The organism is Sellimonas catena (assembly GCF_027924685.1).
In the GTDB taxonomy this organism is placed as follows: domain Bacteria; phylum Bacillota; class Clostridia; order Lachnospirales; family Lachnospiraceae; genus Sellimonas; species Sellimonas catena.
In genome coordinates this window covers 1-57,671 of the sequence record NZ_BSBO01000028.1, presented here as the reverse complement: position 1 = coordinate 57,671, position 57,671 = coordinate 1, and the positions used below count along the sequence as shown (strand labels likewise).

The following is a 57,671-nucleotide window of genomic DNA, read 5'->3' as shown; positions in this document are numbered from 1 at the left end:
GAATGGTCCAAAAATGTCCGTGTCGGCTATCTGGATCAGCACACGGTCCTGGAAAAAGGGATGACCATCCGGGACGTACTGAAATCCGCCTTTTTCTGGCTCTTTGAACTGGAAGAAAAGATGAATCAGATCTGTGATTCTCTGGGAGATGCTTCGGAAGATGAAATGACTGCCATGATGGAAGAGCTCGGAACCATTCAGGACACCCTGACCATGCACGATTTCTATACCATTGACAGTAAGGTGGAGGAAGTGGCAAGAGCCCTCGGTCTTCTGGACATCGGCCTGGACCGGGATGTCACCGATTTAAGCGGTGGACAGCGTACTAAAATCCTTCTTGGAAAACTGCTTCTGGAAAAGCCGGACATCCTTCTTCTGGACGAGCCGACCAACTATCTGGATGAAGAGCATATTGCCTGGCTGAAGCGCTATCTTCAGGAATATGAAAGTGCTTTTATCCTGATCTCCCATGATATTCCATTCTTAAATGACGTTGTCAACATCATTTACCACATGGAAAATCAGAAACTCGACCGCTATGTAGGCGACTATACGCATTTTGAGGAAGTTTACGCTGTCAAGAAAGCACAGCTGGAGGCGGCCTACCGCCGACAGCAGCAGGAAATCAGCGAGCTGAAAGATTTCGTGGCACGGAATAAAGCCCGGGTCTCCACACGGAACATGGCCATGTCCCGTCAGAAAAAGCTGGACAAGATGGAGAAAATCGAACTTGCAGCGGAACGTCCGAAACCGGAATTCCACTTCCGCTACGGGCGGACACCGGGCCGGATTCTCTTTGAGACAAAGGATCTGGTGATCGGATACAACGAGCCTCTCTCCAAGCCTCTTTCCATCTCCATGGAACGCGGCCAGAAGATTGCGCTCACCGGAGCAAACGGAATCGGGAAAACAACGCTTTTAAAGAGCATCCTCGGGCTGATTCCATCGCTGAGCGGAAGCTGTGAGCTGGGAGAAAATCTCCAGATCGGATATTTCGAGCAGGAAGTCAAAGGCGAAAACACCGCCACCTGCATCGATGAAATCTGGGATGAATTTCCATCCTTCAACCAGTACGAAGTGCGGTCTGCCCTTGCAAAATGCGGCCTGACTACCAAGCATATCGAAAGCCAGATCCGGGTATTAAGCGGAGGCGAGCAGGCGAAAGTCCGGTTATGTAAACTTGTAAACCGTGACACGAATATCCTGCTTCTGGACGAGCCGACCAACCATCTGGATGTGGATGCCAAGGAAGCACTGAAAAAAGCACTTCTGGAATACCGTGGAAGTCTCCTTCTGATCTGCCACGAACCGGAGTTCTACCGGGATGTGGTATCCGAAGTGTGGGACTGCACAAAGTGGACAACCAAAATCATCTAATCTGTAAAACCGAAACAGACGCAAAAGATCCCCACAGGAATCCGGGCCTTACGGCCGCCCCTTGATTCCTGCAGGGATCTCTTTTTTTGAAACATTTTCTGCTCTATCTATTCCCGGTCTACAATCCGTAAAATATGGATCGCCAGAAATCCGATTTCTTCCCGTTTCACTTCCGTCTTCAGTTCTTTTTCCATCCAGGCACAGATCTTCACTGCCGCCTCAAACTCTTTCGGATATTTCAGCTGTACGAATTCATTTAAGTCCGCTTTCACCTGCTCGCCTTTGCGTGTCCGTACAAGCATGTAGTAAATATGGCTCATCATACGGTTATACGCAAGAGAATCCGGTTCCACATCAATCTGAAACTGCTCTTCAATCATCCTGATTCCTTCATTGATGATCCGGGTATTATCCAGTGTCTCGGAAACCTTCTCATCCGTACGGGCCGAATGAATATGCAGAGAGATAAATCCGACCTCATCATCAGAGATCTCGGAACCAGTCATCTCACGGATGATTTCCCGCCCTTTCAGGGCAACCTCGTACTCTTTTTCAAACAGTACCTTGATGTCCGGCGTAAACGGATTTGGTATCTGCCTCTTCTCTTCCGCCCGCTTTGCCGCAAGCGCGATATGGTCTGCCAGAGGGAGCAGAGAGTCATGACTGACATGCTCAAATACCTTCTCCGCTTCCTCCAGAATTCGTCCGGTGGCCTCAATATATACCGGCTTGATGCCGTTGACCACTTTCAATGCGGAGACCTGCTTCTTCTTCGTCACCAGCGTGTAAATCTTGGCGTTTTTGATCATTTTCATCTCTTCGCCCGGATGTTTCCCGAAGCCGATCCCGTTTCCGAGCAGAATGATCTCCCGCTTCTTCTCACGGTCCAGGGCAAGAATGGCATTGTTATTCAATACTTTGATAATTCGATACATCTGACATAAGCTCCTTTACAATCAGCAGCTCACGATCTCCGCAATATCCTCCTGTGCATTTACATGCCCGGATGCCTTCATTACAATTTCTTCCTCTTCTGTCAGTCCGGTAAATACTGCAATGCAGGCTTCGGATTTCGCATGCTCTTTTATATATTGTATATCAAAAGCCATCAGTTTGTCTCCCTTTTTTACGAAATCTCCGTTATTTACAAACATCTCGAAGCCTTTTCCTTCCAGTTTTACCGTATCTACACCGATATGAAGCAGATATTCTACGCCGTCCTCTGTTGTCAGGCCGATCGCATGATTGGTCGGGAATACGAAGCTGACTGTACTGTCTTCCGGTGCATAGACAACTCCTTCTTCCGGCATGACCATATAGCCGTCTCCCATCATCTTTCCTGCAAACGCTTCGTCAGGAGTATCTGTGATCGGATGCGCCTCCCCTGTAAACGGTGAGCAAAGCACCTTTTTCGTTGTCTTTTCTACTGTATTTTTCGTTTCTTCTTTCTTTTCTTCTTCCGGTTCCGGAGCTGTCTCCTGTGCGATGTACTCTTCATCCGGAGCATTCACAAGGTAGTCTTCCAGATTGGATTTTACAACGGTGACAGACGGTCCGTAGATAATCTGGATTCCCTGTCCCTTCTTCACAATTCCGGACGGACCGGTCTGTTTCAGAATCTGATCATTTACCAGTTCCGGTTTCACAACCGTGCAGCGCAATCTTGTTGCACAGCAGTCCACATCGGAAATATTTTTCTTTCCTCCAAGTCCCTGAGTGATAAGAATACTTCTCTCATCTCCTCCTGACACAGAACCATTCTGATCCTTTGCACCCTGTTTTGCCTTGTAATCCGCTTTCGTATACAGTTTGGTCTCAGCATCGTCATCCTCACGCCCCGGTGTCTTCAAATTGAATTTCTGGATCAGGAATCGGAAAATCACATAGTAAAGGATAAAGTAAATAATGCCTACCGGGATGATCCGCATCCAGTTTGTCTTGTCGTTGCCCTGTAAAATACCGAAGATGAACAGGTCGATAAATCCTCCGGAGAACGTCAGTCCCACAGCAATATTCAGGATGTGCGCAATCATATATGCCGCACCTGCCAGAATCACCTGAACTACAAAAAGCAGTGGAGCCACAAACAGGAAGGAAAATTCCAGAGGCTCTGTGATACCTGTCAGCATACAGGTCAGTGCTGCGGAAAGCAAAAGACCGCCGGCCTGTTTTTTCTTCTCCTTCTTTGCACAATGGTACATCGCAAGGGCTGCTCCCGGAAGTCCGAAGATCATGAAAATGAATTCTCCGGAGAAATATCTCGTCGCGTCTGCACTGAAGTGCACGGTACTCGGATCAGCAAGCTGTGCGAAGAATATATTCTGTCCGCCCTGTACAAGCTGTCCTGCCACTTCCATCGTTCCACCCACCGCGGTCTGCCAGAACGGAAGATAAAACACATGGTGCAGTCCAAACGGGATCAGTGCACGTTTGATAATACCAAAAATCAAAGTACCAACATAACCGGTTCCTGTTACCAGTCCTCCGAGTGCGTAAATTCCATTCTGTACGAACGGCCATACGAAGAACAGAAGAATACCGACACCCACATAAACGATAGTGGAAATAATCGGCACAAATCTGGAACCACCGAAGAATGACAGCGCATTCGGAAGCACGATCTTATGGAATCTGTTGTGAAGCGCCGCCACACCAAGTCCTACAATGATACCTCCAAACACACCCATCTGCAATGTCTGAATACCAAGGACACTTGCCACGGTACCGCTGAGCACATCGGAAGCAACCGTGCCGTCCGCCAGGATGGTCCCGTCAATCTGAAGCATTGCATTAATGGTAACATTCATAACAAGAAACGCAATCATCGCAGAAAGCGCTGCTACTTCCTTTTCCTTCTTTGCCATACCGATTGCCACACCTACGGCAAAGATAATCGGCAGGTTGTCAAAGATCGCATTTCCCGCTTTTGTCATAATCGTGAATAATGCGTTCAGAACTGTTCCTTCTCCAAGGATTCCCGCCAGGTGATATGTCTCGATCGTCGTCGCATTCGTCAGCGAGCTTCCGATTCCAAGCAGCAGGCCGGCAACCGGAAGAATGGCGATCGGAAGCATGAAGCTTCGTCCAATCCTCTGAAGAACACCAAAAATTTTGTCTTTCATAGTTTCTCTCCTCTCTTTGATCTGACAGCAGTATTTTCTGAAAACAAAAAAGCATGAACTTCTCCCATCATACACTCCGGCTACTGTGCGGAATGTGTAAGGATAGTTCATGCCTGAAATTCAGTAACACGCTATCATATGCTGTTTTCTACTGTCAGTATATACTATGATTTAAGGCTGTGTCAATCATTTTCTAAAAATTCTATAAACTTTCCCTCGCTGTTCGTCCCTCCTACTGTGTTCTGATATGTGCAAGAAGCTCTTCTGTCAGCTGAATCGTGTCTTCCACTTCTTCACCCAGGCTCTGAAGCTTTGTCTGCACCAGATAATCTGTAATCGGATTGTCAAATGCGAAATCCGCAAAGGTAAGAAATCCGCTGATTTCAGTCTGAAGTTTCGGTGATACTTCTACTTTCCGCAATGCTTTCTGAAAATCTGTCAGCCTGATTCTCGCCTGCTCGATCATTCCTTCTACCTCATTGATTCGGGAATGTTTCATATAGGTACTGATCATGCTTCCCCCAAAAATGTCCAGAATTCCCCATTTTTTTGCACTGTTTAACTTTTCTCTGACTGTATACAGGCTTTCAAGCGCCTGTACTCCTGCTTCTTCTGCACACTTCAGATCCTCTCTCATCATTACTGCTTCCATCTCATTTTCCTCTCCTTCTGAATTTCATACCAAATAAAAAAGACTCCTATCATGACATCTGCCACAATAAAAGTCTTGCTATCTCATTTGCTACGGGTACCTCTCGATACCGGCTGACGATTACAAATCGACCTTCCGAAGAAGGTTTAAGCTACTCCCTTTCCATTGCTTGGAACGAATATAACACATTCAAATTTACTTGTCAATCCGATTTTACAAGATTTCGTATTCCGCTTCTTTTCTCGGCGCAGTTCTTCTGTAGGTTACCGCCGGATATCCGATCAGCATGCAGACTGCCACCGGCCTTCCCTCTTTGTCCAGAAAGTTTCTTACCTTTTCAGAGCACATCGTTGCCGCCTTCAGATAGCCATTATACAGCACGCCAAGGCCAAGCGCCTGAGCCATCATTTCGATATTCTGGGCTGCAAGTCCTGCGTCATCCAGGCGTTCTCCCATAATGTAAAGTACCGCCGGTGCGTTCCGGAAGAGAAATTCCTCCTTCGGATCCCGTGTTCTCCCTTTATAAAAGCTGTAAAGCAGCGCTGTCACCGGACTCTTTTCCCCTTTGTGCAGTTCCAGCTCCTCACCGATTCCTTCAAAGACCATCTCTTTGAATTCATCCAGCCTGTCCTGTACAATCACGAATTTCATTTTACGTTCATTCTTTGCCGTTGCCGTATGTGCCGCCACATCCAGAATCTTCCGGATTTTCTCTATTTCCACCGGCTGTTCTTTATAATTCCGGACACTTCTTCTGAATTTCACTGCATTTGCATATACTTCCGGATCCAGCTGGAAACGCTCTTTTTCATACGGAATCATCTCATCACTTTCATATTCCGTAATCTTCACCGCATCCATCGGACAGATCGCGGCGCAGTGTCCGCAAAGAATACATTCCCGTTTTACTGCCGCCTTTCCGTCTTCCAGCTTCAGGGCATGTCCTACACAGTCCTGAACACATTTTCCACATCCAATACATTTTTCTTCCTCAATCTTTACCATGCTTATTCTCCTTTATCTCATTTCCGGGCGAATCCTCATCTTTTCTGTCCAGCCAGACAGTAATTGCAGACGAAAGTGCGGACACAACCAGAATTCCCGCCGCCTCCGCACGGACGCTGTCCATAAACAGGTCTGCTCCCGCCAGCGTCATCATCTCAAACAGCATATCCAACACATACCACAGAAAGAATCTTCCGGATTTTCGGATCCATCCAAGGCTCATCATCGCTTTTGGAAGTGCTTTTGCCAGAATCTCCAAAGGTGCATCTGCTACAGCTGCCACCAGAAAAAACAGAAAAACACTTTTCATAGAGTCATAGTGGAATCCGAATAGCTTTATAATAAAACCGCCGATCACGGCTTCCAGAAAAACGACCGGAAGCGCCACTGCCAGAAACAATGCCGCTCCGATCAAAATCGATACAATTTTTGACTTTTTCATAGGATTTCGTATTTCTCAGTTTCCCTCTCTGCTTAATTAGATGCACAGTTTGCCGCGTCAATCGCAAGCACCAGCATCAGTGCCATAATTTCATCTGCAGAATCTGCAATGTCAATCACATAAGTATCTCCCCAGTGGAAAATCTCTTTGGAAATATGCATCACCAGAACACCGCCTGCAAAGGCATCGTATTCCCAGCCCATCATGTTTCCCTCGACCTGCCATCCTTTATAATCCACCGTATATTTAGGACGGAGCAACGTCAGTTTCTTTGCAACAGTACCATAAAACTGTCCTCCTGCATAGATTTCAAAGGTCGGGAGGAGATGCAGCAGTTTCTCCTGAACCATACCGATCTCATTTTGAGCGGCATCATAAACTCTGAGCCGGTGTCCGATCGAGAAAAAATCTCCTTTCACAAAATAACGGACATTCCCGTATTCATCATAAATATCATAGGTATCCGTCCATGAAAATACTCTTTGTTTGATTAACAGTTTCATCCCTTTTCTCCTCTACTGTCTTCTTTTTCGCATTACATAATTAGTCAGCAAAATCCCCTGTTTTTCCACCTTCTGGGCACGGATCATCTCATAGCCTCTGGCCTCAAAAAATGGCCGGGCCGTAATCGAAGCATGGGTTTCAAACTCTTCTGCTTCCGATCCTCCTTCCAGAGCATCGCAGATCGCCGTAGCAATCCCCTGCCTCTGAAACTCCTTGTGCACATACAGACGGTCCAGATATCCGGTCTCGTCCATATCTCCAAAGCCGGCAATTCTGCCGTCCTGTTCCGCAACTATCGTCCGATGCGAAAAAAAGGACTGGTTCCATGTATAAAGATCACGCTCTTTCGGAGCCCACACATCCAGCTGTTCCTTTGTATAATCAGCCGCATTGACCGTATGTACTGTATCATAGAAAAGCTGTGCCAGCGCTTTGGCATCTTCCTCCCGGTAAGGGCGAAGCCGCAGGGCTTTCTTTTTCTTACCGGAAAGCAGCATTTCCTTAACCCGGCTCTGATTCATTTCTTCCAGTACAAAGTCCGCATCCGGTGTCTCCTCTTTTGGGGAAATATTAGACCGGATATAAAACGTGTCGATGCCGGCATCTTTTGCGCCTTGGATATCGCAGATCCCGTCATTTCCAATCATGACAGCCTCTTCTCTTTTGATCTTTTCCTTTTCGAGGAGGAGCTCAAAAAAGCGTCGGTCCGGCTTTTTGACTCCATAGGAGGAAGAAATATAAATCCCGTCAAAATACCGGAAAATATCAAGTGCCTTCATCTCATACGCTGTGAATATCCTCTGAGCATTGGACAATAGATAGAGGGACCCTCCGGAGGCTTTTAAAGCCTCCAGAAGTTCCCGTGTCCCATCATAAAGCCGGATATACTCTGTCGTAAGAACCCGGAAAAACTGACCGGCATACACCGCAGTCTCTTTTAGGACGTCTGCCCCTTTCCGGCGGAATAATTCCAGAAAGACGTCCTCGATCTGAAGCTCCGGAAAGCTTTCATGGCTGTCGTGGCGCAATGCCTCCTTTTCCGCTTCCAAGGTCAACTCCCGGTATGTTTGCCGAAGTTCTTCAGCCGTATAATATGCTCCATAATACCCGTAAAACAGAGCCATTTTTTCCCACACTTCTATTTTAGTCTCATCCGTATGAATGTCAACCAATGTTCCGTATAAGTCAAAAATATAAGTCTGATACATTATTCTTCCCTCTTTATCATCTGTTTTGCTGTTAGAACAGATTTCCCACTGTTCTTGGGAACAACAGGGTATCCCGGATGTTGGATACTCCCGTCACATACATCAGCATCCGGTCAAATCCAAGGCCGAATCCGCTGTGCGGTACACTTCCGTATTTTCTTGTATCCAGATATGCCTGATATTCTTCCAGCGGCATTCCGCGCTTTTCCATCGCAGCAACAAGTTTTTCCATATCCGCTTCCCTCTCGCTGCATCCGATGATCTCTCCGATCCCCGGAACGAGCAGATCCGTTGCGGCAACTGTTTTCCCGTCCGGATTCTGTTTCATATAAAAGGCTTTGATATCAGCCGGATAGTCTACTACAAACACCGGCTTCTTTAAATATTCTTCCGTCAGGTATTTCTCATGCTCGGTCTGAAGGTCGCATCCCCATTCCACCGGATACTGGAATTCTTTTCCCGATTTCTGCAGAATTTCCACCGCCTCCGTGTAGGTCATCCGCCCAAAATCACTTTCAAGCACAAGGTTCAGCTTCTCGATCAGCCCTTTATCCACCCACTGGTTGAAAAACTGAATTTCATCCGGGCAGTGCTCCATAACATCCCTGATAATCGATTTAATAAAGTCTTCGCCAATTTCGATAATATCATCGATATCCGCAAAGCAGACTTCCGGCTCGACCTGCCAGAATTCCGCCGCATGACGTGTCGTATTGCTGTGCTCCGCGCGGAAAGTCGGACCAAACGTATAAATTCTTCCAAGACCCATGGCCGCCATTTCGCCTTCAAGCTGTGCGGAAACCGTCAGTCCTGCCTTCGTTCCGAAAAAGTCGTCTTTAAAATAGCTTTCTTCATCCAGATAGGCGCTTCCGTTTCCCGCCTTCGCATCCCACGGCTGTGTGGTAACACGGAACATTTCCCCTGCTCCTTCACAGTCGCTTCCCGTAATAATCGGGGTATGGACATATTTATATCCGTTTTTATGAAAATAGTCGTGAACCGCATAGGACAGCTGATCACGAACCGCAAATAATGCCTCAAAATATCTCGTGCGCACACGAAGGTGCGGAATCGTCCTCAAAAACTCTATCGTGTGACGCTTTTTCTGAAGAGGAAAATCAGACGGGCAATTACCAAGCACCTCAATCGTCTGAATCTGAATTTCATAACCATTGCGCTCGGATCTGACAAAAGAGCCGACTGCCTTTAACGCTGCCCCCACATTGAACGCATTTTTATTTACTTCCACTTCATTCTTGTCAATCACCAACTGGATATTATTCAGACAAGTACCATCGTTCAATTCAATAAAGGAAACGCTTTTGGAATTTCTGGCATTTCTCACCCACCCGCAGACTGTAACTGAAGTATCAACATAGCTTTCGGCGTCTGTCAATAGTTTTTTGATGTCAATATGCTTCATCTTTTTCACCCTCTTTTCTTGTTTTGTGTGTAAATGTAGATATTATATACACACTTTTTTGAAAAGTCAAGGTGTCTTATTAAGATGATTACCATTTCTCCCAAAAGCTACTAAATCTCAGAACAGAAAAAATAGTATCCATCTTCCGAAAAGCGTACTTCTTCTCCCTTTGATTCATAGTATTCCTGAATACATTTTTCCGCATTCTCTCTTGCTTCCTCTGTCAGACAGCATTCTCCCGGCGGAATGACGCAGGCGGTCTCCTCATTTTTATACCCCACATGAAATCGTGTACCGCTCTCTTCCAATATACCATTTAACAAAACAATATCCTGATACTTGATCATTTTATCCGCCCCGTTTCTATTGCTCTTTATCTCTTCTTTTATGTACTGCATCCGACATTTCTAACAATTCCTGATACCGGAAACACGTTTCCTTGTGGTCATTGATGATGCCGCATGCCTGCAGATGGGAGTAAACGGTCACCGAACCCATATATTTTAATCCCCGCTTTTTCAGCTCTTTACTGATCCTGTCAGATAAGCCGTTTCTGGCTGGAACCTCTCCTTTCTGATGCCCGGTATACAGATATGTTTTCCCTTTTGTGAAACTCCAGATATAATCAGAAAAAGTACCGAACTCTTCCCTGATCTTCTGAAAGCATTTGGCATTATGGATCACCGCCTCGATCTTTCTCCGGGAGCGGATCATACCTTCGGTTCCCATAATCCTCTCAATATCTGTCTCTCCGTATTCTGCCACTTTATCAAAATCAAAGGAATCAAAGCAGGCACGGAAAATTTCCCGCTTCTGAATCATCATATTCCAGTTCAGTCCGCACTGCATGACTTCCATCATCAAAAACTCAAACTGCTTCTGGTCATCCCGGAGCGGGACACCCCATTCTTCATCGTGATACTTCATCATTTTCTCATTGCACATACACCAGCCGCAACGCTCCATGCCATTCACCTCTCATTCAATTTGTCTCTCTACACCTTTACGATGTTTATACATTTATAGGCTACATAAACTCAAATCACGTCTGTTTTGATGATAGAAAAGCCATTTTTCAAATACATTTTGACTGCTCCCTGATTCCAGTCTGCAACCCGGAGAACGATTGGAGAAACGTGATTACTTTGCAGGTAAGAAATTGCAAATTGCAATAGCGCCTCCCCATATCCCATCCTTTGAAAGCTTTTTTCCACGATTAAATCATCAATTTCATTATCATATATGGCAACCGAACCGATGAATCTGTTATCAATTTCAAGAACATAAATTTTTTCTTTTTTGAGTTGCAGTTCTTCCTTACTGTTGCAGCAATCTACCGGAAATATCTGTAATGCTTTTCTCATATCCCTGAAACATTCGTTATAAATTCTCTTATACTCATGATAATTAACATCCGAATAATTTTTCATCGGCAGATCTGACACCATCGCTCCACCATGATATTCCATCGTATGCACTACAATTTTCATGTTCTTTCTCCTAGTGTTTTATCGATCTAAAGATTCTATTTTCTGATACACCTTTTCTGACCAGTCCCAGATGTCTTTGCAATCATTTTCTAAATAAATGACCCTGCCCGCTAAATTATCCGGTACTTCCTGCTCAATATCTTGTTCCCATTCAGCCGGAACAATCACAGCCAAACACCAGTCTTTCAAACTAAGTTCATCTCTTATTTTCAGAGGAAGAACACCGTCAAAAACTACATTCGGATGACGAATCAGATCCTCATATCGAAAATAAAACCGGACTCCCGGCGTAAAGTCCCTGCTTAAATCCTGCTCTGTCGGAAATCTGTCAAGCTTTCTTTCCATTACCAGTCTGTCTCCCGCCTGACAGTTTCCCCATGTGAACATGATATATTCAAAATAGTCTGCCGGGTCATTGGCTGCATTTCTTTTTTCCGCCATCAGTTCATTTACTGTTAAGTTTCTTGCACGTAAAGCGGAAAGAAGACGACCTGATTTTAAAATTTTTAATGCATTTTCCAGAGAGGTGGTATGACATACAAACTTTGTACAGCATCCTTTTCTGTACCGGCATGCTGTACACTCGGTAATTTTCTCCGGAACTGGAACACGCTGAAATTTTTCTTTTTCTAAAATACTATTCTCTATTGTTTGTAAAAGTTGTTTATCTTCACAAATCAGCTGACATTTTCTTCCATACATGCTTTCATAATCGATGAACTCAATAATTGTCCTGATTTCCCAGTCAGAAACCTGAGGATAATTGGAAAGCTTTTTATATAGTACACCATCCCAAACTTCTGTATAATCATACTTTCCTATTTTAATGATCATAGTCTTGCTTCCTATCTCTCTCGATGTACATACATCCTCGTCATCTCTTCTTCTCCGTCTCCCTGCACCATACAGTAGAATTCCCAGCCATACCGTTCATAAAAGGAGTCATGGTCTGTGATGAGATAGAGCGTATCGATACCTTTTTCTTTCATGTCCCGGCAGACAGTCTCCAGCATCTTTCCTGCAATCCCGCGGCATCGAAATTCTTCTTCCACGTATACCGCGCAGACATTTGGTGTCAGATCTTTTCTGTCATGGAAATCATTTTCAATCACTCCGATTCCACCGATGATCTGTTCTTCTTTTACAGCCAGATACCACTGCGGCACCGGATTTTCACTGTTCAGACTTTCTTCTATGCTTTCCAGATATGCATCCACCGGAACATTCCACTTTTCATGAAACCACTGTGCTGCTTTCTGCTTCCACTGCGGTTTCTCTCTTAAATTCATGATATGGTACTCACACATCGTTTTTCTCTCCCATGTTTCACTTTACTTCTATTGTTTTTTCAGATAGTTTTGCGTGTATGCACAAACGGCAAAGCATTTCCCGCACAGGTCTGTATCAATTCCGGTGCTGGCGTACATAATCTCTTTCTGCTTCTGATAGCATCGGTTGACATCGACAATCTCTTCCCGCTCCATTCCTGCACTCCAGAGGGTTCCTTTCAGTGCTCCTGCCGGACAGTGCTGAACGCAAAGTGAACATCCGCCGCATCTGGATTTCTCCATCGGCTGTGCACATTCTAAAGGCACATCCGTCAAAAGGGAGGAAATCCTGATAGCTGAACCATATTCCGGCGTCACCAGCAGGCAGTTTTTCCCGATCCATCCAAGCCCTGCCCGGACGGCCACTGTTTTATGCGGAGTCTCAGAACGGTTTTCTTCATTTACTTTTACACGGTCTGTTGTCTGCGCCCAGGCATTGTACCCCTGTTCTTTCAGAAATGTTTCCCCTGCCGTTACAATCGCATTTAATTTCGCATTTAAGCTTCCATACAGCTCATAATATTCTTTTGTCGGAGCTGTTTTTAAATCCTCAATGACATGCTTCGGGATGGGAACCGCAACTGAAATCCCTGCCGGAAAACGGCACACCTGAACCGGGCGCATATCCCCGATTCCGACCAGCGCTGCTCCCTGTTCATAAAGCACCTGTTTCACCTGTTCTGTGATATTCATAGCTCTCACCTTCCTGTGCCGGATCAGTTAGTTTAGGGTAGAATTACTGATTATATAAAATGCCTCCTGGCTTGGCTGAACTTTCTTCTCTTTCGGCTCAAACATCTGATCAAACTCTTCGATTTTATCCATATCAATTTCAAAAGCCGGACTTTCTCTGTAGTACCATGTTCTTCCATCCAGCACTCCCGGTTTTAACTCTTTTACCATCATTCCGGTCGGGAAGATCCCGCCTTCCAGACAGACAGAAAACCGTTTACAGCTCTTAAATCCACGAGCCACGTAATTATTCGGATCTCCCATAATGACAATCACATCATAGCCCATTTTTTCCGCAATCTCAAAGGAAGCTTCCAGAAGCTGTTTCCCGATTCCTTTTCTCTGGTACTCAGGAAGGACACTGAGCGGGCCGAATGTCAGCACTTTCTTTTCCTCGCCCGATTCATCTGTCAGCCTTGCAATCGTATACATGACATTTGCCACGATCCGGCCGTCCAGCTCGGCAATCAGATCCAGTTCCGGCACAAAGTCCTCATGAGTTCTGAGTTCATGTGCTACATAATGTTCCGAACATCCCGGAACATACACATTCCAGAATGCTTCCCGGATCAGATTTTCCACCTCTTTATAGTCCTGTTTTTCCTCCTTTCTGATTTTCAACATTTCCATCGTTTTCACCTCGAACTTATTTTAAAATCAATGCCGCAACATCGATGATAAACAGCACTGCCAGAACTCCTGTCAGCACAGAAAATGCCTTCTCCGGAATTTTCTTTGTCAGCCTGACAAACAGCGGCTGCAGCACATACAGAAAAATCATTCCTCCAATACCAAAACGGATACTTGGATTCAGCGCGATCCGCCCCTGAAAGTTAAAGGCAAACCGGGTATAATCCCACATCCAGCCGCCGGAAGTAAATTCCATAATATAACTTCCGATCAATTCTACCACCGTGGTAATCACAACAATTCCCACAAATACCAGAAGCGGCGTCGCCAGAATCTTCCCCAGATAAATCTTCTTTTTCTGAAGACCTCCCAGTGTAAAAATCAAAATCAGTGCTCCGAAGCCGTAGATCACACAATACGGGCCAAACAGCACTCCTCTGTTGGAGAAGCCCCAGCGGTACACAACGACTTCCAAAAACACCTCATAAATCCATCCAATCATAGAATAAAGCATAAAATAGAAAAAATATTCCTGTACTTTTCTTTTCATAACCGTCCCCTTTCGTTTTCTCCTTTTGTCATCTTTTACGGTCTCTTTCTTTACATCTGCTTTCGCACAACCCGGTATTCATCCCCGTTCCGATAATACGGACAGGAATAATGCGGCTCCATACGCAGCCGGACATAATCGTCTTCATCCATCGCGGCATCACAGACATATTCGTCATACTCTTCATCATAAATATAGTAAGCACAGCTGCTACAGCTCTGTGCAGATTGATTTCCCATTGACGTTCCCTCCTCTTCTCTGTCATTTCTGCTATCAGTGTATCATATCAGGGCTTTTAAGAAAAGCAAGGAAACATTCCGTTTCTCATTTTCTTCCATATCTCTTTCTTTTTTCTCTGACTCCTTGTAAAATAGAAAAAAACAGGCGGAGATCAGGAGGGAACAATGGAAATCAAAGAATATTTCAGCACAAAATATCAGGCACACTGGCTTGAGGAAATCAGGCAAAGCGACTGGAGCGCAGGTCAGTTTCTCTATGAACTGTTGAGCAAGAATGAGATCCATGAATTCTGCGGTAATCATGTGAGACTTTTTCTTCTGACAGAAGGCAAAAAGCTGGTCTCATTCTGCACCTTATCAGACATCGATGACATCAAAAATACAGACCTTGGTCCCTGGATCGGATTTGTCTATACCTTCCCGCAGTACAGAGGCCACCGGTATATGGGACTTCTTCTGGATCATGCGTGCAGGACTGCAAAAGAGGACGGCGCAGGAGAAGTGTTCATCGCTACCGGAGAAACCGGGCTGTATGAAACATACGGATATTCCTTTTATCAGATGATGGAAAATGCTGTTGGTGTCATGTCCAGAGTCTACCGAAAAGATCTGTCATGAGAAACAATCTTCATGCATAAAAAAACAGAGCCTGTCCCAAAACAGACCCTGTTTTTTCTTTTTTTACCCCCATACTTCTTCCGCGATCTCTTTTACAAGCGCAAGTTTTGCCCACTGTTCTTCCTCAGTCAGCTTATTCCCGATCTCGCAGGAAGCGAATCCACACTGCGGGCTTAAATACAGCCGGTCAAGGGGAATGTATTTTGCCGCCTCATAAATCCGTTTTTTCACTTCTTCTTTCTCTTCCAGAACCGGTGACTTTGTTGTAATCAGTCCAAGTACTACCTTTTTCTCTCCGGTCACTTCCGCAAGCGGTGCAAAGCTTCCGGAACGCTCATCGTCATATTCCAGATAGAATGCGTCTACCTGTTCTTCTCCGAACAGCGGTTTTGCAATCGGATCGTAAGCTCCACTGCTGAAGTATGCGGAATGATAATTCCCCCTGCAGACATGTGTTGTAATCACCAGATCCTCCGGCTGATTCTGGATGGCCAGATTGTTGACTTTTACAAATTTCTCTGCACTTTCCTGGATTTCTTCCCTGCTTCCGGCAAATCCTTCCGCCACAAGAAGTCCCCAGGTACAGTCGTCAAGCTGAAGATTCCGGCATCCCGCATCATACAGATTCCGGATCACTTTCCGGTAGCCTTCTGCGATATCCTCCATCAGTTCCTCGTCCGTCTTATAAAACTTTCTTGTCTGTTCCAGATTTCCCGGAATCAGCATCTGGGCAAAAAACTGGGCCGGTGCCGGAATCGTCTGTTTTGCCACGGTATGCTCATCTTCCAGCGCTTTGACAAACCGGAAATGCTCTACAAACGGATGTGTGCCCACCCGGATTTTTCCGGTCAGCCAGGTATCATCGAGCATTGCATCTTCTCCCTGAAAAGCGATGCCCTGTTCTGTCTTTTTATGAGCCACTCCCTCAAATCCCCACATAAAGTCCAGATGCCATGTGGATCGGCGGAATTCTCCATCTGTAATCACATGATATCCTGCCTCTTTCTGCTTCTTTACCAGATCCCGGATCGCCTCATCCTCCACAGCCTTTAATTCCTCTGCTGTAATTTTTCCTTCTTCCAGTGCTTTCCTTGCCTCCTTTAATTTTTCCGGGCGTAAAAAGCTTCCTACATAATCATATCGAAACGGTGCATGTTGTTTTGCCATGATGTCTTCCTCCATTCTTTTCCTGTCAGTTTTCTGATGGGTTTCAGTATACCGCTTCTCCATCCATTTGAAAAATACAAAAAAACAGCGTTCCGCCATAGCGTAAAACTATGACAGACGCTGTATGTGTGGAATATGCTGTTTTAAAGCTTCCATATATGCTTTCCCGTAACGGCTCAGCGGCATGTTTTTCTGCGTGATGGTGCCGATCCGCATCTTCTCATCCACATCCAGAGGCCGTGCAATGATATTTTCCCCGTTCAGCTCTTTACTGATCACTCCGGAACTGACCGTATATCCGTTAAGTCCGATCACCAGATTAAACAATGTTGCCCGGTCCCGGACTTTGATGTTTTTCCTGCGGTCCAGCGTGCTTAAAATCTCTTCCGAAAAATAGAAGGAATTGTATTCTCCCTGCTCAAAGGAAAGATACGGATAGTCCGCCAGATCGTCAAGCGTTACCATCTCCTCCCCTGCCAGCGGGTGCTCTGCTGACAGAAACACATGGGGTTTTGCCACAAATAGTTCACGGAATACCAGTCCGTTCATCCGGATCATCTTCTGAATGATTTCTTCATTTTTGGAGGAAGTATAGAGGATTCCGATCTCACTTTTCAGCCGGCTGACATCCTCGATAATCTCGTAGGTCTGGGTTTCTCTCAGCGTAAAATCGTACTTTTTCCCGCCAAATTCACGTATCACATCCACAAAGGCGTTGACCGCGAAAGAATAATGCTGACAGGAGACGGAAAATCTGGAACGCCGTTCTTTCTTGTTCAAAAAGCGCTCTTCCAGAAGGCTGGTCTGCTCCAGAACCTGTCTTGCATATGCGAGAAATTCATCACCCTCATTGGAAATCGTCACGCCCTTGTTGGTGCGGTGAAAAATCGTGATCTGCATCTCCTTTTCCAGTTCCCGGATGGCATTGGTGAGACTTGGCTGCGAAACAAAAAGCTGCCTTGCCGCCTCTGTAATATTTCCTGTCTCCGCCACGGTCACAATATATCTTAACTGCTGTAATGTCATCTTCCGTTACCTGCTTTCTGTCCGGGTACATTTCCCTGATTAAAAGGGCAGCGTCAATCGCTGCCCCTGGCTTAAAAGTATATAGGAAAGATAAGATTTTGTCAATTTGCCTTCTCTGGATTCTTACTTCCAGATCCAGCACAATCCGTTATAAAAATATTCCATCGCATACTCCCCGTTATGAGTGCCGCCTTCCTGTTCGAGGAAATAAAGGTTGCCCTCCCCTTCATTGTCCGTATAACGGAATGTTCCGCTGTTTTCGCCTGCCATTGCCTCAATCTGGTTTTTGAAAGAGGAATAGGCAAAATCATCCGTACCGGATGCCGCAAAAATAAAGAAATCATCCCAGTCATGTCCAGAATCCTGTACCATCGACGCCATAACTTCTCCATCGTTCGTAAGGCTTCCGCTGGACGGCATGAAGTAGCGGAAATAATCCAGACAGTACTCAAATGTCCTCCATGTTGCTACAGATCCCATGGAGAATCCACAGAATGCCCGGTGGTCTCTCGATGCCCGCAGCCCTTCCGGCGAAGTTTCCTCCGCATAGGTGCTGTAAGTCCCCTCGACAGCCGGAATCAGATCGTTAACCAGCTCATTGTGATAATTCTCGGTCAGCTGAAGTGCCAGAGAATAATCGGCACTGTCCTCTTCACTTTCATTATTGTAAGTCGGGCAGACCACAATCATCGGCTCGATTTTCCCGTCTGCCATGGCATTGTCCAGCACATTTTTAAATCATTCGGCCGGTCCGGCGTTCCCAGATAGGTCGTCTCGTTGCTCCATCCACCGTGCATCAGATAAAAGACATTATAAGCTGTCTCCTCCGAATACCCATAAGGCAGATAGACGATTGCCCGTTTGTGAAGCACCTCTTCTTCCTCTTCATAGGTCATGGACTCGTAGGTATCATATTCCAGCTCCACGAGCGTTCCCTGCTGATCCGCTTCCTCAAAATATTCCTGCGGAATCTGCGCCAGTTCTCCCGGAAGACTTCCGCTTGTCACCTGACCCTCCGCTATTGTACTGTCTGTTTCTTCGGATACAACGGTTTCCTGTTTTTCTGCTGTATCATCCACCGTATCGCTTTGTTCCTGCTCACATCCTGCCAGAAGCATCAGCGCTGCCAGAAGTCCGACCAGTACTTTGCTCTTTTTCATCGCAATTTCAGCCTCCTGCCTCTTTTTGATTCACTATTTTTGTTCTCAAAAATCAATCGTGAATCTTATAGTTTGCAAGCAGCATCTCTGCAATTCCAGGTGCTTCCGGATCGTGTTTTCCCTTTCCGGTATCCATTGCACGGATTGCGTTCATCTCTTCTTCTGTCAGTTCAAAATCAAAGAGATCGATATTTCCCGCAATTCGTTCCGGATTTGTTGATCTCGGAAGAATAATCAGACCTTCCTGAAGTTCAAAACGAAGAACAATCTGTCCGGCATTTTTGCCGTATTTTTCTGCAATCTTTGTCACTGCCGGATGAGAAAGCATTGCAGCATTTCCACTTCCCAACGGCTGATATGCTTCAATTTTCACATCATGTTCTGCAAGTAATGCTTTTAATTCTTTCTGCTGGAAAAACGGGTTGCATTCCACCTGATTAACTGCCGGAATGGTGGATGCCTGCGGCAGAAATTCTTTCCAGATCTTCGGAGTCATGTTGCTTACGCCGATTGATTTCAGGACACCATCTTCCTTTGCTTCCTCAAGAGCCTTCCAGGCTCCTGCCACGTCTCCGTACGGCTGATGCAGAAGATACAGGTCAATGTAGTCCATCCCCAGTTTTTCCAGAGAAGCCGCAAGGCCTTTCTTTGCCGCTTCATATCCATAATCCTGAAGCCAGAGCTTACTTGTGATAAAAATTTCTTCTCTCGGGATTCCGCTGTCCCTTACTGCCTTTCCGACATCAGACTCGTTAAAATATGCCGCCGCAGTATCGATATGGCGGTATCCTGCCTTCAGGGCCTGAAGAACCGCATCATAAGTCGGTCCGTCATTTGGAATCGTAAATACGCCGAATCCTACTGCCGGTATTTTGTTGCCATCATTTAATGTAATCGTATACATACTGTTCACTCCCTTTTGTGCTGAGATCAATCTGTTGCTTTCGATTTTATTATAAATCCCGGATCTCCACATCAGAAGTATCTTTTGGTTTGGCAGTATATACCGAAAGGTTTCTTCTATTTCAGATACATGTCAATGTAATCAAAAAACGGCTTCTTCTCCACCTGATCCTGATTCTGTCTGTACCACGCATAGGCTTCTGGAAGTCCTTCCTCCAATGGTTTTGTATCCGGCATGAGTGCACACTGTCTGGTCACATCCAGCTGGTATTCATACTCACAGAAGCTGAAATAATTTCTCTGTTCAACCGCTTCCTGAACATTTACAAATTCCGCTGTCTTCCCCGCAGCACGGTAACAGAGCCCGGCCCAGTCCCGGACAGAAATCATTTCCGGATTTCCCACATTAAAAATATGCTGTTCCGGTTTTCTCTCCAGTAGAATATCCAGAAATCTGCACAGATCCTGAATGTGGAAAAACTGCAGTTTCAGACTGCCGTCTCCCGGCAGATAAAACGGCCGGTCTGCCATCGCACAGTCAAATACAAAGGCTTCCCGGTAGATATCATTCATCGGCCCGTATAAGTACGGCGGCCTTATAATAAATGCATCCGGATCTCTCTTTTGCAGCACTGCTTCTGCTTCGATCTTGTCTGTACCGTATTTTCTCCAGTATGTATTCTCAGCAAGCGGCGTTTCTTCCGCAAACGGCTGCGGGAGATTGTCCGGATAAACTGCGCTGGAACTGATGAAAACATAATTTTCATAACTTCCAAGTGCATCCAGAAGCAGCTCCACTTCTTTTGCCGTATAGCCCGTATCAATCACAACATCAAAATGAAGATCACGAAGACGATCCCCCAGATGATACCGGTCCGCCTCGATCAGCCGCACGTCGTCAGACTGTTTCTTCGTGTTTCTGTTCAGTACACTGACATCATACCCTTTCCCAACATAGTACTCTGCAATGTATCTGCTTACAAATGCGGTTCCCCCTGTTACAAGTACTTTTTTCATACATCCTCCATTTTTCTTATGTAAAGCCGGGTTAAATCCGGCTGCAAAATTCTATAATTTCCTCTTTCCTTTTCTTCGCATCCTCTTTACATTCTACGGAGCATAGTCCAAGGCTTCCGCAGCACTCAATTTCCAGATGTCCATAGAAGTGTTCGAGTGTTTTAATAATCCGTTCGCATTCCTTCATATTTGGTCCCGTTCTTAATACAACAGCATAGCCTTTTTTTCCCGCCCGGACAGACGCATGAGGTTCGTGTGTATTACACCATGGCGTGCATCTGTCGATAAAGACTTTAAACTGCCCCGGAACATCCGCCCAGTAGGAAAGTGATTATTTTTACTATCCTATCACAGGCATGTTCTGGACACAAGAGTATTATTTATAAGACAAGGGCACCGCCCTGTCACTTTTCAGATGATAGAGCAGCGCCCTTTATTTACTTCATACATTCAACCAGATTAGTCGTACTGATTCATCCATTTGATGAGTTCTACGCAGTAATCATCATGTCTGTCAACAAAACATGTATGTCTTGCACGTTCCCAAAGGATCCATTTAGAATTCGGGATTCTGTCTGCCATGGTCTTAGCTACAAGTGGAGAACAAAGATCTGAAATACCACTGCAGATCAGAGAAGGAATCTTGATCTGGTCAAGTTTGTCAATGTATTCAAAGTCTTTCAGTGTTCCTGTAGGTGCGAATTCGTTTGGTCCCCATCCTTCAACATAAGACTCAGAACCTGATTTTTTCGGTCTTGTACAGCACTCCGGAGCATCTTCTCCAATCCAGTAGTTGCAATATCTATCCATGTATTCTGCAACTGCAGCATCGTAAGCTTCTCCTGTGAAATCACCTGTTTCAAGAGCATGGTTAATTGCATCCTGCATATCCTGCGGCATCATTTTGATACGGCGAAGACCTTCTCTTTCCCAAAGAGAACTGCTTGGATGGCCGCTTGAAATGATGAAACTCTTAACACCCTTCGGATCATAGTCAACTGCATATGCGATCTGCATCATTCCGCCCCAGGACTGTCCAATGATGTGGCATACATCTAAGTCAAGGCGTTTTCTCAAAGCTTCCAGCTCGTCTAACCATACTTTCTGGTTCCACAGTTCCGGATGTCCGTCCAGATAAGAATTTCCGCATCCGATCTGGTCATACATAACGATCATACGATCATCATCGTCTGCAACATTGTCCAGTACTTCGAAATAGTTATGAGTAGACCCCGGTCCTCCGTGAAGACAAATCAATGGTGCCTTTCCATTATCTTTTCTTTCCCCAACAATTCTGTAATAAGTCTGATAACCTAAGTACGGCATGTAGCCTTCTGTAATTTTTGCCATGATTATCCCCTTTCTGACATTTTTTTCACTATCTTTAAGTATAATACATTTTGCGAAAAAATGAACCCTTTTTTGTAATTTTTTTCAATTATGTTAATATTATCCAAAATCATATCCCTGTACCATACAAGATAACCGAATATGAATTGGTATATTTATAGGTGATTTCTATAAAGCAAATATCTTTTTCTGCTTTATGCTGCCCTGATGGATATTTTTTTGTCAAGTGAAACATTAAGACTGCCTGATTATTTTTCACTCAATAGAACCACCTCTGATCAGATTATACAGTTCAAATTGTACGAAAAATGCTCTCTATCTTCCGGAAGAATCAACTCCTTCTTGCTGTCCTTTTCTGTAATTGGCCTTACCGGTCTGCACGGATTACCAAATGCAAGATAATTATCCGGAATATCTTTTGTCACAACACTGCCTGCGCCAATCACGACATTATTTCCTATATGCACGCCCCCAATTACAACCGTATTACATGCAATCCAGACATTATTACCGATATGAATTTCGTCCGCATATTCTGCCATCGTTGTCTTTCCATCTTCGTCCAGCCCCATCCTCTCCTGAGCAATAAGAGGATGAGAAGTAGCCATCAAAGAAACATTCGGGCCAAAACAGACATTGTCACCAATGAAAATTTTTCCATCATCCATAACCATCAGATTAAAATTAGCAAAAAAATTTTCCCCGATAAAAGTATGACATCCATAATTAAACTGCACAGGGCCCTGAAAATAAAACACATTTCCCACTTTTCCCAGAATATCGCGAATCACTTCATTTCTGTCGGAATCAAACTCGTCCATCATATTATATTTCTGACATGCAGCATGAGCTTTGTGCTTGATATCCTTCAGCTCCTGTTTTCTTGGATCAAACATTTTCCCCGCAAAAATTTTCTCTTCCTCTTTCATATACCTTCCTCATTTCTTTTTTACTAATTCTTATATTAGCAGAAAGTTCTCCAAACTTCTACAATATTACATCCGCTGATTTTCTCTCCTACAATTCCTGTCTTTGATGTAAGATTCCTTAACCGCTTCTCTCGTCTCCCGGTCTCAACGTTTTAAATGGCCGGTAAAGAATTTCGGCATTTTCTCCCATATTCCGTCAAGCGAGAGAAGAGCCAGGCCCCTGTCTGCAAGGGTTCCTGGCTCTTTCCTGCTTATTTCATTACAATATTGATGATTCTTCCCGGTACATAGATTTCTTTTACGATATTTCCGGTCAGTTTTTCTTTAATTGCTTCCTTGCCGGCAGCAATCGCTTCGTCTTTGCCTGCTTCTGCGGAGATTGTTACAACAGCTCTTGTCTTGCCGTTGATCTGTACAGCCACTTCGATTTCATCGTCTTTCATCGCTTCTTCATCGTAGGTCGGCCATCCTGCATGGAATACGCTTCCTGCGTGTCCCAGCTGCTCCCAGAGTTCTTCGCCCATGTGCGGTGCGAACGGTGCAAGCAGTACTGCGATCGTGGAAAGTGTCTCTTTATCAATTCCGCCTTCTTTCTTGGCGAGATCGATAAACTTGTTGTTATATTCCATGAATCCGGAAATTACCGTATTCAGGCTGAAGCTTTCCAGACGTGTTGTAATATCGTATACCATCTTGTTTCGGAGTTTGATCATTTCCTTGGATGGTGTTACGTCTTTGTCTTTGTTGTCCATTACAAGATTCCAGAGCTTGTTCAGGAAACGGTATACCCCGTCGATTCCTCTGTCATCCCACTCTGCATCCAGTTCCGGCGGTCCAACGAAGAGTTCATACATTCTCAGGGAGTCGCATCCGTAATCTCTTACAAGATCGTCCGGAGATACGACATTTCCTTTGGACTTACTCATCTTGATTCCGTTCTTTCCGGTAATCATACCCTGGTTGAAGAGCTTGATAAACGGCTCATCAAAATCGATCACGCCGATATCGCACAGGAACTTCGTGTAGAAACGGGAATACAGAAGGTGAAGTACCGCATGTTCCACACCTCCAATATACATATCAACCGGAAGCATCGCGTCCGCTTTTTCTCTGGAAACCAGTTCTTTATCATTATGCGGATCTACGTAACGCAGGAAATACCAGGAGGAACCTGCCCACTGAGGCATGGTGTTGGTCTCTCTCTTGGCCGGCTTTCCACAGACCGGACAGGTTGTGTTAACCCAGGAATCAATCGCAGCAAGCGGAGATTCTCCTGTTCCTGTCGGCTCGTAGGACTCTACATCCGGCAGCGTCAGTGGAAGCTGATCCTCCGGCACCGGTACAGCGCCGCAGTCCGGGCAGTGTACAATCGGGATCGGTTCTCCCCAGTATCTCTGGCGGGAGAATACCCAGTCACGCAGTTTGTAGTTGACAGTCTTTCTTCCGATACCGCGCTCTTCGATCATCACCGGAGCTTCCTTTTTCAGAACAGCGGATTCCATGCCGTTCCATTCTCCGGAATTGATCATGGTTCCGGATGCCTCTGTGTAGGCTTCTGTCATATTTTCAATTTCTTTTCCGTCTTTGGCGATAACCTGAATGATCGGAATGTTGAATTTTGTTGCAAATGCAAAGTCACGGTCATCATGTGCCGGTACGCACATGATTGCTCCGGTACCGTAGTCAGCCAGTACATAATCAGACAGCCAGATCGGCACCTTTGCTCCATTGATCGGATTGACCGCGTAGCTTCCTGTGAAAACTCCGGTTTTTTCCTTATCCTGAAGGCGGTCAACATTAGACTTCATGGAAGCGTCGTAGATATATTTCTCCACTGCTTCTCTTGTCTCATCGGTTGCAAGTTCTTTTGCAAGAGCATGCTCCGGAGCCAGTACCATAAAGGTTGCGCCGTAAAGTGTATCCGGTCTTGTTGTGTAGACAGTGATCTTTTCATCTCTTCCATCCACCGGGAACTCTACCTCGGCACCGTAGGATTTACCGATCCAGTCTGTCTGCATCTTCTTAACCTTCTCCGGCCAGTCCAGTTTGTCCAGGTCGTTCAGAAGTCTCTCTGCATATTTAGTAATCTTGAGCATCCACTGACGGAGGTTCTTCTTTGTTACTTCCGTACCGCAGCGCTCACATTTTCCATTGACAACTTCCTCGTTTGCAAGTCCGGTCTTACAGGACGGGCACCAGTTGATCGGGAACTCCTTCTCGTAAGCAAGGCCGGCCTTAAACATCTTTACAAAAATCCACTGGGTCCATTTGTAGAAGTTCGGGTCTGTCGTGTTGACCTCTCTGTCCCAGTCGTAAAGAGCCGCGATCTCATTGATCTGTCTCTTGATATTCTTTACATTTTCCGCTGTGGACTTTGCCGGATGAACGCCCATTTTGATCGCGTAGTTTTCTGCCGGAAGTCCGAATGCATCCCATCCCATCGGATGAATGATATAGTATCCCTGAAGCAGTTTGTAACGGCTCCATACATCGGAGATGACATATCCTCTCCAGTGTCCGACATGCAGACCGTTTCCTGACGGATACGGGAACATATCGAGGCAGTAATATTTCTCATGTTTTCCTCTCTCATCTTCCTGCACATTCACCGGATGCTCTTCCCAGTGTGCACGCCACTTTTTCTCGATTGCCTTGTGATTATAAGGTGTCGGCATCTTTGATTTCCTCCTTACATAATATAGTAACCATTTTATGCTTTCTTTTATACCCGCAAAAGCTTCCTGATAAATCCATTGGATTATCTATAGAATAAAAAAACTTCCGTCTCTGAACATATCCAAGAGACGAAAGCCATGAAAGCCCACGCGGTACCACTCTTCTTCGCCCGTCCGCAGACCGGCGCACTCTCATCTGTAACGGGAATACCCGCTTCCGGCTACTAGAGTTCACCAGAAGAACTCCGAGGCGAGTTGGGAGTGTCTGTCCTGCTGCCTCGCACCATACGGCAGCTCTCTGAAAAAACATCGGCTCTTACTATTCCTCATCTGACGTTTTTCTCTGTACTTTTTTATACCTGTTCATTTTACTCATATCATCTCCCTTTGTCAAGATTTCCACCTTTTTTCCTATAATTTTTCCATATTTGATTTTTTCTGGATTTATTGGAATGTTTTTCGTTATTTTCATTCTTTTCGAGTTTCTTTTGTGGAATTTGACAAAAAAGGATTGTTTAAAATCTCTGATAGGTGTATAATAATCACAAGTCATTTCAGTACGAAAAATATATAGCTAAAGGAGATAATGCATATGGTTAATTTATTGACAGGCCCGAAAGGGAGCGGAAAAACACAGCAGATGATTGAACTTGCCAACAAAGCGGCAAAGGAGTCCGACGGACACGTATTCTTTATCAAAAAAAGCCACCGCGATACATACAGCTTATCTTTTGATATCCGTGCGATCTGCATGGATGACTATGAAGCGATCGACAATATTGATGCCTATCTTGGATTTATTTATGGCATGACAAGTGCAGATCACGATATTAAGGCGATTTTTATCGACGCTATTTTGAAACATGCACATATCTCTCTTGATGATATCCCGGAATTTGTTGAAAAGCTGAAGAAAATTTCAAAAGAGTGTGATCTTGATTTTTATGTAAGCATCAGTGCAGGAAAAGATGATCTCCATCTTGTAGACGCTGAGGGCTGTACTTATCTGAACTGATAATGCCGGCTGACGAACTGCTGCCACAAAGAGTCCTTACCTGATCAGACAGCAGTTCATTTTTAAAAACAAGGAGACGGTCGATATCCCGTCTCCTTGTTTTATTGCTTTTATTCTTCCTGCAAAGCAGTCCCGCTATTATTGTCTGTTTCTTCGGTCTCCTCTTCAATCGGATTCTTTTCTTCGCCGTTGAGGGAAAGTACCACATTGGTCTTTTCACCCTCCCGGTATTCCATCGTCACTTCCTGTCCAACATCATATTTGATGATATCAATAAAATCAACGACCGAAACATCAAAGAACTCATCCGAACCTTCTACCATCACGTAGAAGTGAGAATCTCCTTCCACAACGCCCTGAGCGATTCTGGTAATCGTACCGGCAATGGTTTTTGTTTCTTTTGCTGCGGCACTGTCATCTGTCTCGATCCCATTCTCCCTCATCAGTTCAAGATAGTTTTCCTCGCACTTGCTGACGGTGTCCCCGATCGCCACGACCTGATATTTCTGAACATTGACCATGGCATATTTTTTCACAAGGCCCGCGTCATCTTTGAGCGCGATGAAGTATGTCGGCTCACCGGAAATATTCAAAAGCAGCGGAAATGTCGCCGTATAATGGAGATTCTGTACCTGGCCTTCCGCCGAGGACATGGCAGAATTCTCCGTCGCTCCTTCCACTTCATAGAACTTCGTCTCCATCGTCCTTTGATTCATCAGGACAAATCCAACGTTGGACTGGTCTTCATTGACCGATGTCACTCCGGTATATACCCAGACATCGTCATCAATGGCCAGATAGTTATATCCGTCTGTTGTCTTCAGGCAGTCTTTCTGGCTCAGAATACTGTTAAAGAATCCATGTTTGAGCGTTCCGTAATAGTCGTAGAGCTGGATCAGAAGATCTGGATCATAAGCGTGGTCAATCCACTCCGGCACTTCATCGATGGCATAGTCTGTCGTCTCTCCGGTAATCGCGTTGCAAAGCACAACCCGTCCTACCGTCTCGCCTCCAAACAACCCGATATTGAATTTCTTCACCGGAGCAACCCAGTACGGCACACCTTCATCATCAATCTCAAAACTCAGTTCTCCGAAAATATAGGTCGGATACCGGAAACGGAGATGTCTGTGGATATTCCGGTTAAAATATTCGCTGGTGGAATATTTCATTCCTTCATCGAGCATAACGAGTTCTGTAGACTGTGTTGTCATATCGATCCGGATATAGGCCGGAATTCCTTCAGACTGATTCGTAAACCACTTGATTACATTTGCATAGCGAAGCGGCGATACCCGGACCGGCTTGTCCTGATAGTTGATCTGGCTGTAGAGCTCATCCACTTCAAACTGGGACACCATGTCCACCATGCTTCCCATCTTTCTGTTTCCAAGAAGGGTTGCAGACTCCCGGTCCAGAAGCGGAATCTGGTCAAAGGAAAGTTCCTTGATATCTGTCTGAAAATCCCCTTCCTCCACAGTCAGGAGCTTCTGATACTTTTTCGCGTTGATGATCGGTGAAGAAAGGAGTGTTCCTCCAAGATAAATAACACCGATCAGCACGAAAAGACCGATCAGACCTTTTGCGATCCCGGACTGTTTGATCTCCTCTTTTCGGAACAGTTTTTTCTTTCCAATGTAGATAACCGCAAGAGCCGCAATCACCACAAGCAGGAAAGTCCAGAATCCCGCAGCATGGATATTGATAGCCGGAAGCTTCACATAGTAATAAATACCGGCAAGCAGAATCAGGCCAATTACAGTCAGAACTTTCATTTTTGTCTTTTTCATAGCTTCTCCTCTTCTTTATTTCATTGACTGGTTATGGTAAGCAATTATAACACTCTTTTCTTACGAAAACAAGGGTCCGGCCATACGCTCTTTCCCGCATAGCCGGACCCTCTCTTATGTACGTTCTTTCAAGGTACGATTATTCCTCTGCTGCTCTGTTTGCAATCTCTTTTTCCTGAACGTCGGACGGAGCCTGCTCATATCTTGCAAACTGATATTCATAAGTACCGCGTCCTCCTGTCATGGAACGGAGGTTCGTGCAGTATCCGTAAAGCTCCATCATCGGAACATCGGCTTCAATTGCCTGTTTTCCTCCGTTGACCGGATTCATGCCAAGCACACGGCCGCGGCGCTTGTTCAGATCACCCATAACGTCACCGGTATATTCATCCGGAACTGTTACCTTCAGGGATGCGATTGGTTCAAGAAGTACCGGAGATGCTTCCATGATTCCTTTCTTGAATGCCTGGATCGTTGCGGTCTTAAATGCCATTTCAGAAGAGTCTACCGGATGATAGGAACCATCGTACAGCGTTGCTTTCACTCCGACTACCGGATATCCGGCAAGAGGTCCTTTCTGTACAGCTTCCTGGAGACCTTTTTCCACAGCCGGGAAGTAGTTCTTCGGAACCGCTCCTCCTACGACTTTTTCTTCAAATACGAATGGCTCTTCCAGATCACCGGACGGCTCGAATGTCATCTTGACATGACCATACTGTCCGTGTCCTCCTGACTGTTTCTTATATTTGGAATCAATATCGGATTTCTTCCGGATCGTCTCGCGGAATGCTACCTTTGGTTTCTCAAGAGTAATCTCTACTTTATATCTGGAGGCGAGTTTGCTTGCAATAATTTCCAGATGCTGGTCTCCCATACCGTACAGAAGAATCTGTCTGTTTTCTGTATCATTGACAACCTTCATCGTCACATCTTCTGCCATCATTCTGGAAAGTGCCTGGGATACCTTATCTTCATCTCCCTTGGTCTTGGTCGTATATTTCATGTAGGTATAAGGCTGGGAATACTCGGTTTTTGCGTATGCAATCTGTGTGTTCTTTGTAGAAAGTGTATCTCCTGTCTTCGTAGTGGTCAGTTTTGCAATGGCCCCAATATCTCCTGCAAACAGCTCTGATACTTCAATCGGCTTATTTCCAAGCATCGTGTAAATCTTGCCCGGCTTTGCCTCTGCATCTGTGTCTGCATTGTACAGCACGTCATCACCTTTGATAACGCCGGAGCACACTTTGATGAAAGAATATTTTCCGATAAACGGATCCACCATGGTCTTATATACATATGCACTCTTTGCTTTCGCAAAATCATAATTTGCCTCATAGATGGCATTTGTTTTCCGGTTCATGCCGACACATTCACGGTTTGCCGGGCTTGGGAAGAACCGTACGATATCAGAAAGAAGGTTTGCAACCCCCTGTGCCTGAAGATTGGATCCCATTGCTACCGGAACGATATCTCCATCCATTACTTCCGTACGCATCGCGGAACGGATCTCCTCAATGGAAAACTCCTCTCCGGAAAGATAGCGGTCCAGGAATTCCTCACTGGTCTCTGCCACTGATTCCATCAATGCTTCTCTGTACTGCTGGAGATATTCCATACAGTAATCCGGGATCTCACATTCTTCCCTCTTTCCAATCTCTGTGTAGCGGCGTCCCGCATTCTTGATAATGTTAACGTATCCGACGAGCTTCTCGTTTTCACGGATCGGCATGAAGTGCGGTGCGATCACCTTCCCGTATTTTTCACGGAGTGTCTCCACAACCTGACGAAAACTTGCGTCGTCCACATCCATCTCTGTCACGTAAACCATACGCGGCAGATTGTATTTGTCGCAGAGTTCCCATGCTTTTTCCGTTCCGACCTCTACGCCCGCTTTTCCGGAAACAACAATGACTGCTGCATCCGCAACACTGACAGCTTCTTCCACTTCACCTACAAAGTCGAAGTATCCCGGTGTATCCAGCACATTAATTTTCGCTTTTTCCCATTCGATCGGGATCAGGCTCGTGCCGATAGAAAATCCGCGTTTCTGTTCCTCTTTATCGAAATCGCTGATGGTATTTCCGTCCCCTACTTTTCCCATCCTGTTTACCGCGCCTGATACATAGGCCATCGCTTCTGCAAGACTTGTCTTTCCGCATCCGCCATGACCTAACAAAACAACGTTTCTGATTTCATCCGTCCTGTAAACTTTCATATAGTGCTGCCTCCTTGATTTTCTAGCTCAAATTTTACCGTTCTTGTTTTAACAGTAATCATGGGTATATTGTACTAAATTTTTCGTAATTTTACAACTCTTTTATTGAATTTTCACAATGTTTCTATAACTATTCAGCCATGCGGCCTGTAACAATGAAAACCTGGCGCAAGCTTGCTTGCAGAAGGTTTGAGTTGTTTCAGGACATATGGCGTTTAGCCATAAGCGAAGATTCAGCTGCGTAAGCAGCGAAAAGCAGCGCGGGCTGCGAATCTGAGCTGCATGGCTGAATAGTTGACTATTACTTGAACATTTTGAATATGGATTCTGTCAGATGTATTTTGACAAACATCTGAAAATCTTCTAAAATGGAAGAAATAACAAGATCAGGAAAGATGAGGACTTAATTATGAAAACAGGATTTATCGGGCTTGGATTGATCGGTGGTTCGATCGCAAAGGCCATCCGCCAGTATTTTCCGGAAAGTGAGATCGTCGCTTTTGATAAAAGCCGGGAAACGCTGGCCCTTGCAACTGCCGAATCGGTCATCAATACGGCGGTAACAGTCATTGACGAAAATTTCAAAGGGTGTGACTATCTGTTTCTGTGCACACCGGTCATTTACAATTCTGCCTATTTAAGCCAGATAAAGCCGTTTCTCTCAGAGAAAACGATCCTGACCGATGTCGGCAGCGTCAAGACGCCGATCCATCAGGAGGTGGAAAAACTTGGGCTCTCCGACTTTTTTATCGGAGGACACCCGATGGCAGGATCAGAAAAATCCGGATATGTGAATTCCAAGGCGGTTCTGATTGAGAATTCCTACTATATTCTCTCTCCGTCCAGACCTGAACAGAAGGAAAAAATACAGGCCTTCACAGAGTTTATTCAGGCAATCCGCGCGATTCCGGTCACACTGGACTGCAGGACGCACGATTACATCACAGGAACGATCAGTCATCTGCCGCATGTAATCGCCTCCGGCCTTGTCAATTTCGTCCGGGATCATGATACGACGGATGAACTGATGAAACTATTAGCCGCCGGCGGTTTTAAGGATATCACAAGGATTGCATCCTCTTCCCCGACGATGTGGGAACACATCCTTATGACAAACCGGGAAAATGTCTCCGAGATTCTCGGAAACTACATCAAGACACTGGAGGATGCCAAAAAGCTGATTGATGCAGGCGATTCCCAGGGAATCTACAATTTCTTCGACACTTCACGGAACTACCGGAATTCTGTTCCGGATATTTCCGCCGGGCCGATCAAAAAGCTTTTTGCCATCTACTGTGATATCATCGATGAGGCGGGCGGGATTGCCACCATCGCAACCATCCTTGCCTCCAATAATATCAGTATTAAAAATATCGGGATCATTCACAACCGCGAGTTCGAAGAAGGTGTTCTCAGAATTGAATTTTATGAAGGTGCCGCTCAGGAAAAGGCAGCCCAGGTTCTCCGCAGACACCGCTATACGGTCTATGAGCGTTCCTGATAGCCGAAAATGATATAAGGGAGATTATTTATGAGACAGATCAAATCATCCTCTCCTCTGAAAGGAGAGATTACCATACCGGGAGATAAATCCATCTCCCACAGAAGCATTATGTTCGGAGCCCTTGCAAAGGGCGTGACCTCCGTCCGCCACTTTCTGGAGGGTGCGGACTGCCTTTCTACCATCGGATGCTTCCGTCAGATGGGAATTGAAATCCAAAAAGAATCTGACGGCCGGATTCTCGTCCACGGCAAAGGAATCCGCGGGCTTACCGCTCCTGCCGCCACACTGGATGTGGGAAACAGCGGTACAACTACAAGACTGATTTCCGGAATCCTAAGCGCCCAGAATTTTACTTCTGTACTTTCCGGAGATGCGTCATTAAATTCCAGACCTATGGGACGGATCATCCACCCGCTTTCCATGATGGGCGCACAGATCAAAAGTCTCCGCGGAAATGACTGTGCCCCACTTCAGATCGACGGTCGCATGGATCTTCACGGAATCCACTACGATTCTCCGGTAGCCTCCGCCCAGGTCAAATCGGCCATCCTCCTTGCAGGGCTGTATGCTGACAGAGAGACTTCTGTCCATGAGCCGGCTCTTTCCAGAAACCATACCGAGCTGATGCTCTCCCAGTTTGGAGCCGATCTTCATACAGAGATCCTAAAAGACGGCTCCGCCGAAATCCGGATTTCTCCATGTGAAGAGCTTTACGCCCAGGACATTCTTGTACCGGGCGATATTTCCTCCGCGGCCTATTTTATCGCTGCCGCCCTCTTGGTACCGGGATCAGAAGTTCTGATTAAAAACGTGGGGATCAACGAAACCCGTGCTGGAATTTTAAAGGTCTGCAAAGATATGGGGGCCGATATTACCTATCTCAATCAGAATCAGGGTGCGGGAGAACCGACCGCAGATCTTCTCGTACGCAGTTCCAGTCTTCACGGCGTCTGCATCGAGGGAACGGTAATCCCGACGCTGATCGATGAAATTCCGATGATCGCCGTCCTTGCCGCATTTGCCAAGGGCCAGACCATCATCCGCGATGCGGCAGAGCTGAAAGTGAAAGAAACCGACCGGATCCGGACCGTAACGGAAAATCTGAAGGCCATGGGCGCAGATGTCACTCCAACCGACGACGGCATGATTATTCAGGGCGGGAAACCGCTCCACGGTGCCGAAATCCACCCTTACATGGACCACCGTATCGCCATGGCATTTGCTGTGGCAGGACTTGCCTCTGAAGGGGAAACAACGATTCTGGAAGAACAGTGTGTCGATGTCTCCTATCCGGGATTTTTTGAAGCTCTGCACACACTTACCGTATAATCTTTCGAAAAGAAAGGGGTGTCTTATGATGACCAATGAAGAATTATTCGCCTCCATCTATACACACGATACGATCTATCTGCCGCCAAGCGAACAGGACTGCGCGGCCTTGGAGGTTGCCCTTGGATGCAGCCACGCGAAATGCCGGTTCTGCGACTTTGCAAAGGACCCGTTCCAGATTCATTCCATGGAACAGATCCGGCGGAACATGCAGATCCTGGGCCGTTTCCGCCCGGATGCGTACCGGCTCTTTCTGCTGGGAGAAAACGCCTTTGTTCTTGATTATCAGAAGCTTTGCCAGATTTTTGATATGACAGATCAGTATATGCCGAATATTCACGAATTTTCCATGTATTCCCGCATAGACGACATTGCACGGAAAACGGATGAAGAGCTTCGGATGCTCCATAAGATGGGACTTTCCACCCTCCACATCGGACTGGAAAGCGGAAGTGATTCCATCCTGCTTGAGCAGAATAAAGGAGTCACCTCCATGGATATGCTTGTACAGCTTCGAAGGCTGGAGGCTGTGGGAATCGAATATTATGTCACCATTATTCTTGGACTTGGCGGGCGCCGTTTTTCCGTCCACCATGCCCTTGCCACCGCCCGGCTGCTAAACCAGCTGCACCCGGCGGATATCTGGTGTCTGAAGCTGAAACTCTGGCCGGACACCCCGCTTTATAAGGATGCAAAGAAAGGGCACTTCGACATGATGAACGATGCCGAGATGCTCTGGGAGGAACGGATCATGCTGGAAAATCTGACCGTCAAAGACTGCATGTTCCATGACACTACCGTCCTCAATACCTATACCATCCAGGGACGCCTTCCGGAAGAAAAAGCTTCTCTTCTGGATGCGATCGATATGCTTCTGGCATCCTGTGGATTTTAAATGTAAAAATGAAAACCAGGGAGAATAAACATATGAAACGGAATCCAAACGCCTGCTTAATCTGCGGCAAAGAATTGATTTATACAGAACACGCAAAGGAAATGGAATGTTCCATCTGTCATCAGACGTTTTTATCCAATGCCTGCTGTGAAGATGGACATTTTGTCTGCGATTCCTGTCACGAAGCAAAGGGACTTGAAGCCATCCGGGACTTCTGCCTTTCCACGGATCTGAAAGATCCGATTCAGATCGCACAGCAGATCATGCAGAATCCTTTTATCTATATGCATGGACCTGAACACCATATCCTCGTCGGCTCCGCCCTTCTGACCGCTTATAAAAACTGTGGAGGCAGTATCGATCTTGAGGAAGCACTCTCTTTAATGGAAGAACGTGGCAAACAGGTGCCTGGCGGTGTCTGCGGCTTCTGGGGATGCTGCGGTGCCGGAGTCAGCACTGGAATATACTGCTCCATCCTCTCAAAGGCAACTCCTCTTGCCGGTACTTCCTGGGGGCTTTCCAATCAAATGACCTCCAGGTCTCTGGAAAACATTGGAACTCACGGCGGTCCAAGATGCTGCAAACGGGATTCATTCCTTGCTATTTTAAGTGCAGTAGAATTTACAAAAGAGCATTTTCAGGTGGAACTCCCGGTTTCCTGCAGCATCCGCTGTTCTTTCCATGAAGAAAACGGACAGTGTCTGAAAACCCTCTGCCCGTTCTATCCACTTTCCTGATATGTAATCAAAACTTTTTCCATGCTCCCGGATGGAATAATAAAAGAAGCGGAAACAGTTCCAGCCTTCCGGCGAGCATGTCAAAGATCATAACGAGTGTCGTTCCATTGCTGAACGCACTGAAATTTCCTGTCGGCCCGACCATTTCAAGTCCAGGGCCGACATTATTTAATGTCGTTGCTACTGCTGTAAAATTTGTTACCAGATCGAAATCATCAATTCCAACCAGCAGTACCGAAAACGCAAAAATCAGAATATAAATAATCATATAGACATTTGCAGCCCTGAGTACTTCGTGTGAAATCAGCCGTCCGTCCATCTGAAGTTTCTTGACTCCGGTAGGATGTACAAGCTGGTTCAGTTCTTTTCTGATGGTCTTTCCGAGAATCAGAATACGGGATACCTTGATTCCTCCTCCGGTACTTCCCGCACATGCCCCTACAAACATCAGCATGACCAGAATGGTCCGGGGCACCTGTGCCCAGAGGTTAAAGTCTGTCGTTGCATACCCGGTCGTTGTAATAATAGATCCCACCTGAAAAGCAGAATGCCGGAAAGCCTCTTCTGCGGTCGGATAGGAAGACCGGATATACAAAAAGATCACAAGCACGGCCGCCGCAATGATCCCAAAATACCATCTGACTTCCTCGCTTTTTAATGCTTCTATCGGTTTTTTCAGAAGCAGAAGGAAATAAAAATTAAAATTAACACCGAACAAAATCATGAAAGTTGTCACTACATACTGCAGATACGGCGAATATCCGGCAAGACTGTCGTTCTTAATTCCAAAGCCGCCGGTCCCGGCCGTTCCAAATGTGATGGTAAGTGCGTCAAACAAAGGCATCTTCCCGGTCAGAAGAAGTATGATCTGAATGATTGTCATGACAATATAGATCTGATACAGAACTTTTGCCGTACTCTTGATTTTGGAAGTCATTTTTGTGACGGACGGTCCCGGACTTTCCGCCCGCATCAGATTGATATTTTTTCCTCCGCTCAGCGGCAGAATCGCCATAATGAAAACGAGTACTCCCATTCCGCCGATCCAGTGGGTAAAACTTCTCCAAAAGAGAATACAGCGCGGCACTACCTCCACATTCGTCAGAACGCTGGATCCGGTGGTTGTAAATCCGGATACTGCCTCAAACAACGCTTCCACCGGATTTGGAATCACTCCGCTTATCACAAATGGTACCGCCCCCACGATGCTCAGTACAATCCATCCAAGGGCAACGCTGGCAAATCCTTCCCTGGAATGGAAGTCTTTGTTTTTGGGTTTCCGAACCGTCAGCGGTATTCCGATTACCAGTGCAGCTGCCATTGTAATCAAAAAAGAAATTCCGCATTTTTCCTGATAAATCACCGCCACAAGACAGGAAGGAAGCATAAACGCTGCCTCAAAATTCAGTATCCACCCTACGATATACATTACCATAGAATAATTCATAGTCTTTACTCCTTTTCCCCGTCTGGTCTCTCATTAATATTTCAGAATATCCGTAATGTCGTGAAGACCCTTGTGAGTTGTCACGATAATCACGGAATCCCCTACTTTCAGCATGTCCTGTCCACGGGCCATCTTCAGTTTTCCATATCTGCTGATATAACATACAAGCAGATGATCCTTTAACGGAAGATCCATAATCCTCTGGTTTGTGACACTGGAATCTTCCCGGATGACAAACTCCAGCGCTTCCGCCTGTCCGTCCAGGATTTTGTAAAGAGTCTCCACATTGCTTCCAAGGGAATTCTGCATCGCTCTTGTATAGCGGACAATGTGATCCGCCGCAAGGTTTTTCGGATAGATAACGCTGTCAATATCCAGTTCATCCACTACTTCCTCGAAGTGAATCCGGTTGACCTTGGCAATCAGTTTTGCGTTCGAGTATTTTCGTGCAAGCAGTGCAAGCATCAGGTTTTCCTCATCCATATTGGTCAGCGCCACAAAGGAATCCGTATGCATCAGACCCTCTTCCAGGAGAAATTCCTTGTCAGTTCCGTCTCCCTGAAGAATCGTAGCTTCCGGCAGCTGTTCACTGAGCATCTCACACCGCTCTTTATTCTGTTCTATAATTCTGACATCCACCCTCATTTCGAGAAGCTGCTTTGCAAGATAGTATGCTATCGTGCCCCCGCCTACAATCAGTGTACTTTTTGCCTGATGGGTCGGAATCCCCATTTTGCGGAAGAACTTTGCCGTCTCCTTCGGCACTGCCATCATGGATACCAGATCGTTGTTCTTCAGAACAAAATCTCCGTTCGGGATCACAACCTGTCCCTGTCTCTCCACGCCGCAGATCATAATATCACACTTCATTTTGGAAATAATATCCGCGACCTGAAGTCCGTCCATATGGAGTTCCGGATTCATCCGGAATTTGATCATTTCCACCCTTCCTCTTGCAAATGTATCAACCTTCTTGGCGTACGGAAGACGAAGCAGCTGGGAAATCTCCTGAGCGGCCGTCAGCTCCGGATTGATAACAGCCGACAGGCCCATCTGGCGCTTGATGAAGTTTACTTCCTTGCTGTAAATCGGATTTCTTACTCTTGCAATTGTCTGGCACTTTCCCGTCTTCTTCGCGATCAGGCAGCAAAGAAGATTCAATTCGTCTGAACCGGTAACTGCGATCAGAAGTTCCGCATCCATGACACCGGCCTCCACCTGTACCTGATGGCTGGCACCGTTTCCCACAATCCCCATCGCATCAAACTCTTCTTCCGCCTCTTCCACTTTCTTTTGATTCAGGTCAATAATCGTAATATTATGATTTTCAGAGCTAAGCTGGTCTGCAATTGTTGTTCCTACTTTTCCAGCTCCTACAATAATGATATTCATGACTCCTCCTGCGTAAACAAAAAAATTTCATATAATTTATATAAAATCTTAATCATTATACTCCTTTTCCGCAGAAAAGCAATATCTTTCTCCAAGATTTTACATTGACCCTGACCGTACTTTTCTTTTCATGCAAAAAGACACCTTCCGGCGTCTTTCTGCTATCATGGCTACACAATATAATGTTATTTGTTCAGTCCCATTTCTTCACGCACTTCGATGAAGCATTTTACGATGAAATCGATATCTTCTTTTGTATGGCTTGCACATACCTGTGTACGGATTCTTGCTTTTCCCTTCGGTACTACCGGATAGGAGAATGCTACGACATAAACACCTTTTTCCATCATTCTCTTAGCGAATTCAGTAGCTGTCTTCTCATCGTAGATCATAACCGGCACACATGGATGTGTTCCCGGAATAACGTCAAATCCATTTTCATCCAGTTTCTGGCGGTAGTAAGTAGTAACTTCCTCCAGATGGTCACGGAGTTCTGTGCTTTCGCTTAACATATCAAACAGTTCCATGCTTGCTCCGACAATTGCCGGTGCAAGAGAGTTGGAGAACAGATACGGACGGCTCTGCTGACGAAGCAGGTCAATAATTTCCTGACGTCCGGATGTGTATCCGCCTGATGCTCCGCCCAGGGCTTTTCCAAGTGTTCCCGTGATAATATCTACACGGCCTTCTACTCCACAGTATTCTGCTGTACCACGGCCTTTTTTGCCTACAAATCCAACTGCGTGGCTGTCATCTACCATAACAAGTGCATTGTATTTGTCAGCAAGATCACAGATACCTTTCAGGTTTGCGATGATACCGTCCATGGAGAATACACCGTCTGTAGCGATCAGTTTGATTCTTGCTCCGGCTTCATCTGCCTCTTTTAATTTTGCTTCCAGATCTTCCATATCATTGTTTTTGTAACGATATCTCTTTGCTTTGCAGAGACGTACTCCATCGATAATGGAAGCATGGTTCAGTTCATCACTGATGACTGCGTCTTCTGCTTTCAGAATTGTCTCAAACAGACCGCCGTTTGCGTCAAAGCAGGAGGAGTAAAGGATAGTATCGTCTGTTCCAAGGAAATCAGAGATCTTTTTCTCCAGCTGTTTATGAATGTCCTGTGTTCCGCAGATGAAACGTACTGAAGCAACACCGAATCCTCTTTCATCATAAGTACGCTTTGCAGCATCGATCAGTCTCTGGTTGTTACCAAGTCCCAGATAGTTGTTTGCACACATGTTGAGGTACTCTTTTCCATCTTCCAGAACTACTTTTGCTCCCTGAGGAGAGCAGATCGGAGCTTCCCCTTTGAAAAGGCCTGCTTCCTTGATTTCATCTACTGTTTTTGTATAAATGCTTAAAATATCATTTTTACGTGCCATTTGAATCTATCTTCCTTTCTTATCTTCGATCGCTTGCCTAGTCATTGATATGAGACCAGTCAAGTACTACTTTTCCTGAATTTCCGGAGATCATTGCCTCGAATCCTTTTTCGTAATCTTTGATGTCGAAGCGGTGTGTAATGATCGGGGAAATATCAAGTCCTGCCTGAAGCATTGTGGACATCTTGTACCAGGTATCCCATACTTTTCTTCCATAGATACCGCGGATATTCAGACCATTGAAGATTACTGTCTCCAGATCGACTTTCGTTTCTGTTCCCTGAAGTCCGAGAAGCGCGATCTTTCCGCCGTGTTTCATATTGTGAATCATATCAGAAAGTCCTGCCGGGCTTCCGGACATTTCAAGACCTACGTCAAACCCCTCTGTCATACCAATTTCTTTCATGACGTCTGTCAGTTTTTCTTCTTTTAAGTTTACTGTTCTTGTTGCCCCAAGTTTTGTTGCAAGATCCAGGCGATACTGGTTCAGGTCTGTAACAACAACGTGTCTTGCTCCTGCAAATTTTGCGATTGCCGCTGCCATAATTCCGATCGGGCCTGCGCCTGTAATCAGAACATCCTCTCCCAGCATATCATAGGAAAGAGCTGTATGTGTAGCGTTTCCGAACGGATCAAAAATCGCATACATCTCTTCCGGGATATTCGGATTGCACGGCCATACATTGGAAGCCGGAATTACAAGATATTCTGCAAATGCACCATTTCTGTTAACGCCAACACCTTTTGCATCTTTGCAGTTTTCCTTGTGTCCTTCCAGGCAGTTCCGGCATTTGCCGCATGTGATATGTCCTTCACCGGATACGAGATCTCCGATCTTGAATCCCTGTACTCCAGGACCTACTTCTACGACTTCTCCGACATACTCATGACCTGCTGTCAGTCCGATCGGAATCGTATGCTGTGCCCATTCATTCCACTGATAAATATGTACGTCTGTACCGCAGATAGCCGTTTTGTGGATTTTGATCTTTACATCATTTGGTCCTACTTCCGGAATCGGTACTCTTTTCATCCATAAACCTGCTTCCGGTTTCTCTTTTACCAATGCCCACATCATGTTATCGCTCATTTTTGAATTCCTCCGTTCTTTTGACAAACTGCCTAATTTCTATCTTAATAATACTCCCTCCTTTGTAAAATTTCAAGCATTTTTTCCGTCTCTGACAAACATTTTAATCTCACTTGTCTTTTTCTCGCATACAAAGACAGTTGTCTTTCTACAAAAGGCAAGTTGATTTTTTTCCGGATTTTCTCTTTTCTTTTTATAGATCTTTTGATATAATATATAAGCTGATTCTATCAGCGACTATGGAGATGTACTCAAGTGGTCGTAAGAGGTCGCACTCGAAATGCGATAGGTCCGCAAGGGCGCGTGGGTTCGACTCCCACCATCTCCGCTTTCAAAAAGCTCTCCGGCAGTTACAGTCCTGCCCGGGAGCTTTTTTCAGTTCAACGCATTAACTTGACGTTCCGTGCTTTCAGATTGTACCATATAGTACAGATCGAAACTTATCAAATCCCTGGAGGTACTATATTATGAAGAAAAAACTCTTGTCTTATCTCCTGATCGTAGTAGGAGGCACCATGACGGCTGCCGCATTTGGTCTCTTCGTACTGCCTCAGAATTTTGTGGCAGGAGGTGTGACAGGTCTGTCTGTTATTCTGCAGAACCTGCTTCCGCTCCCTCTGTCTGCGATTGTACTTTGTATCAATATCCTTTTGTTTCTTGTCGGATGGCTGTTTGCCGGGAAGGAATTCATTTTTAAAACATTGATTATGACTTTCCTGTTTCCGGTCCTTCTGGATGTCTTCTCCCAGATCGACCTGTTTCTTCCGTTATCTCAGGATCCTTTTCTGAGCAGCCTTCTTGCCGGATGTCTTCTTGGAATCGGAAGCGGCATTATCCTGCGGGCAAATGGTTCCAGCGGCGGATTTGACATTCTCGGTGTTGTTCTCAATAAGAAGTTTCGCATTCCTGTCTCTGTTGTCATGTATGTGTGCGACTGCACCGTGATTCTTCTGCAGGCAGTCTCAAAGCCACTTCTTCAGACAGTTTACGGAATTATTGTCATACTTGTTACCAGTATCATGGTTAATAAGGTCATCACCTACGGCCGTTCAGAAGTCCAGCTTCTGATTTTTTCTTCCGAGCATGAAAAGATCCGTCAGGAACTTCTTCATACCTTTGATCTTGGTCTGACTTTCCTTCAGGCAGAGGGCGGATATCATCTGGATCCATCCAAGGTGATCCTTACCATTCTGCCGTACCGGAAGATCAACGATGTAAAAAAGATGATTTATACGATTGATCCTACTGCTTTTACTGTCATCGACAACGTCAACTACGTTGGAGGCCGTGGTTTTACTATATCCAGATAGTATTTCCGGATCGTAAAGACTTTTTTAATAGTTTCTTTCGTTTTTTAAGAATCCTTTTATCCGGCGTACACATTCCTTTCATATTTTTCCGGTATAGTATGTATTGTAATAGTTATTTAACTATGAAACCAAACATAAACCTTCCAACCCTCAAAAGAAAAAACTGGAAGCAGAATCCAAAGCCCATAGATTTCTGCTTCCAGTTTTCTTTTTTTATACTGTCTGTTACCGGATCAGCATGGCATCCCCAAAGCTGAAGAAACGGTAGCGTTCTTTTACTGCTTCCTCATATGCATGAAGCACATACTCCCTTCCTGCCAGTGCACTGACCAGCATAATCAGAGTCGATTCCGGGAGATGGAAATTCGTCAGAAGGCAGTCCAGTACTTTAAACCGATATCCCGGATAGATGAAAATCTCTGTCCATCCGCTGCATTCTGAGAGTGTTCCGTCAGGTTTTGCCGCCGACTCCACCGTGCGGCAGCTTGTCGTTCCGACACAGATCACCCTGTGTCCTTCCCGTTTTGCACGATTGATCTTTTCTGCTTCAGAAGCCTCAATCCGGTAAAACTCCGAGTGCATATGGTGTTCCTGAATATTCTCCACTTTCACCGGGCGGAAGGTGCCAAGCCCGACATGAAGTGTCACATGAGCGATCTCGACACCGCTTTCTTTGATTTCTTCCAGAAGCTCTGGCGTGAAATGCAGGCCTGCCGTCGGAGCTGCCGCGGATCCGCTGTGTTTTGCATACACGGTCTGATAGCGGTTTTTATCCTCCAGCTGATGGGTGATATACGGCGGGAGCGGCATCTGTCCAAGCTGATCCAGAATCTCCTCAAAGATTCCTTCGTAGGAAAACTGAATCAGGCGGTTTCCTTCATCCACCACGTCCAGCACTTCTCCGATGAGAAGCCCTTCGCCAAAGCTGATTTTCGTCCCGGGCTTTGCCTTTTTTCCGGGTTTTACAAGGGTTTCCCAGATGTCATTTTCTTTTCTCTTTAAAAGCAGAATCTCGATCTTTGCATTTGTTCCCACTTTGGACCCGATCAGCCGGGCCGGAATGACTTTGGTATCATTGATCACCAGGCAGTCTCCCGGCTCCAGATACTCTTTGATGTCCCGGAAGGTTCTGTGCTCAATCTCACCGGACTCCTTGTCAAGGACAAGGAGTCTCGAGCCGGAGCGGTCCTCCAGCGGGTCCTGCGCGATCAGTTCCTGCGGCAGTTCAAAATAAAAGTCTTCTTTTTTCATCATGATGACGATTCCTCTTTACTGTCTCAGTTCGATGCCCATGCTCTCCAGACCGTTGAGAATCTTTTTCATGGCTTTCGTCACGTCTGATTCCTCAAGCGTTCTGTCTTTCGCACGGAATACAATCGAATATGCGATGGATTTGTATCCTTCTTTGATCTGAGCGCCTTCATAAAGGTCAAACAGATTGTAGCTTTCCAGAATGTCTCCGCCTCTCTGCTCAATCATCGCCTCGATCTGCCCTGCAAGGATCTCTTTTGGAACTACCATACTGATATCTCTTGTCACAGCCGGGAATTTTGCGATTCCGCTGTATTTCCGGTCAAATGTTGCGCGTGCAACCACTTCCGGCATATCGATGACTGCAACGTATGCACGTCCGCCAATGCCATAATTGTCCGCAACTTCCGGATGAACTTCTCCAAGATAACCGACAACGGTTCCTTCATAAACAATATTTGCCTGACGTCCCGGATGCAGGAAGGATTTGCCCGCGTTCGGATCGTACTGTTCTTTTTTGCGCATGCCGATCTTTTCAAAGAATTCTTCCACAACACCTTTCATGCTGAAGAAATCGCCTTCTCCGTACATTCCAAGTGTAAACTGCATCCTCTCTTCCGGAAGTTCGGTAAGCGGCAGTGATTTCGGAAGATAAATATTTCCAAGCTCATAGAGTCTTACATCTTTGTTTCTCCGGTTATAGTTCGTTGCAAGGGAAGTCAGCATTCCGTTCAGGGAAATGGTACGCATAATGCTGTAGTCCTCTCCAAGCGGATTGGAAATCTGGATTGCCTGACGTTCCGGCGCATCCTTAGGAAGCAGGAGTTTATCAAATACTTTCGGACTCTCGAAGGAATATGTCATACCCTGGCTGAATCCGCAGAACTCCGCGATTTCTCTTGCGGAAGCTTCGATTCTCTGCTTGAAGGAAAGCTTTCCTGTTGTCGCTTCTCCCTTCGGAAGGGTAGTCGGAATATTGTCATAGCCGTAGAATCTTGCCACTTCCTCTGCCAGGTCCGCAAGGCGGAAAATGTCATGTCGGAAGGTCGGAGCCACGATTTCGTTTGTCTCTTCATCGTAGGCAAGTTCTACTTTTGCAAGGTATCCGATCATCTCTTCTTTAGAAATATCTGTTCCAAGAAGACGGTTGATGGCATCTGCATCAAACGGAACACGGACAGGCTCTTTTACCTTTCCATATACATCTACAGTTCCTCCGACTACTTCACCTGCCCCCATCTCTTCTACGAGCTGGCATGCACGGTCGATCGCTGCCTTTGCATTGTTCGGATCCAGTCCTTTTTCAAATTTTCCGGATGCATCGGTACGCAGTCCTACACGTTTGCTGGACTTACGGATATTTGTCCCGTCAAAGCATGCTGCCTCAAACAGAACGGTGTGCACGTGATCTGTGATCATGGAATTTTCGCCTCCCATGATTCCGGCGATTCCGATGGATTTTTCGCCGTCGCAGATCATCAGTACGTCTTTGTCAAGGTGTCTCTCCTGACCGTCCAGTGTCGTGAATGTCTCACCGTCTTCTGCATTTCTGACAATGATTTCTTTTCCTGCGATGGTATCCAGATCGTAAGCGTGCATCGGCTGTCCGTATTCTTCCATCACGTAGTTTGTGATATCAACAAGATTGTTGATCGGGCGGATTCCGACAGATGCAAGTCTTCTCTGCATCCACTTTGGAGACGGTCCGATTTTAATATTTTTTACGACTCTTGCGCAGTATCTGGAGCAGAGATCCTGATTCTTGACAGTCACTTTGATATAGTCAGAAGCATTCTCCTCATTTCCGGTCTCTTTAACAACCGGCGGATGGAAGCTCTTTCCGAATGTTGCCGCTGCTTCTCTTGCGATTCCAATCACGCTGAAGCAGTCCACACGGTTGGATGTGACTTCATATTCAAATACCGCATCATGAAGTCCAAGTACTTCAATGGCGTCTGCACCAACTTCCACATCATCCGGGAAAATATAGATTCCGTTTTCCGGTGCTTCCGGATACATTTCTTTTGTAGAACCAAGCTCTTCGATGGAGCACATCATGCCGTAACTGTCCACTCCGCGCAGTTTTCCGGCCTTGATTTCAATTCCGCCTTTCGTTTTACTTCCGTCGTGTCCGCCTGCTACACGGCCTCCCACGAGAACAACCGGAATTTTCTGTCCTTCTTCCACATTCGGCGCTCCGGTTACGATCTGAATTGTCTCGCTTCCGATATTCACCTGGCAGATGACAAGCTTATCCGCATCCGGATGCTTTTCGATCTTCTCAATCTGCCCTACCACGATCTTGTCCAGATCTTCATCCATCTTTTCATATCCCTCCACCTTGGTACCGGACAGTGTCATGGCGTCTGTGTATTCCTGCTCTGTCACGTCCAGATCCGGGACATATGCTTTAATCCATGATAATGATGTATTCATGATCTTTTTTCCTCCCTTATCCTAGAACTGCTTTAAGAATCTGATGTCGTTTTCGTACAGCAGTCTCATGTCGTCGATCTCATATTTCAGAAGGGCAATTCTCTCAAGCCCTACACCGAATGCGAAACCGGTATATTCATCCGGGTCAATTCCGCACATTTCCAGCACGTGCGGGTGTACCATTCCGCAGCCAAGGATCTCGATCCATCCGGATCCCTTACAGAAACGGCAGCCCTTTCCGCCACATTTGAAGCATGTCACATCCACCTCGGCGCTTGGCTCTGTGAACGGGAAATGATGCGGACGGAATTTTGTCTTTGTCTCCGGTCCGAACAGCTCTTTTGCGAAAACTTCCAGCGTTCCTTTCAGATCCGCAAAAGAAATATTTTTATCTACTACAAGTCCTTCGATCTGATGGAAAGACGGAGAATGCGTTGCATCCACCTCGTCAGAACGGAATACCCGTCCAGGAGAGATCATACGGATCGGAAGTTTCCCCTGCTCCATGACACGAGCCTGTACCGGGGAAGTCTGTGTTCTGAGCACGATATCCTTATTGATATAGAATGTATCCTGTTCATCTTTTGCCGGATGATCTGCCGGGATGTTGAGCTTCTCAAAGTTATAGAGATCGTATTCGATCTCCGGTCCTTCGACTACTTCATATCCCATACCGATGAAGATCCGCTCTACCTCTTCCTGGGCAATAGTGTTCGGATGACGGTGTCCCACTACATTCTTTTTGGATGGAAGCGTAACATCGATCACTTCAGCTTTTAATTTTTCTTCCCGGATCTTTGCATCCATCTTTTTCTTTGTCTCATCCAGAATACCTTCGATTTCCTGGCGGACTTCATTGACCATCTGTCCGACTTTCGGACGTTCCTCTGCCGCTACATCTTTCATTCCTTTGAGAACTGCTGTCAGTTCTCCTTTTTTACCTAAAAACCTGACACGTACATCATTTAATTTTTCCGGCACATCTGCAGACTGGATCTGCTTTAATGCTTCTTCTCTGATGCTCTGAAGCTTTTCTTTCATGATTTTCCTCCTTTACTCATCAACCAAGGCAGCCTGTACCGAACAGAAGGCTTTTCGTATTCAGGAAAGTCCAATCCCTTCCGGTAAACAAAAAAAACTCCGCCCCAAAAAGGGACGGAGAATCAATCCGCGGTACCACCCTGATTCCTGCCGTCAAAAGGCAGGCTCTCTTGTATGCGTAACGTGCACTACACGTCATTTCTTACTCTCTGTTCAGAAATGCAGCTCCTGTGGGAAATTCGGCATATCTGTCAAATCGAAAGGAGTTTCCAGCCTGCGGCTCCTTCTCTCTGTCGGAGATCAGATATCCTACTGACACATTCACAGCCTTTACTGTATCTTCTTTATTTTAAACATCCCCCTGCTCTTTGTCAAGTCCGGAACTCTCGAAAACTGCTTTAAATCCGGCGCTTTGAGGATCTTTTTCGAAACGTACAGCGCTCTTTGCAATCCGTTCGGTAAATACACTGTCGTGTTCTACAAAGATCATGGATGGTTTCCGCTCAAGAATCAGATTCTCAATCTGAATTCTTGTGAATATATCAATGTAGTTTAACGGCTCGTCCCAGATATATAGATGGGACGGCTCGCAGAGGCTCTTTGCAAGAAGCACCTTTTTACGCTGACCCTCGCTGTACTCCTCCAGACGCTTGTCAAACTGGTCTCTGGAAAAATCAAGCTTCCTCAAAACAGCCCGGAACAGCGTTTTATCAAGTCCCGCCTCCTCTTCCAGCTCCGCCAGCGTTCCTCTCATTTCAGAAGAATCCTGGCTGACAACCGAAATCTTCAGGCCGCTTCCGGTCTGAATTCTTCCCTCATCCGGCTGATAGATCCCTGCAATCAGCTTCAGAATCGTCGTCTTTCCGCAGCCATTCGGCCCTTTCAAAGCGATCCGGTCTCCCCGCCGGATTTCCAACGAAAAGTCTTTCAAAATCTGACGATCCCCGCGGGCAAACGAAATCCCTTCCACGGAAACAAGACGCTCCTTCTCATAATCCAGTGGAAACATTTTCAGTTCCTCCACCGTCTCGATGTCCTTTAAAAGCCCTGCCTTTTCTTTAGCCGCCTTCTCCATCCGGTGCTCCAGCACCTTGGACCGCTTCATCATCTTCGCCGCCTTATGGCCGATTGCACCCCGGTCCGGCTTCAGTCCTCCCACTTTATGACCGATCTTTTCTTTCTCCTTATTACCTGCCCATCTTCCGGCCTCCCTTGCCGCCGCCTCCAGATGGCGGATCTCCTTTTTCAGCTTCTGATTCTGCTCCAACTCCGCCTGATCCCGCAGACTCTTTTCTCTCTGCCATGTCTGGAAACTTCCCTTGTAGATCCGGATGCTGCTGCGCTCAATCGCCATCGTATGATCCGTACAGGCATCCAGAAGCCTCCGGTCATGGGAAACAAGAAGGAATCCCTTCTTCCTGCTCAGATAAGAGGCCAGCATCTGCCTCCCCTCCTCATCCAGATGATTTGTCGGCTCATCAATCAGAAGGAACGCATGCTCCTTGGCAAACAGCACCGCAAGCTGAAGCCGGATCCGCTCTCCCGGACTAAGCGTCCCATAAGGCCGCTCCAGGATGGCCGAATCCATTCCCATCCATTCCATCTCTCTTAAAACTCTCCAGAACTCATAATCCGGATCAATTTCCTCCAGGACCTCCAAAGAAGACTTCCTCGCATCCCGGATATCCACCGGAAAATACTCCGCCATCTCCGACATGCGGATCCTTCCCCGGTACGGATACGCACCCGATAACAGCTTCAAAAACGTCGTCTTTCCGGTCCCATTCCGACCAATCAGCCCCGTCCTCCAGTCCGTATCCAAAAGCACACTCACATGCTCAAAAATCGACTCAAAATGCGTATCATACGAAAAAGTAAGATCTATAATCTGTATCTGCGACATCCCATCATCCCCTTTCACCATGCACACACTGCAAAAAAGCCCGACTTTAACTTAGGCTATACCGGGGACGTGTTCCGGTGCATCGGAACACGTCCCCGAACATCGCCAAAAGAAAAAGAGTCATGAAAAGAACAGTTCTTCTTTTCATGACTCTTCAGGTCATCTTTTCCTCTTGTTTCTATAATGAAAAAAGAATGTCTCTTCCTGCAATGTGTACGGGCAGAATCCGCCTCCGGCGTCTTCTGTGTACGTTATGTTTCATTGTCTTAACATTTACAGGAAGTAATGATCATCCTTTCACCTCATTTCTTATTTCTTTGCCTTTCCAGTATACGGTGTGCTGCCGCTGTCTGTCAAGCCTTATCCAGATTATCTTTGAAAATGGTAATGTTGATCACGCCGCCAAGCAAAATCATGTACATACAGAAGTACAGCCAGAGCATGACAAGGACAATGGTCGTCAAACTCCCGTACATAGTGGAAAATCCCTCAAAAATGTCCAGATAGACAGAGAAAATCAGGGAAATAATCTGCCAGCCAATTGCGCTGAAAACAGATCCTGGTATCTGATGCTTCCATTTGGTTCTGATTTTTACGTCCGGCAGAAAGCGGTACAAAAGCATACAGAATAGCATCATTACTCCGACTGTCAAAGAGGTTCGGATTCGGATCAAAAAGTCGACTGCCTTTTGCAGCACCGGAGCGTTTATTTCTACGAAAATGCTGATCCGGTTTCCGAATACAGCAAGGAGAAGGCAGGAAATTATAACCAGAAGAAACAGCACCGTGTAAACGGATGCTCTAAGTCTCAGATAGAAATAGTTTCTCGTCTCCTTGCTCTGATAAATACAGTTGAGTCCGGACGTTATCGCAAGCACCCCTCTTCCAGCCGACCACAATGCGACAAGGATCGTCACTGGAATGATTGCTGTGGACTGGCTGTATACTTCATTGATAATGGATATCAGGAAGGGCGTGACAGTCTTCGGGAATACCTCCGTAACCGCCGTCATCACATCGCCTCTTGTAAGCGGCGTATACTGTACCATTGTCATTAGAAGCAGGATAATCGGAATCAGTGACAGGACAAAGAAAAACGCAGACTGAGCAGCATACGCCCCGACATGGCTTTGTGCCGCTCGATCCAATATTCTCATGATCCGGTCCCACTGTTTTTTGATCATATTCTACCTCATTCTGTCCTTTTTTCCTGTTATCATACCATCAATCCGCTGTAATTTCCACACCATCATAAAACATTCCAAGGATTGTTATATAATCTTTCCCTTTTTTTGCCATTTCATTCGCCCCATTCTGGCTCATTCCGATTCCGTGTCCATAGCCGCCTCCTTTAATGTGAAAACTTCCCCCCCGCTTTTCTACTGTAAAAAATGCACTCGGCAGCAGTTTAGCAGATGCTGCCTCTGTGCCGTCCTGTTTCTGGATTTTATACCCGTTTCCACCAAGTGCGCTACGGATTTTATTTTCCGTTCGGATCACAGCGCTTCCTTTGGATCCTGTTACTTTCATTTCCAGTGCCACATCTCCTTCCCCCCTTTTTGTAATTTCGATCTGCGAAATCGTACCGACATCCTGTCCGGTATTCAGTCCAAAGAGATTGGAAACGGTCTCAACCGGGATATCACAGCTCCAGGAAAACCACGGCAGATCTTTTTCATAGCAGGTTCCGTTTTCCTCCACCCTGGTCCCCTTCAGGTATGAATTAGCATCTGAAACTTTCGTGCCCCACGCCTCTACATTGGTGGTTCTTCCACAGGAAGTGGAAAAATAATACGCTTTCACCACAGTGTCATGATACTTCAGCTTCTCTCCCATTGTTGCGTCCACCGCGGCAATCGTCTTTTCCTGCTCGGCAGAATTTCCATAGACCTGATAAGCTGTACTGTCGTCCACATTGGCTTTATATTCCGGATACGCCTGCCCTTCCATATGACAGTAGGCATAGCTTCTTGCGCAGACTGCCTGTGCCTTTAGTGCCTCTTCTTCATAGGAAGCCGGCATCTCACTCGGCACTACTGCATACAGGTATTCTTCCAGAGGAAGCTCGTTGATGACAGCAATTCCCTGAGCGGTAGAAAACAACTCCAGTTCTCCCCTGTAGGAAGGCACTCCGTATCCTCTCTTCAGACTGGAAATCGTAATCTTATCTCCCTCTTTTTTTGTTTTTACACGGATAGTTCCGCCCTCAAACAACGGATCATCCGGGGCAATCGTCACGGTCTCGCCCTCTTTGGCTTCCCGCTTTCCTCCGGCTCCTTCGAGAAGAAGTCCTCCCCCTGCCGATACGGCTACATTTGGATGTACTTCATCCGTATACCCTCCGGTCTTTAAAAGTACCCGTATGACGGGCTGCTCCTGCTCCTCTTTTCCTTTTTGCTCCTCCGGCGTCTTCTTCTCTTTTGTTTCTTCTTTCTTGGAAACCGCTTTCTTTCCAGTCTCCGCTTCATATCCGCCCGAAACCATATGCACCAATCCTACGCACAAAAAAAGACTCAGTATAATCCCGCCAAAATAATATAAAAAATTACCGTTCCAGTGTTTTTTCATCTTACGCACCTTGTCCGCCGCATTTATCCTAATGTATGTCTCATCTGTTTTTTATATGTATGTTTCCGAAGCGGCATTCTTTCCAAAGCACCTCCTCAAAGACATGTCGAAAAAAGCCGTCCTTTTCGGAAAACTTCCGCTATAAAGTAAAAAGCAGCCGTATCACGACTGCTCTTTCTCTTTCGTACGCACCCCCAAAATGCCGGCTCCTGTATTTTGACTCCTAGCAGTCCGCTAGGTGGGCAACCGCATCTGCTTTTCTGCCTTCCACTGATGTAATGAGGCCTGACATATTACAGAGATAATAGGAATCCCGTTTAAAGTTTTGTAGGTTCAAAATTACAAGAGTTATCGAACATTTCAGGTTAGATTTATTATACCGTATCCGCTTTCATCTTTCAATATTTATTTAGAATCCTTTTCCAAACACAAACAGAAATTTCTGGAAGAGATTTTTGGACGCCATACTTTTCTCCCGTACAGAAATACAGAGTTTTTCCAGTTCTTTGAGATCTCTTTTCTCCGGATTTCTGTTTCCAAAAGCTGTTTCCAGCAACCGGATGATGATCTTCCTGCTCCTCTTGTTGGAAATATGATAGGTTTCTTTCAGGATCCGGCAAATCTCTTCCTCGTCCTCCGGAATCGGTTCCTTCCTGTCATACTCCATCATCTGATAAAGAATCCGGTACAGCCTGAGATATTTGTTCCGCAAGTCTTTCTGCATCCGGACGCTTCTCCATTTTCTTCTTCGTGCAAAAAGAAGTAAACAAAGCGCTGCCAGGGCGGCAGATACCGGGATTATCCAGATTCTTCCGGAAAGCATCTCCTCTCTCGTTCCATCTCCGTTTTGATTTTCTGATGACTGTCCTGTTCCGTCCTGTACATCTGTCTGCGTATCCGGCTGTGGTTCCTGCTGAGACGTAGAATCCTGCTCCGGTGTCTGCGGTTCTTCTGTCTGCGGATCCGTCTCCCCCACTACACTTACAGGCCCGTCCGGCTCTGATGTTCCTCCCGCAGAATTCTGCCGGTATGCCGGCGTCATTTCTGCCGGAAGCCATCCGCAGCCTTCTACGTAAACCTCCGCCCAGGCATGTGCCGTACTGTCATCGAGTTCAGCCAGATACATTCCGTCTTCTGTCTCTTCAAACTCTGACGGTCTTGCGATATATCCGGATACAAAGCGTGCAGGGATTCCATTCATTCTCAGGAACAGCACACCTGCTGAAGCAAAATGAACGCAGTATCCCTCGCGGCTTTCTCCAAGAAAATATTCAACGAAATCCTCTCCATCCGGTGTTCTCCCCGGGCTTTTTGTATAATCTGCAACTGTTCCAAGATAATCCGCCACCTCCCGGACTGTGCTGCGAAGTGTTCTTCCTCGAAGAATCCGTGCCGTATCCTCCCACTTTTCACGGAATTCTTCAGGCACCTGCAGATAGGCTTCGTTTACAAAGTCTGTATAGACTTCTCTATCTTCTGTCTGCTCATATGCCACATTTTCCGGACTGCTTTTCAACTCTCCGATATCGCCTGCCAGAACAGCTTCCACCGTATAGCTTCTTCCCCGGCCTTCCACATAGGTATCTCCATAAAAATCATCTGTCTGGCTGTTTTTATACGGAAGGTACCGGTACGCTCTGCTTGCCCCTCTTCTTGTAATTTCAGCTGTCACACTTTGATATCCGAGCTGTCCACTGTTTTCCCGCACTGTCTCATACTCTGCATTTCGTGCTCTGCTGATCTCTTCTTCGGAAAGTCCTCCTGTTTCCTTTGATTTTACCCACCGGCTGTCACGGTAATCCGTTCCGATATATCCCTGAAAATAAACGTCCTGCTCCGGCCGTTCTGAAAGGGTTACCTCAAGCTGAAGTTCACCGCTTTCCACCATTTCATCAAAAGTTCCCAGTTTCCCGTCCGACACGCCGCCGTATGCAGCCCGCGTAAAGAAGTCCTCGATCCGGTCCTGCCATGCTGCCGGATCCGCAAAAAAGGTTTCCATCTGCTGTTTCGGAATCAGCACGCCGGTTGCCAGTGCAGCAGCGGCCGCAATGACAAGCGGGCGTTTTGCGCTGACCGGACTTGCCATCACAAGGCAGAGAACCGCACATCCAATCAGCGCCGCTCCCTCCGCCCTGATTGTCATTCCGGTAAAAAACGGAAAGGAAAAGACTGCCGCATAGAGAAGAATCACAACCATGCGTAGCTTCCGGACAGATCCTGCCAGAACGCAGACTGCCAGAAACAGGCTGCAAAGTGCCAGCATCCCCGCTGCCATGGTCTTTTCGTCCGCCTGGACCCGTACTGTACTTTGTATTTCCCTGAAATACTGCTGAATCTGCAGCACGGAATTTCCGATGATCTCTTCTTTCAGCCCCTCCTGTATGGCCTCTCTTTGCACAAACCAGAACCATACCACAGGAAGAATTCCCACAGCACATCCTGCCCATACATATTTTTCCATCCACACATACGGAAACCAGCAGATCACAAACATCAGCATTCCGATTCCGAACATGCGGATATCAGCTGCCGGATCGAATACCGATCCGAAAGCAAAGTATACACCGCTACTTCCTGCTGCCGCAGACAGAAGAATCCAGATTTTTTCCCATCGATTACTATCTATCTTTTTTGTGTTCATACTCCCTGACCACCTATATTTCCAATACCGTCCTGTTTAATTCTTCTACAAATGTTTTCTCGTGAAAGAAAACCGGCATCTCCTCTCCGCACTGAATAGACAGATCTCCGCCAATACGCACCGCTTTCAAGTACGGTTCAAAAAATTCGTGCCGGTACAGATCTTCGTCAAGTCTGTCAAGTTCGGAAACCTGCGTGGAAGAAAGCGCTAAAAGCCAGTCGTAAAAAGTCTCCTCGTTCTTCACCAGAAACCTTTTAAAAATCTGTGTCCTGCTTTCTTTCCAGACCGCATAGAACCGGCAGGATTCCTCCACCATCGCCCGTCCGGCTGAAGCCGCCAGATTCAAAAACACATTGCCCGCCTCTTCTGTCATTTTCGACTCACCCGGATCCAGAAGAAGAATGACAGCCGCTCCTAGAGGAAAACTGAATTCCTTCATGTACAGCTCATCTGTTCTCGCGCTCAGCTTCCAGTGAATCTGGGCAATTCTGTCTCCCGGCTGATATTCATGGACGTCAAACACCTCGGACGTATCGTCCCCGCCCCGGTCTTTTGCGTACTCTTCGCCTTCTGTCACAAACAGGCGGACCGCTTCGCTGATCTCGGCAAGCACCGGATACGCCTTCGGCACAATGTGAATCTCCGCAGGGACAGACTGCAACTTCCGGATCCGGATCCTGAACATACCGGAAGCATCGGTCGTCACCGCTTTTTTCACTTTGACTTCATGCTTTCCACAAGCGCTGGCCTCATATGGAAACAGAAAGGTATGCTTCTCCCCTTTTTTCAGGTTCCGCACCGTCTGCTTTTTATGTTCAATCTGTACTCTGAGAAACGGGATCCGAAACACTCCGCAGTTTTCCACTACAAAAGGAATATTCAGCGTTTCTCCTTCTTCCGCCATCTGAAAATCCCCCTGCGGGCAGATCCGGATCTTCGCTCCCATCATTCTGGCCTGAAGGCACAAAATAACCGGAAATACAAGTTCTACCGCAAGTATATATCTACCGTCCGGCCACTCGTAAACGAGATTCAGATAAACTGTTGCGAGAACGGCAGCCAGATACAACCATTTTTTCATTCTCTTCTCCCTTTTCCGGCCTTTGGCTGCGTGATCATGGCAAGAATCTCCTCGATCACCTGGGAAGATTCCATCCTGGCCGCCCTGGCCCTGGCACTTAAAAACAGCCTGTGAACCGCCACATCCGGGAACACCTTCGCCACATCCTGTGGAATACAGAAAGTCCGTCCTTCCAGATAGGCATACGCCTTCGCCACTTTTGCAAGCGCAATCGTACCCCTCGGGCTGATTCCAAGCCTGACCATCTGATGGTTTCTGGTGGCCTCCACAAGCCGTCCGATATACTCATAAACCGCATCATGCACATAGACCTGTTCCACTTCCGCGCGCATCTCAAGAAGCATCTCCGTTCCGACTACCGCCTTGACCGCATCTGCCGGATTCCCTTTCTGACTGCCCTTTACGATCTCAATCTCTGCCTGGATATCCGGATAGCCCATGGAAATACAGATCATGAACCGGTCCAGCTGTGACTCCGGCAGCATCTGTGTCCCCGCAGAACCAAACGGATTTTCCGTCGCAATCACAACAAACGGATCCGGCACCGGGTATGTCTTCTGATCCACCGTCACCTGTCCCTCCTCCATAACTTCCAGAAGCGCTGACTGTGTTTTCGGTGACGTCCGGTTGATCTCATCCGCCAGAAGCAGGTTACACATCACCGCTCCCGGCTGATAGACAAACTGCTGGGTCTGCCTGTCATAAAGAGAAAAGCCGACAATATCCGCCGGCAGCACATCCGGAGTAAACTGCACCCTGTGCCGGTCCAGGCCCATACTTTTTGAAAATGCGACCGCCATCGTTGTCTTCCCGACTCCCGGAATGTCCTCGATCAGGACATGTCCGCCCGCCAGAATTGCGGCCATTACCTTTTTGATACAATCCTGTTTTCCGATGACAGCCTTCTGCACCTCCTCGATCACAGAAACGGCCGCCATCATTCCATATGTTTTCTCCATACCCTGTCCCCTTAGCTTTTTTTCCATTATATCATATCCGTGGTCCATCACACTATCTCCCATACAGATTTAACAAAAAAGACTCTGCAGAATGTTTCCACAAAGTCTTTCACATAATCTATTTAGGAAAAATATTTTTTCCGTAGTTTTCCTGTTGTAATTCCAAACCACACAAGCACAACCATCACAATTACAAAGGTGCCCCAGAAAATGGCCATATTGTCGACACCAAGACTGGTACAGGCCAGATCACAGATCCCCCAGAGGGTCACTACGATCCCCAAAATCATCACTTTCGGTGCCGCCTCTTTTATATATGCCTTGGTGTCTTTACATTTTTTCAGGTTCACTTCCTTCGGAAGCAGAACACTTTGAAAAATCTCTCCTTTTTTTATCATTTTCCAATACCCGGCCATACAATACAGTCCGCAGGCCAGGGCAATCAGTCCCCAGATCGAATCCATCCCTGTCACCTCAGTCCTAAAATTTCCTTCACTGCCGCTTCCATCTCCTGTGCATCGCACTCTCTCGTATGTCGGATTTCAGCATTTCTGATCTCTTCCACCGCCTTCGGGATCTCTGTCCCGGAAATACGGCTCAGTTCATCGGCAAGGGCAATGCCTTCCTGACCTTCATATTCGCCTGGCCGTATGGCGTTAAGAACGCTTTCCGCAAACTTGTATGGACTTGCCGTTGATGCGATGATCGTCTTTGCCGGATCGTTGCTGTCTCTGCGATACGCTTCGTACACCGCGGCAGCAACCGCTGTATGAGTATCCATCACATATCCTGTATTCTCGTAGGTGTCGCGGATGGCTTTCTTCATCTCGTCCGCCGATGCATACCCGGCAGCAAAATCGGACAGCTCTGCTTTCATCTTTCCGTTAATTCCGTAACGTCCGTTTTCGTTTAATTCCTTCATCAGCTCACGGTTTTTCGCCTCATTTCTTCCGGAAATCAGGTAAATCAGCCGTTCCAGATTACTGGAAATCAAAATATCCATAGATGGAGATTCTGTCAGGATAAATTCCCGGTTTTTATCATAGGTTCCGGTCTCGAAAAAGTCAAAGAGCACTTTATTTTCATTGGAGGCGCAGATCAGCTTTGCAATCGGAACTCCCATCTGCTTTGCAAAGTAGGCGGCAAGAATATTTCCGAAATTTCCCGTCGGTACAACGACATTGACCGCCTCTCCTTCCTGAATCTCTTCATGTTTCAGGAGACACCCGTAAGCATGGACATAGTAGACAATCTGCGGGACAAGCCGTCCGATATTGATGGAATTTGCAGACGAGAACCGGAAGCCTGCTTTCTGAAGCTCTGCTTTGAGTCTCTCATCTTCAAACATCTTTTTCACACCGCTTTGTGCTTCATCAAAATTTCCATGAATAGCGATGACCGCCGTATTGTCCCCCTTCTGTGTTACCATCTGAAGCCGCTGCACATCGCTGACTCCTCCTTTTGGATAAAAGACGATGATCCTCGTCCCCTCCACATCTGCAAATCCGGCAAGGGCCGCCTTTCCGGTATCACCGGACGTGGCAGTCAGAATCACGATTTCGTCAGTGACGTGATGCTTTCTGGCAGCTGTTGTCATCAGGTGCGGCAAAATGGAAAGCGCCATATCTTTGAACGCGATCGTCGGACCGTGGAACAGTTCCAGATAATAGACTCCGTCCACCTTCGCAATCGGTGCAATCTCTTCGTTATCAAACTTGTCATCGTAGGCTGCACGGATACATCCTCTAAGTTCCTCTTCCGTAAAGTCGGTAAGAAACTGCTTCATCACGACATAGGCAGTTTCCTGATAATCCATCCCGGCAAGATCCGCAAGCGGAACAGGAAGCTTCGGAATATATTCCGGCACAAAGAGCCCTCCTTCATCGGAGAGTCCTTTTAAGATTGCCTCCGAAGCAGTCAACATGACATTTTCGTTTCTCGTACTTCTATAAAACAACTCCATGGCGTTTCCTCCTTGTCCTTTTCTGATCTGCAATTTTCAGAAATTGTACCAAGTCGCTAGCGCGACGGCTAGTGCAAGGTACGCATTTCCATCACTTTTTTCCAAAAAAAGTAGCAGTTTTTGTATTTATGTTGTATTGTTGAGTTACCACACACACCAATCTTCATAA

53 protein-coding genes, 1 tRNA gene, 1 other RNA gene and 2 other annotated features (1 of these 57 running past the window's edge) are annotated in these 57,671 nt (G+C 46.2%); of the genes, 9 read left to right on the top strand and 46 right to left on the bottom strand.

Annotated elements, in window-relative coordinates:
- Positions 1 to 1,377: the 3' portion of an ABC-F family ATP-binding cassette domain-containing protein gene (locus tag Selli1_RS13185; RefSeq protein WP_204863475.1), read on the top strand. Its footprint begins 180 nt before the window's first position; the window shows 1,377 of its 1,557 coding nt (coding positions 181-1,557); its start codon lies off the left edge, out of view; its stop codon occupies positions 1,375 to 1,377.
- Positions 1,378 to 1,484: 107 nt separating this feature from the next.
- Here Selli1_RS13185 and Selli1_RS13180 read toward each other — a convergent pair whose 3' ends face one another.
- From Selli1_RS13180 to Selli1_RS13095, 17 genes are all read right to left on the bottom strand, one after another.
- Positions 1,485 to 2,312, bottom strand: coding sequence for a PRD domain-containing protein (locus Selli1_RS13180; protein WP_087253023.1), 828 nt, complete (start codon positions 2,310 to 2,312; stop codon positions 1,485 to 1,487).
- 21 nt (positions 2,313 to 2,333) lie between these two features.
- The gene (locus Selli1_RS13175; RefSeq protein WP_087167409.1) at positions 2,334 to 4,499 is read right to left on the bottom strand and encodes a PTS sugar transporter subunit IIABC; all 2,166 of its coding nucleotides are present in this window, start codon (positions 4,497 to 4,499) and stop codon (positions 2,334 to 2,336) included.
- A 232-nt stretch (positions 4,500 to 4,731) separates the two neighbouring features.
- The gene (locus Selli1_RS13170; RefSeq protein ID WP_118635755.1) at positions 4,732 to 5,151 is read right to left on the bottom strand and encodes a hypothetical protein; all 420 of its coding nucleotides are present in this window, start codon (positions 5,149 to 5,151) and stop codon (positions 4,732 to 4,734) included.
- Positions 5,152 to 5,364: 213 nt separating this feature from the next.
- A complete protein-coding gene (locus tag Selli1_RS13165; RefSeq protein ID WP_118635756.1) occupies positions 5,365 to 6,156 on the bottom strand; it encodes a nitroreductase family protein in 792 nt (263 codons plus the stop codon).
- Positions 6,143 to 6,598 (bottom strand): YrvL family regulatory protein, encoded by a 456-nt coding sequence (locus tag Selli1_RS13160; protein WP_281844525.1) that lies wholly within the window; start codon positions 6,596 to 6,598, stop codon positions 6,143 to 6,145. Before Selli1_RS13160 ends, Selli1_RS13165 begins: the two co-directional genes overlap by 14 nt.
- Before the next feature lie 32 nt (positions 6,599 to 6,630).
- Positions 6,631 to 7,101, bottom strand: coding sequence for an LURP-one-related/scramblase family protein (locus tag Selli1_RS13155; RefSeq protein WP_087253032.1), 471 nt, complete (start codon positions 7,099 to 7,101; stop codon positions 6,631 to 6,633).
- Between the two features lie 12 nt (positions 7,102 to 7,113).
- Positions 7,114 to 8,310: a GNAT family N-acetyltransferase gene (locus Selli1_RS18715; protein ID WP_330677590.1), complete on the bottom strand. Its 1,197-nt coding sequence runs from the start codon at positions 8,308 to 8,310 to the stop codon at positions 7,114 to 7,116.
- Positions 8,311 to 8,341: 31 nt separating this feature from the next.
- Entirely contained in the window at positions 8,342 to 9,733 is a 1,392-nt protein-coding gene (gene asnS, locus Selli1_RS13140; RefSeq protein WP_281873259.1) for an asparagine--tRNA ligase, read from the bottom strand.
- A 110-nt stretch (positions 9,734 to 9,843) separates the two neighbouring features.
- The gene (locus Selli1_RS13135; protein ID WP_281873257.1) at positions 9,844 to 10,080 is read right to left on the bottom strand and encodes an RDAC family protein; all 237 of its coding nucleotides are present in this window, start codon (positions 10,078 to 10,080) and stop codon (positions 9,844 to 9,846) included.
- A gap of 16 nt (positions 10,081 to 10,096) precedes the next feature.
- Positions 10,097 to 10,699 carry a DNA-3-methyladenine glycosylase I gene (locus Selli1_RS13130; RefSeq protein WP_281873255.1) on the bottom strand — a complete coding sequence of 201 codons (603 nt, stop codon included), beginning with the start codon at positions 10,697 to 10,699 and terminating at the stop codon, positions 10,097 to 10,099.
- A gap of 71 nt (positions 10,700 to 10,770) precedes the next feature.
- On the bottom strand, positions 10,771 to 11,223 hold the full coding sequence (locus Selli1_RS13125) for a GNAT family N-acetyltransferase (protein ID WP_281873253.1): 453 nt from the start codon (positions 11,221 to 11,223) through the stop codon (positions 10,771 to 10,773).
- Positions 11,224 to 11,241: 18 nt separating this feature from the next.
- Positions 11,242 to 12,057 (bottom strand): phosphate ABC transporter ATPase, encoded by an 816-nt coding sequence (locus tag Selli1_RS13120; protein ID WP_138372759.1) that lies wholly within the window; start codon positions 12,055 to 12,057, stop codon positions 11,242 to 11,244.
- An 11-nt stretch (positions 12,058 to 12,068) separates the two neighbouring features.
- Entirely contained in the window at positions 12,069 to 12,530 is a 462-nt protein-coding gene (locus Selli1_RS13115) for a GNAT family N-acetyltransferase (RefSeq protein ID WP_087167420.1), read from the bottom strand.
- Between the two features lie 30 nt (positions 12,531 to 12,560).
- Positions 12,561 to 13,244: a 4Fe-4S binding protein gene (locus tag Selli1_RS13110; protein WP_281873250.1), complete on the bottom strand. Its 684-nt coding sequence runs from the start codon at positions 13,242 to 13,244 to the stop codon at positions 12,561 to 12,563.
- A gap of 27 nt (positions 13,245 to 13,271) precedes the next feature.
- Complete coding sequence (locus Selli1_RS13105; RefSeq protein ID WP_281873267.1) at positions 13,272 to 13,907, bottom strand: GNAT family N-acetyltransferase; 636 nt, start codon at positions 13,905 to 13,907, stop codon at positions 13,272 to 13,274.
- A 22-nt stretch (positions 13,908 to 13,929) separates the two neighbouring features.
- The gene (locus tag Selli1_RS13100) at positions 13,930 to 14,463 is read right to left on the bottom strand and encodes a putative ABC transporter permease (RefSeq protein ID WP_204864082.1); all 534 of its coding nucleotides are present in this window, start codon (positions 14,461 to 14,463) and stop codon (positions 13,930 to 13,932) included.
- A 50-nt stretch (positions 14,464 to 14,513) separates the two neighbouring features.
- Complete coding sequence (locus Selli1_RS13095; protein WP_087167423.1) at positions 14,514 to 14,702, bottom strand: DUF6472 family protein; 189 nt, start codon at positions 14,700 to 14,702, stop codon at positions 14,514 to 14,516.
- A gap of 165 nt (positions 14,703 to 14,867) precedes the next feature.
- Here Selli1_RS13095 and Selli1_RS13090 point away from each other — a divergent pair, with 165 nt between their 5' ends.
- Positions 14,868 to 15,320 carry a GNAT family N-acetyltransferase gene (locus tag Selli1_RS13090; protein ID WP_087167424.1) on the top strand — a complete coding sequence of 151 codons (453 nt, stop codon included), beginning with the start codon at positions 14,868 to 14,870 and terminating at the stop codon, positions 15,318 to 15,320.
- Positions 15,321 to 15,383: 63 nt separating this feature from the next.
- Here Selli1_RS13090 and Selli1_RS13085 read toward each other — a convergent pair whose 3' ends face one another.
- The 11 genes from Selli1_RS13085 to Selli1_RS13035 form a co-directional block, all read right to left on the bottom strand.
- Positions 15,384 to 16,487: a 5-methyltetrahydropteroyltriglutamate--homocysteine S-methyltransferase gene (locus tag Selli1_RS13085; protein WP_281873247.1), complete on the bottom strand. Its 1,104-nt coding sequence runs from the start codon at positions 16,485 to 16,487 to the stop codon at positions 15,384 to 15,386.
- A 108-nt stretch (positions 16,488 to 16,595) separates the two neighbouring features.
- Positions 16,596 to 17,513, bottom strand: coding sequence for a LysR family transcriptional regulator (locus Selli1_RS13080; RefSeq protein WP_138372756.1), 918 nt, complete (start codon positions 17,511 to 17,513; stop codon positions 16,596 to 16,598).
- Between the two features lie 123 nt (positions 17,514 to 17,636).
- Positions 17,637 to 18,227, bottom strand: coding sequence for an alpha/beta hydrolase (locus Selli1_RS13075; RefSeq protein ID WP_138372755.1), 591 nt, complete (start codon positions 18,225 to 18,227; stop codon positions 17,637 to 17,639).
- Positions 18,200 to 18,673: a hypothetical protein gene (locus tag Selli1_RS13070; protein ID WP_281873243.1), complete on the bottom strand. Its 474-nt coding sequence runs from the start codon at positions 18,671 to 18,673 to the stop codon at positions 18,200 to 18,202. Before Selli1_RS13070 ends, Selli1_RS13075 begins: the two co-directional genes overlap by 28 nt.
- Before the next feature lie 52 nt (positions 18,674 to 18,725).
- A complete protein-coding gene (locus tag Selli1_RS13065; protein WP_281873241.1) occupies positions 18,726 to 19,577 on the bottom strand; it encodes an aldo/keto reductase in 852 nt (283 codons plus the stop codon).
- Positions 19,578 to 19,693: 116 nt separating this feature from the next.
- A complete protein-coding gene (locus Selli1_RS13060; protein WP_191433650.1) occupies positions 19,694 to 20,593 on the bottom strand; it encodes an NAD-dependent epimerase/dehydratase family protein in 900 nt (299 codons plus the stop codon).
- A gap of 31 nt (positions 20,594 to 20,624) precedes the next feature.
- The gene (locus tag Selli1_RS18385) at positions 20,625 to 20,780 is read right to left on the bottom strand and encodes a hypothetical protein (RefSeq protein ID WP_330677587.1); all 156 of its coding nucleotides are present in this window, start codon (positions 20,778 to 20,780) and stop codon (positions 20,625 to 20,627) included.
- A gap of 272 nt (positions 20,781 to 21,052) precedes the next feature.
- Positions 21,053 to 21,943: a proline iminopeptidase gene (gene pepI, locus Selli1_RS13050; RefSeq protein WP_281873236.1), complete on the bottom strand. Its 891-nt coding sequence runs from the start codon at positions 21,941 to 21,943 to the stop codon at positions 21,053 to 21,055.
- Between the two features lie 278 nt (positions 21,944 to 22,221).
- On the bottom strand, positions 22,222 to 22,872 hold the full coding sequence (locus Selli1_RS13045; RefSeq protein WP_191433646.1) for a sugar O-acetyltransferase: 651 nt from the start codon (positions 22,870 to 22,872) through the stop codon (positions 22,222 to 22,224).
- Between the two features lie 251 nt (positions 22,873 to 23,123).
- Entirely contained in the window at positions 23,124 to 25,547 is a 2,424-nt protein-coding gene (gene leuS, locus Selli1_RS13040; protein ID WP_191433644.1) for a leucine--tRNA ligase, read from the bottom strand.
- 122 nt (positions 25,548 to 25,669) lie between these two features.
- Positions 25,670 to 25,890 (bottom strand) — a binding site (T-box leader).
- Positions 25,867 to 26,019, bottom strand: a complete 153-nt coding sequence (locus Selli1_RS13035) for a hypothetical protein (RefSeq protein WP_158099245.1) — start codon at positions 26,017 to 26,019, stop codon at positions 25,867 to 25,869. (Overlaps the previous feature by 24 nt.)
- A 120-nt stretch (positions 26,020 to 26,139) precedes the next feature.
- On the opposite strand from Selli1_RS13035, the gene Selli1_RS13030 reads away from it, so the two are divergent.
- Positions 26,140 to 26,562: a P-loop NTPase family protein gene (locus Selli1_RS13030; RefSeq protein ID WP_087167434.1), complete on the top strand. Its 423-nt coding sequence runs from the start codon at positions 26,140 to 26,142 to the stop codon at positions 26,560 to 26,562.
- A 110-nt stretch (positions 26,563 to 26,672) separates the two neighbouring features.
- Here the strand turns inward: Selli1_RS13030 and Selli1_RS13025 are convergent, their stop codons facing one another.
- Complete coding sequence (locus Selli1_RS13025) at positions 26,673 to 28,352, bottom strand: CvpA family protein (protein WP_281873229.1); 1,680 nt, start codon at positions 28,350 to 28,352, stop codon at positions 26,673 to 26,675.
- Positions 28,353 to 28,491: 139 nt separating this feature from the next.
- Positions 28,492 to 30,567 (bottom strand): elongation factor G, encoded by a 2,076-nt coding sequence (locus Selli1_RS13020; RefSeq protein WP_087167436.1) that lies wholly within the window; start codon positions 30,565 to 30,567, stop codon positions 28,492 to 28,494.
- Positions 30,568 to 30,976: 409 nt separating this feature from the next.
- On the opposite strand from Selli1_RS13020, the gene Selli1_RS13015 reads away from it, so the two are divergent.
- From Selli1_RS13015 to Selli1_RS13000, 4 genes are read left to right on the top strand one after another with little or no spacing between them, the layout of a single operon-like run.
- The gene (locus Selli1_RS13015) at positions 30,977 to 32,068 is read left to right on the top strand and encodes a prephenate dehydrogenase (protein WP_281873228.1); all 1,092 of its coding nucleotides are present in this window, start codon (positions 30,977 to 30,979) and stop codon (positions 32,066 to 32,068) included.
- A 30-nt stretch (positions 32,069 to 32,098) separates the two neighbouring features.
- On the top strand, positions 32,099 to 33,400 hold the full coding sequence (aroA, locus tag Selli1_RS13010) for a 3-phosphoshikimate 1-carboxyvinyltransferase (protein ID WP_087167438.1): 1,302 nt from the start codon (positions 32,099 to 32,101) through the stop codon (positions 33,398 to 33,400).
- Between the two features lie 25 nt (positions 33,401 to 33,425).
- Positions 33,426 to 34,295: a radical SAM protein gene (locus tag Selli1_RS13005; RefSeq protein WP_242960090.1), complete on the top strand. Its 870-nt coding sequence runs from the start codon at positions 33,426 to 33,428 to the stop codon at positions 34,293 to 34,295.
- Between the two features lie 32 nt (positions 34,296 to 34,327).
- Complete coding sequence (locus Selli1_RS13000; protein WP_191427645.1) at positions 34,328 to 35,032, top strand: DUF5714 domain-containing protein; 705 nt, start codon at positions 34,328 to 34,330, stop codon at positions 35,030 to 35,032.
- 7 nt (positions 35,033 to 35,039) lie between these two features.
- On the opposite strand, the gene Selli1_RS12995 is transcribed toward Selli1_RS13000, so the two are convergent.
- The 4 genes from Selli1_RS12995 to tdh form a co-directional block, all read right to left on the bottom strand.
- The gene (locus tag Selli1_RS12995; protein WP_281873222.1) at positions 35,040 to 36,479 is read right to left on the bottom strand and encodes a TrkH family potassium uptake protein; all 1,440 of its coding nucleotides are present in this window, start codon (positions 36,477 to 36,479) and stop codon (positions 35,040 to 35,042) included.
- A gap of 33 nt (positions 36,480 to 36,512) precedes the next feature.
- Positions 36,513 to 37,871: a Trk system potassium transporter TrkA gene (gene trkA / locus Selli1_RS12990; RefSeq protein ID WP_281873220.1), complete on the bottom strand. Its 1,359-nt coding sequence runs from the start codon at positions 37,869 to 37,871 to the stop codon at positions 36,513 to 36,515.
- Between the two features lie 185 nt (positions 37,872 to 38,056).
- Complete coding sequence (locus Selli1_RS12985) at positions 38,057 to 39,259, bottom strand: glycine C-acetyltransferase (RefSeq protein ID WP_281873218.1); 1,203 nt, start codon at positions 39,257 to 39,259, stop codon at positions 38,057 to 38,059.
- 37 nt (positions 39,260 to 39,296) lie between these two features.
- The gene (gene tdh, locus Selli1_RS12980; RefSeq protein ID WP_087167444.1) at positions 39,297 to 40,349 is read right to left on the bottom strand and encodes an L-threonine 3-dehydrogenase, zinc-binding type; all 1,053 of its coding nucleotides are present in this window, start codon (positions 40,347 to 40,349) and stop codon (positions 39,297 to 39,299) included.
- Between the two features lie 241 nt (positions 40,350 to 40,590).
- On the opposite strand from tdh, the gene Selli1_RS12975 reads away from it, so the two are divergent.
- Positions 40,591 to 40,677, top strand: a tRNA-Ser gene (locus Selli1_RS12975).
- Between the two features lie 139 nt (positions 40,678 to 40,816).
- Positions 40,817 to 41,659, top strand: a complete 843-nt coding sequence (locus Selli1_RS12970; protein ID WP_087167445.1) for a YitT family protein — start codon at positions 40,817 to 40,819, stop codon at positions 41,657 to 41,659.
- 225 nt (positions 41,660 to 41,884) lie between these two features.
- On the opposite strand, the gene queA is transcribed toward Selli1_RS12970, so the two are convergent.
- From queA to thrC, 12 genes are all read right to left on the bottom strand, one after another.
- A complete protein-coding gene (gene queA, locus Selli1_RS12965) occupies positions 41,885 to 42,910 on the bottom strand; it encodes a tRNA preQ1(34) S-adenosylmethionine ribosyltransferase-isomerase QueA (protein ID WP_281873263.1) in 1,026 nt (341 codons plus the stop codon).
- 18 nt (positions 42,911 to 42,928) lie between these two features.
- Positions 42,929 to 45,346, bottom strand: coding sequence for a phenylalanine--tRNA ligase subunit beta (gene pheT / locus Selli1_RS12960; protein WP_087167446.1), 2,418 nt, complete (start codon positions 45,344 to 45,346; stop codon positions 42,929 to 42,931).
- 21 nt (positions 45,347 to 45,367) lie between these two features.
- The gene (pheS, locus tag Selli1_RS12955) at positions 45,368 to 46,387 is read right to left on the bottom strand and encodes a phenylalanine--tRNA ligase subunit alpha (protein ID WP_087167447.1); all 1,020 of its coding nucleotides are present in this window, start codon (positions 46,385 to 46,387) and stop codon (positions 45,368 to 45,370) included.
- A 107-nt stretch (positions 46,388 to 46,494) separates the two neighbouring features.
- Positions 46,495 to 46,721, bottom strand: a binding site (T-box leader).
- Positions 46,722 to 46,736: 15 nt separating this feature from the next.
- Complete coding sequence (abc-f, locus tag Selli1_RS12950) at positions 46,737 to 48,290, bottom strand: ribosomal protection-like ABC-F family protein (protein WP_281873215.1); 1,554 nt, start codon at positions 48,288 to 48,290, stop codon at positions 46,737 to 46,739.
- A gap of 353 nt (positions 48,291 to 48,643) precedes the next feature.
- Complete coding sequence (locus Selli1_RS12945; RefSeq protein WP_087167449.1) at positions 48,644 to 49,474, bottom strand: YihY/virulence factor BrkB family protein; 831 nt, start codon at positions 49,472 to 49,474, stop codon at positions 48,644 to 48,646.
- A 40-nt stretch (positions 49,475 to 49,514) separates the two neighbouring features.
- Positions 49,515 to 50,774: a SpoIID/LytB domain-containing protein gene (locus Selli1_RS12940; RefSeq protein WP_281873213.1), complete on the bottom strand. Its 1,260-nt coding sequence runs from the start codon at positions 50,772 to 50,774 to the stop codon at positions 49,515 to 49,517.
- Positions 50,775 to 51,045: 271 nt separating this feature from the next.
- Positions 51,046 to 51,228, bottom strand: a non-coding RNA gene (gene ssrS / locus Selli1_RS12935) — 6S RNA.
- A gap of 39 nt (positions 51,229 to 51,267) precedes the next feature.
- Positions 51,268 to 53,499: a transglutaminase-like domain-containing protein gene (locus tag Selli1_RS12930; RefSeq protein ID WP_281873211.1), complete on the bottom strand. Its 2,232-nt coding sequence runs from the start codon at positions 53,497 to 53,499 to the stop codon at positions 51,268 to 51,270.
- A gap of 13 nt (positions 53,500 to 53,512) precedes the next feature.
- Positions 53,513 to 54,580 (bottom strand): DUF58 domain-containing protein, encoded by a 1,068-nt coding sequence (locus Selli1_RS12925; protein WP_191436554.1) that lies wholly within the window; start codon positions 54,578 to 54,580, stop codon positions 53,513 to 53,515.
- The gene (locus Selli1_RS12920; protein WP_281873207.1) at positions 54,577 to 55,539 is read right to left on the bottom strand and encodes an AAA family ATPase; all 963 of its coding nucleotides are present in this window, start codon (positions 55,537 to 55,539) and stop codon (positions 54,577 to 54,579) included. Before Selli1_RS12920 ends, Selli1_RS12925 begins: the two co-directional genes overlap by 4 nt.
- A gap of 122 nt (positions 55,540 to 55,661) precedes the next feature.
- Positions 55,662 to 56,003 (bottom strand): hypothetical protein, encoded by a 342-nt coding sequence (locus tag Selli1_RS12915; RefSeq protein WP_138372741.1) that lies wholly within the window; start codon positions 56,001 to 56,003, stop codon positions 55,662 to 55,664.
- A gap of 5 nt (positions 56,004 to 56,008) precedes the next feature.
- Positions 56,009 to 57,502, bottom strand: a complete 1,494-nt coding sequence (thrC, locus tag Selli1_RS12910) for a threonine synthase (RefSeq protein ID WP_281873205.1) — start codon at positions 57,500 to 57,502, stop codon at positions 56,009 to 56,011.
- Positions 57,503 to 57,671 lie beyond the last annotated feature (169 nt).

Coding starts and splice junctions, on each gene's coding strand:
- Selli1_RS13180 (WP_087253023.1), bottom strand. CDS start 2,312: ATGTATCGAATTATCAAAGTATTGAATAACAATGCCATTCTTGCCCTG.
- Selli1_RS13175 (WP_087167409.1), bottom strand. CDS start 4,499: ATGAAAGACAAAATTTTTGGTGTTCTTCAGAGGATTGGACGAAGCTTC.
- Selli1_RS13170 (WP_118635755.1), bottom strand. CDS start 5,151: ATGGAAGCAGTAATGATGAGAGAGGATCTGAAGTGTGCAGAAGAAGCA.
- Selli1_RS13165 (WP_118635756.1), bottom strand. CDS start 6,156: ATGGTAAAGATTGAGGAAGAAAAATGTATTGGATGTGGAAAATGTGTT.
- Selli1_RS13160 (WP_281844525.1), bottom strand. CDS start 6,598: ATGAAAAAGTCAAAAATTGTATCGATTTTGATCGGAGCGGCATTGTTT.
- Selli1_RS13155 (WP_087253032.1), bottom strand. CDS start 7,101: ATGAAACTGTTAATCAAACAAAGAGTATTTTCATGGACGGATACCTAT.
- Selli1_RS18715 (WP_330677590.1), bottom strand. CDS start 8,310: ATGTATCAGACTTATATTTTTGACTTATACGGAACATTGGTTGACATT.
- asnS (WP_281873259.1), bottom strand. CDS start 9,733: ATGAAGCATATTGACATCAAAAAACTATTGACAGACGCCGAAAGCTAT.
- Selli1_RS13135 (WP_281873257.1), bottom strand. CDS start 10,080: ATGATCAAGTATCAGGATATTGTTTTGTTAAATGGTATATTGGAAGAG.
- Selli1_RS13130 (WP_281873255.1), bottom strand. CDS start 10,699: ATGGAGCGTTGCGGCTGGTGTATGTGCAATGAGAAAATGATGAAGTAT.
- Selli1_RS13125 (WP_281873253.1), bottom strand. CDS start 11,223: ATGAAAATTGTAGTGCATACGATGGAATATCATGGTGGAGCGATGGTG.
- Selli1_RS13120 (WP_138372759.1), bottom strand. CDS start 12,057: ATGATCATTAAAATAGGAAAGTATGATTATACAGAAGTTTGGGATGGT.
- Selli1_RS13115 (WP_087167420.1), bottom strand. CDS start 12,530: ATGTGTGAGTACCATATCATGAATTTAAGAGAGAAACCGCAGTGGAAG.
- Selli1_RS13110 (WP_281873250.1), bottom strand. CDS start 13,244: ATGAATATCACAGAACAGGTGAAACAGGTGCTTTATGAACAGGGAGCA.
- Selli1_RS13105 (WP_281873267.1), bottom strand. CDS start 13,907: ATGTTGAAAATCAGAAAGGAGGAAAAACAGGACTATAAAGAGGTGGAA.
- Selli1_RS13100 (WP_204864082.1), bottom strand. CDS start 14,463: ATGAAAAGAAAAGTACAGGAATATTTTTTCTATTTTATGCTTTATTCT.
- Selli1_RS13095 (WP_087167423.1), bottom strand. CDS start 14,702: ATGGGAAATCAATCTGCACAGAGCTGTAGCAGCTGTGCTTACTATATT.
- Selli1_RS13090 (WP_087167424.1), top strand. CDS start 14,868: ATGGAAATCAAAGAATATTTCAGCACAAAATATCAGGCACACTGGCTT.
- Selli1_RS13085 (WP_281873247.1), bottom strand. CDS start 16,487: ATGGCAAAACAACATGCACCGTTTCGATATGATTATGTAGGAAGCTTT.
- Selli1_RS13080 (WP_138372756.1), bottom strand. CDS start 17,513: ATGACATTACAGCAGTTAAGATATATTGTGACCGTGGCGGAGACAGGA.
- Selli1_RS13075 (WP_138372755.1), bottom strand. CDS start 18,227: ATGGCAGACGGGAAAATCGAGCCGATGATTGTGGTCTGCCCGACTTAC.
- Selli1_RS13070 (WP_281873243.1), bottom strand. CDS start 18,673: ATGAAAAAGAGCAAAGTACTGGTCGGACTTCTGGCAGCGCTGATGCTT.
- Selli1_RS13065 (WP_281873241.1), bottom strand. CDS start 19,577: ATGTATACGATTACATTAAATGATGGCAACAAAATACCGGCAGTAGGA.
- Selli1_RS13060 (WP_191433650.1), bottom strand. CDS start 20,593: ATGAAAAAAGTACTTGTAACAGGGGGAACCGCATTTGTAAGCAGATAC.
- Selli1_RS18385 (WP_330677587.1), bottom strand. CDS start 20,780: ATGAAGGAATGCGAACGGATTATTAAAACACTCGAACACTTCTATGGA.
- pepI (WP_281873236.1), bottom strand. CDS start 21,943: ATGGCAAAAATTACAGAAGGCTACATGCCGTACTTAGGTTATCAGACT.
- Selli1_RS13045 (WP_191433646.1), bottom strand. CDS start 22,872: ATGAAAGAGGAAGAGAAAATTTTTGCGGGGAAAATGTTTGATCCAAGA.
- leuS (WP_191433644.1), bottom strand. CDS start 25,547: ATGCCGACACCTTATAATCACAAGGCAATCGAGAAAAAGTGGCGTGCA.
- Selli1_RS13035 (WP_158099245.1), bottom strand. CDS start 26,019: ATGAAAATAACGAAAAACATTCCAATAAATCCAGAAAAAATCAAATAT.
- Selli1_RS13030 (WP_087167434.1), top strand. CDS start 26,140: ATGGTTAATTTATTGACAGGCCCGAAAGGGAGCGGAAAAACACAGCAG.
- Selli1_RS13025 (WP_281873229.1), bottom strand. CDS start 28,352: ATGAAAAAGACAAAAATGAAAGTTCTGACTGTAATTGGCCTGATTCTG.
- Selli1_RS13020 (WP_087167436.1), bottom strand. CDS start 30,567: ATGAAAGTTTACAGGACGGATGAAATCAGAAACGTTGTTTTGTTAGGT.
- Selli1_RS13015 (WP_281873228.1), top strand. CDS start 30,977: ATGAAAACAGGATTTATCGGGCTTGGATTGATCGGTGGTTCGATCGCA.
- aroA (WP_087167438.1), top strand. CDS start 32,099: ATGAGACAGATCAAATCATCCTCTCCTCTGAAAGGAGAGATTACCATA.
- Selli1_RS13005 (WP_242960090.1), top strand. CDS start 33,426: ATGATGACCAATGAAGAATTATTCGCCTCCATCTATACACACGATACG.
- Selli1_RS13000 (WP_191427645.1), top strand. CDS start 34,328: ATGAAACGGAATCCAAACGCCTGCTTAATCTGCGGCAAAGAATTGATT.
- Selli1_RS12995 (WP_281873222.1), bottom strand. CDS start 36,479: ATGAATTATTCTATGGTAATGTATATCGTAGGGTGGATACTGAATTTT.
- trkA (WP_281873220.1), bottom strand. CDS start 37,871: ATGAATATCATTATTGTAGGAGCTGGAAAAGTAGGAACAACAATTGCA.
- Selli1_RS12985 (WP_281873218.1), bottom strand. CDS start 39,259: ATGGCACGTAAAAATGATATTTTAAGCATTTATACAAAAACAGTAGAT.
- tdh (WP_087167444.1), bottom strand. CDS start 40,349: ATGAGCGATAACATGATGTGGGCATTGGTAAAAGAGAAACCGGAAGCA.
- Selli1_RS12970 (WP_087167445.1), top strand. CDS start 40,817: ATGAAGAAAAAACTCTTGTCTTATCTCCTGATCGTAGTAGGAGGCACC.
- queA (WP_281873263.1), bottom strand. CDS start 42,910: ATGAAAAAAGAAGACTTTTATTTTGAACTGCCGCAGGAACTGATCGCG.
- pheT (WP_087167446.1), bottom strand. CDS start 45,346: ATGAATACATCATTATCATGGATTAAAGCATATGTCCCGGATCTGGAC.
- pheS (WP_087167447.1), bottom strand. CDS start 46,387: ATGAAAGAAAAGCTTCAGAGCATCAGAGAAGAAGCATTAAAGCAGATC.
- abc-f (WP_281873215.1), bottom strand. CDS start 48,290: ATGTCGCAGATACAGATTATAGATCTTACTTTTTCGTATGATACGCAT.
- Selli1_RS12945 (WP_087167449.1), bottom strand. CDS start 49,474: ATGATCAAAAAACAGTGGGACCGGATCATGAGAATATTGGATCGAGCG.
- Selli1_RS12940 (WP_281873213.1), bottom strand. CDS start 50,774: ATGGTTTCGGGCGGATATGAAGCGGAGACTGGAAAGAAAGCGGTTTCC.
- Selli1_RS12930 (WP_281873211.1), bottom strand. CDS start 53,499: ATGAACACAAAAAAGATAGATAGTAATCGATGGGAAAAAATCTGGATT.
- Selli1_RS12925 (WP_191436554.1), bottom strand. CDS start 54,580: ATGAAAAAATGGTTGTATCTGGCTGCCGTTCTCGCAACAGTTTATCTG.
- Selli1_RS12920 (WP_281873207.1), bottom strand. CDS start 55,539: ATGGAGAAAACATATGGAATGATGGCGGCCGTTTCTGTGATCGAGGAG.
- Selli1_RS12915 (WP_138372741.1), bottom strand. CDS start 56,003: ATGGATTCGATCTGGGGACTGATTGCCCTGGCCTGCGGACTGTATTGT.
- thrC (WP_281873205.1), bottom strand. CDS start 57,502: ATGGAGTTGTTTTATAGAAGTACGAGAAACGAAAATGTCATGTTGACT.